Annotated in this window: 52 protein-coding genes, 1 pseudogene and 2 riboswitches (1 of these 55 running past the window's edge); of the genes and pseudogenes, 30 read left to right on the top strand and 23 right to left on the bottom strand. The window is 68.7% G+C overall.

Annotation, left to right across the window (positions count from 1 at the left end; genetic code table 11):
* The 7 genes from RF646_RS10620 to RF646_RS10590 all read left to right on the top strand — a co-directional run.
* Positions 1 to 160 carry the 3' end of an ABC transporter permease gene (locus RF646_RS10620; protein WP_260849410.1) on the top strand. The gene continues 830 nt to the left of window position 1, outside the view, so only the last 160 of its 990 coding nucleotides appear in the window; its start codon lies off the left edge, out of view; its stop codon occupies positions 158 to 160.
* Between the two features lie 112 nt (positions 161 to 272).
* Positions 273 to 2,405, top strand: coding sequence for an AMP-binding protein (locus RF646_RS10615; RefSeq protein ID WP_368835941.1), 2,133 nt, complete (start codon positions 273 to 275; stop codon positions 2,403 to 2,405).
* Between the two features lie 9 nt (positions 2,406 to 2,414).
* Entirely contained in the window at positions 2,415 to 2,933 is a 519-nt protein-coding gene (locus RF646_RS10610; protein WP_368835940.1) for a DUF3995 domain-containing protein, read from the top strand.
* Between the two features lie 145 nt (positions 2,934 to 3,078).
* The gene (locus tag RF646_RS10605; RefSeq protein WP_368835959.1) at positions 3,079 to 4,053 is read left to right on the top strand and encodes a succinate dehydrogenase cytochrome b subunit; all 975 of its coding nucleotides are present in this window, start codon (positions 3,079 to 3,081) and stop codon (positions 4,051 to 4,053) included.
* On the top strand, positions 4,053 to 4,748 hold the full coding sequence (locus tag RF646_RS10600; RefSeq protein WP_368835939.1) for a succinate dehydrogenase/fumarate reductase iron-sulfur subunit: 696 nt from the start codon (positions 4,053 to 4,055) through the stop codon (positions 4,746 to 4,748). The genes RF646_RS10605 and RF646_RS10600 overlap by 1 nt, the downstream gene beginning before the upstream one ends.
* Positions 4,749 to 5,118: 370 nt before the next feature.
* A riboswitch (SAM riboswitch) is annotated at positions 5,119 to 5,216 on the top strand.
* A gap of 61 nt (positions 5,217 to 5,277) precedes the next feature.
* Complete coding sequence (locus RF646_RS10595) at positions 5,278 to 6,702, top strand: O-acetylhomoserine aminocarboxypropyltransferase/cysteine synthase family protein (protein ID WP_368835938.1); 1,425 nt, start codon at positions 5,278 to 5,280, stop codon at positions 6,700 to 6,702.
* On the top strand, positions 6,699 to 7,190 hold the full coding sequence (locus RF646_RS10590) for a CoA-binding protein (RefSeq protein WP_144997095.1): 492 nt from the start codon (positions 6,699 to 6,701) through the stop codon (positions 7,188 to 7,190). Before RF646_RS10595 ends, RF646_RS10590 begins: the two co-directional genes overlap by 4 nt.
* A gap of 172 nt (positions 7,191 to 7,362) precedes the next feature.
* Here RF646_RS10590 and RF646_RS10585 read toward each other — a convergent pair whose 3' ends face one another.
* Positions 7,363 to 7,548 carry a hypothetical protein gene (locus tag RF646_RS10585; RefSeq protein WP_144997093.1) on the bottom strand — a complete coding sequence of 62 codons (186 nt, stop codon included), beginning with the start codon at positions 7,546 to 7,548 and terminating at the stop codon, positions 7,363 to 7,365.
* A 200-nt stretch (positions 7,549 to 7,748) separates the two neighbouring features.
* Between RF646_RS10585 and RF646_RS10580 the strand changes: the two genes are divergently transcribed.
* Positions 7,749 to 9,023, top strand: coding sequence for a hypothetical protein (locus tag RF646_RS10580; protein ID WP_368835937.1), 1,275 nt, complete (start codon positions 7,749 to 7,751; stop codon positions 9,021 to 9,023).
* 136 nt (positions 9,024 to 9,159) lie between these two features.
* Here RF646_RS10580 and RF646_RS10575 read toward each other — a convergent pair whose 3' ends face one another.
* The 3 genes from RF646_RS10575 to ilvD all read right to left on the bottom strand — a co-directional run bounded on the left by RF646_RS10575 (position 9,160) and on the right by ilvD (position 14,324).
* On the bottom strand, positions 9,160 to 10,650 hold the full coding sequence (locus RF646_RS10575; RefSeq protein ID WP_368835936.1) for an alanine/glycine:cation symporter family protein: 1,491 nt from the start codon (positions 10,648 to 10,650) through the stop codon (positions 9,160 to 9,162).
* 130 nt (positions 10,651 to 10,780) lie between these two features.
* On the bottom strand, positions 10,781 to 12,445 hold the full coding sequence (locus RF646_RS10570) for an amino acid permease (protein ID WP_368835935.1): 1,665 nt from the start codon (positions 12,443 to 12,445) through the stop codon (positions 10,781 to 10,783).
* 40 nt (positions 12,446 to 12,485) lie between these two features.
* Positions 12,486 to 14,324, bottom strand: coding sequence for a dihydroxy-acid dehydratase (ilvD, locus tag RF646_RS10565; RefSeq protein ID WP_167318001.1), 1,839 nt, complete (start codon positions 14,322 to 14,324; stop codon positions 12,486 to 12,488).
* 265 nt (positions 14,325 to 14,589) lie between these two features.
* On the opposite strand from ilvD, the gene RF646_RS10560 reads away from it, so the two are divergent.
* On the top strand, positions 14,590 to 16,116 hold the full coding sequence (locus RF646_RS10560; protein ID WP_167318000.1) for a gluconokinase: 1,527 nt from the start codon (positions 14,590 to 14,592) through the stop codon (positions 16,114 to 16,116).
* Positions 16,117 to 16,136: 20 nt separating this feature from the next.
* On the opposite strand, the gene bioD is transcribed toward RF646_RS10560, so the two are convergent.
* From bioD to bioB, 4 genes are read right to left on the bottom strand one after another with little or no spacing between them, the layout of a single operon-like run.
* Entirely contained in the window at positions 16,137 to 16,853 is a 717-nt protein-coding gene (gene bioD, locus RF646_RS10555) for a dethiobiotin synthase (RefSeq protein WP_167317999.1), read from the bottom strand.
* The gene (locus RF646_RS10550) at positions 16,850 to 18,124 is read right to left on the bottom strand and encodes an 8-amino-7-oxononanoate synthase (protein WP_368835934.1); all 1,275 of its coding nucleotides are present in this window, start codon (positions 18,122 to 18,124) and stop codon (positions 16,850 to 16,852) included. Before RF646_RS10550 ends, bioD begins: the two co-directional genes overlap by 4 nt.
* Positions 18,121 to 19,572 carry an adenosylmethionine--8-amino-7-oxononanoate transaminase gene (bioA, locus tag RF646_RS10545; protein WP_368835933.1) on the bottom strand — a complete coding sequence of 484 codons (1,452 nt, stop codon included), beginning with the start codon at positions 19,570 to 19,572 and terminating at the stop codon, positions 18,121 to 18,123. The genes RF646_RS10550 and bioA overlap by 4 nt, the downstream gene beginning before the upstream one ends.
* Entirely contained in the window at positions 19,565 to 20,962 is a 1,398-nt protein-coding gene (bioB, locus tag RF646_RS10540) for a biotin synthase BioB (RefSeq protein WP_368835932.1), read from the bottom strand. The genes bioA and bioB overlap by 8 nt, the downstream gene beginning before the upstream one ends.
* A 117-nt stretch (positions 20,963 to 21,079) precedes the next feature.
* Here bioB and RF646_RS10535 point away from each other — a divergent pair, with 117 nt between their 5' ends.
* The gene (locus RF646_RS10535) at positions 21,080 to 21,709 is read left to right on the top strand and encodes a TetR/AcrR family transcriptional regulator C-terminal domain-containing protein (protein ID WP_368835931.1); all 630 of its coding nucleotides are present in this window, start codon (positions 21,080 to 21,082) and stop codon (positions 21,707 to 21,709) included.
* Positions 21,706 to 22,200: a GNAT family N-acetyltransferase gene (locus RF646_RS10530; protein WP_144997074.1), complete on the top strand. Its 495-nt coding sequence runs from the start codon at positions 21,706 to 21,708 to the stop codon at positions 22,198 to 22,200. The genes RF646_RS10535 and RF646_RS10530 overlap by 4 nt, the downstream gene beginning before the upstream one ends.
* Here RF646_RS10530 and RF646_RS10525 read toward each other — a convergent pair.
* Positions 22,197 to 22,961 (bottom strand): LysR substrate-binding domain-containing protein, encoded by a 765-nt coding sequence (locus RF646_RS10525; protein WP_368835930.1) that lies wholly within the window; start codon positions 22,959 to 22,961, stop codon positions 22,197 to 22,199. The genes RF646_RS10530 and RF646_RS10525 overlap by 4 nt on opposite strands.
* A gap of 51 nt (positions 22,962 to 23,012) precedes the next feature.
* Here RF646_RS10525 and RF646_RS10520 point away from each other — a divergent pair.
* Positions 23,013 to 23,696: pseudogene (locus RF646_RS10520) on the top strand (NAD(P)-dependent oxidoreductase); the annotation flags it as partial.
* 79 nt (positions 23,697 to 23,775) lie between these two features.
* On the opposite strand, the gene RF646_RS10515 reads toward RF646_RS10520, so the two are convergent.
* The 6 genes from RF646_RS10515 to RF646_RS10490 form a co-directional block, all read right to left on the bottom strand.
* Positions 23,776 to 25,170 (bottom strand): short-chain fatty acid transporter, encoded by a 1,395-nt coding sequence (locus tag RF646_RS10515; protein ID WP_144997072.1) that lies wholly within the window; start codon positions 25,168 to 25,170, stop codon positions 23,776 to 23,778.
* Positions 25,167 to 26,048, bottom strand: a complete 882-nt coding sequence (locus RF646_RS10510; RefSeq protein ID WP_144997070.1) for a cytochrome c oxidase assembly protein — start codon at positions 26,046 to 26,048, stop codon at positions 25,167 to 25,169. Before RF646_RS10510 ends, RF646_RS10515 begins: the two co-directional genes overlap by 4 nt.
* Positions 26,048 to 26,572, bottom strand: a complete 525-nt coding sequence (locus RF646_RS10505; RefSeq protein ID WP_260850449.1) for a DUF2243 domain-containing protein — start codon at positions 26,570 to 26,572, stop codon at positions 26,048 to 26,050. The genes RF646_RS10510 and RF646_RS10505 overlap by 1 nt, the downstream gene beginning before the upstream one ends.
* 150 nt (positions 26,573 to 26,722) lie before the next feature.
* Entirely contained in the window at positions 26,723 to 27,913 is a 1,191-nt protein-coding gene (locus RF646_RS10500) for an acetyl-CoA C-acetyltransferase (RefSeq protein ID WP_368835929.1), read from the bottom strand.
* A complete protein-coding gene (locus RF646_RS10495) occupies positions 27,910 to 28,587 on the bottom strand; it encodes a CoA transferase subunit B (protein WP_144997068.1) in 678 nt (225 codons plus the stop codon). Before RF646_RS10495 ends, RF646_RS10500 begins: the two co-directional genes overlap by 4 nt.
* Positions 28,584 to 29,378, bottom strand: coding sequence for a CoA transferase subunit A (locus tag RF646_RS10490; protein WP_144997067.1), 795 nt, complete (start codon positions 29,376 to 29,378; stop codon positions 28,584 to 28,586). Before RF646_RS10490 ends, RF646_RS10495 begins: the two co-directional genes overlap by 4 nt.
* A 152-nt stretch (positions 29,379 to 29,530) precedes the next feature.
* On the opposite strand from RF646_RS10490, the gene RF646_RS10485 reads away from it, so the two are divergent.
* Positions 29,531 to 30,334 (top strand): IclR family transcriptional regulator, encoded by an 804-nt coding sequence (locus RF646_RS10485; RefSeq protein ID WP_144997065.1) that lies wholly within the window; start codon positions 29,531 to 29,533, stop codon positions 30,332 to 30,334.
* A 212-nt stretch (positions 30,335 to 30,546) separates the two neighbouring features.
* Here RF646_RS10485 and RF646_RS10480 read toward each other — a convergent pair whose 3' ends face one another.
* Complete coding sequence (locus tag RF646_RS10480; protein WP_368835928.1) at positions 30,547 to 31,296, bottom strand: 3-hydroxybutyrate dehydrogenase; 750 nt, start codon at positions 31,294 to 31,296, stop codon at positions 30,547 to 30,549.
* Positions 31,297 to 31,562: 266 nt separating this feature from the next.
* A riboswitch (SAM riboswitch) is annotated at positions 31,563 to 31,649 on the top strand.
* A gap of 14 nt (positions 31,650 to 31,663) precedes the next feature.
* Between RF646_RS10480 and RF646_RS10475 the strand changes: the two genes are divergently transcribed.
* The 6 genes from RF646_RS10475 to RF646_RS10450 all read left to right on the top strand — a co-directional run bounded on the left by RF646_RS10475 (position 31,664) and on the right by RF646_RS10450 (position 38,259).
* Positions 31,664 to 32,875: a cobalamin-independent methionine synthase II family protein gene (locus RF646_RS10475; protein ID WP_144997063.1), complete on the top strand. Its 1,212-nt coding sequence runs from the start codon at positions 31,664 to 31,666 to the stop codon at positions 32,873 to 32,875.
* Between the two features lie 354 nt (positions 32,876 to 33,229).
* Positions 33,230 to 34,657, top strand: a complete 1,428-nt coding sequence (locus RF646_RS10470) for an MFS transporter (RefSeq protein ID WP_368835927.1) — start codon at positions 33,230 to 33,232, stop codon at positions 34,655 to 34,657.
* 198 nt (positions 34,658 to 34,855) lie between these two features.
* On the top strand, positions 34,856 to 36,079 hold the full coding sequence (locus tag RF646_RS10465) for a thiolase family protein (RefSeq protein WP_131332200.1): 1,224 nt from the start codon (positions 34,856 to 34,858) through the stop codon (positions 36,077 to 36,079).
* 7 nt (positions 36,080 to 36,086) lie between these two features.
* Positions 36,087 to 36,878 (top strand): enoyl-CoA hydratase/isomerase family protein, encoded by a 792-nt coding sequence (locus RF646_RS10460; RefSeq protein WP_144997057.1) that lies wholly within the window; start codon positions 36,087 to 36,089, stop codon positions 36,876 to 36,878.
* Positions 36,875 to 37,741: a 3-hydroxyacyl-CoA dehydrogenase family protein gene (locus tag RF646_RS10455; protein WP_144997055.1), complete on the top strand. Its 867-nt coding sequence runs from the start codon at positions 36,875 to 36,877 to the stop codon at positions 37,739 to 37,741. The genes RF646_RS10460 and RF646_RS10455 overlap by 4 nt, the downstream gene beginning before the upstream one ends.
* 71 nt (positions 37,742 to 37,812) lie before the next feature.
* Positions 37,813 to 38,259: a hypothetical protein gene (locus RF646_RS10450; protein WP_368835926.1), complete on the top strand. Its 447-nt coding sequence runs from the start codon at positions 37,813 to 37,815 to the stop codon at positions 38,257 to 38,259.
* A 91-nt stretch (positions 38,260 to 38,350) separates the two neighbouring features.
* Here the strand turns inward: RF646_RS10450 and rraA are convergent, their stop codons facing one another.
* Positions 38,351 to 38,818, bottom strand: a complete 468-nt coding sequence (rraA, locus tag RF646_RS10445) for a ribonuclease E activity regulator RraA (RefSeq protein ID WP_064846504.1) — start codon at positions 38,816 to 38,818, stop codon at positions 38,351 to 38,353.
* 122 nt (positions 38,819 to 38,940) lie between these two features.
* Entirely contained in the window at positions 38,941 to 40,611 is a 1,671-nt protein-coding gene (locus tag RF646_RS10440) for a helix-turn-helix domain-containing protein (RefSeq protein ID WP_368835925.1), read from the bottom strand.
* Positions 40,612 to 40,774: 163 nt separating this feature from the next.
* On the opposite strand from RF646_RS10440, the gene aceA reads away from it, so the two are divergent.
* Positions 40,775 to 42,061, top strand: a complete 1,287-nt coding sequence (gene aceA / locus RF646_RS10435; RefSeq protein ID WP_064846502.1) for an isocitrate lyase — start codon at positions 40,775 to 40,777, stop codon at positions 42,059 to 42,061.
* A gap of 299 nt (positions 42,062 to 42,360) precedes the next feature.
* On the opposite strand, the gene RF646_RS10430 is transcribed toward aceA, so the two are convergent.
* Positions 42,361 to 42,843, bottom strand: coding sequence for a hotdog fold thioesterase (locus RF646_RS10430; protein WP_144997051.1), 483 nt, complete (start codon positions 42,841 to 42,843; stop codon positions 42,361 to 42,363).
* Between the two features lie 184 nt (positions 42,844 to 43,027).
* Between RF646_RS10430 and paaZ the strand changes: the two genes are divergently transcribed.
* From paaZ to RF646_RS10415, 3 genes are all read left to right on the top strand, one after another.
* Positions 43,028 to 45,163, top strand: coding sequence for a phenylacetic acid degradation bifunctional protein PaaZ (gene paaZ, locus RF646_RS10425; protein ID WP_368835924.1), 2,136 nt, complete (start codon positions 43,028 to 43,030; stop codon positions 45,161 to 45,163).
* Positions 45,160 to 45,684 (top strand): GNAT family N-acetyltransferase, encoded by a 525-nt coding sequence (locus tag RF646_RS10420; protein WP_082943322.1) that lies wholly within the window; start codon positions 45,160 to 45,162, stop codon positions 45,682 to 45,684. The genes paaZ and RF646_RS10420 overlap by 4 nt, the downstream gene beginning before the upstream one ends.
* Positions 45,685 to 45,752: 68 nt before the next feature.
* Positions 45,753 to 46,913, top strand: coding sequence for an ATP-binding protein (locus RF646_RS10415; protein ID WP_144997047.1), 1,161 nt, complete (start codon positions 45,753 to 45,755; stop codon positions 46,911 to 46,913).
* A gap of 39 nt (positions 46,914 to 46,952) precedes the next feature.
* On the opposite strand, the gene RF646_RS10410 is transcribed toward RF646_RS10415, so the two are convergent.
* The 4 genes from RF646_RS10410 to RF646_RS10395 form a co-directional block, all read right to left on the bottom strand.
* Positions 46,953 to 47,366 (bottom strand): GNAT family N-acetyltransferase, encoded by a 414-nt coding sequence (locus tag RF646_RS10410; protein WP_064846498.1) that lies wholly within the window; start codon positions 47,364 to 47,366, stop codon positions 46,953 to 46,955.
* Between the two features lie 49 nt (positions 47,367 to 47,415).
* The gene (locus RF646_RS10405) at positions 47,416 to 48,042 is read right to left on the bottom strand and encodes a TetR/AcrR family transcriptional regulator (protein ID WP_064846497.1); all 627 of its coding nucleotides are present in this window, start codon (positions 48,040 to 48,042) and stop codon (positions 47,416 to 47,418) included.
* A 107-nt stretch (positions 48,043 to 48,149) separates the two neighbouring features.
* Positions 48,150 to 49,487: an AMP-binding protein gene (locus RF646_RS10400; protein WP_368835923.1), complete on the bottom strand. Its 1,338-nt coding sequence runs from the start codon at positions 49,485 to 49,487 to the stop codon at positions 48,150 to 48,152.
* A 4-nt stretch (positions 49,488 to 49,491) separates the two neighbouring features.
* A complete protein-coding gene (locus RF646_RS10395) occupies positions 49,492 to 49,902 on the bottom strand; it encodes a PaaI family thioesterase (RefSeq protein WP_368835922.1) in 411 nt (136 codons plus the stop codon).
* 246 nt (positions 49,903 to 50,148) lie between these two features.
* Here RF646_RS10395 and paaA point away from each other — a divergent pair, with 246 nt between their 5' ends.
* The 7 genes from paaA (at position 50,149) to RF646_RS10360 (ending at position 56,066) form a co-directional block, all read left to right on the top strand.
* On the top strand, positions 50,149 to 51,210 hold the full coding sequence (paaA, locus tag RF646_RS10390; protein WP_368835921.1) for a 1,2-phenylacetyl-CoA epoxidase subunit PaaA: 1,062 nt from the start codon (positions 50,149 to 50,151) through the stop codon (positions 51,208 to 51,210).
* Between the two features lie 2 nt (positions 51,211 to 51,212).
* Complete coding sequence (gene paaB / locus RF646_RS10385; protein WP_055082364.1) at positions 51,213 to 51,509, top strand: 1,2-phenylacetyl-CoA epoxidase subunit PaaB; 297 nt, start codon at positions 51,213 to 51,215, stop codon at positions 51,507 to 51,509.
* Positions 51,506 to 52,342, top strand: coding sequence for a 1,2-phenylacetyl-CoA epoxidase subunit PaaC (paaC, locus tag RF646_RS10380; protein WP_131332189.1), 837 nt, complete (start codon positions 51,506 to 51,508; stop codon positions 52,340 to 52,342). The genes paaB and paaC overlap by 4 nt, the downstream gene beginning before the upstream one ends.
* Positions 52,343 to 52,413: 71 nt before the next feature.
* Positions 52,414 to 52,929: a 1,2-phenylacetyl-CoA epoxidase subunit PaaD gene (gene paaD, locus RF646_RS10375; protein WP_131333843.1), complete on the top strand. Its 516-nt coding sequence runs from the start codon at positions 52,414 to 52,416 to the stop codon at positions 52,927 to 52,929.
* 2 nt (positions 52,930 to 52,931) lie between these two features.
* Positions 52,932 to 54,131: a 1,2-phenylacetyl-CoA epoxidase subunit PaaE gene (gene paaE / locus RF646_RS10370; protein WP_270449873.1), complete on the top strand. Its 1,200-nt coding sequence runs from the start codon at positions 52,932 to 52,934 to the stop codon at positions 54,129 to 54,131.
* Between the two features lie 111 nt (positions 54,132 to 54,242).
* The gene (locus tag RF646_RS10365) at positions 54,243 to 55,016 is read left to right on the top strand and encodes an enoyl-CoA hydratase/isomerase family protein (protein ID WP_167317980.1); all 774 of its coding nucleotides are present in this window, start codon (positions 54,243 to 54,245) and stop codon (positions 55,014 to 55,016) included.
* A gap of 189 nt (positions 55,017 to 55,205) precedes the next feature.
* Positions 55,206 to 56,066 carry a formate/nitrite transporter family protein gene (locus tag RF646_RS10360; protein ID WP_368835920.1) on the top strand — a complete coding sequence of 287 codons (861 nt, stop codon included), beginning with the start codon at positions 55,206 to 55,208 and terminating at the stop codon, positions 56,064 to 56,066.
* Positions 56,067 to 56,552: the final 486 nt, after the last annotated feature.

Genomic DNA, 56,552 nt, shown 5'->3' with positions numbered 1-56,552 from the left:
CCTGGGATTCCTGCTCACCGATTCGCAGAACAACGGCCGCACGGACCGGTTGCTGCTCGCGATCGTGTTGCTGGCCGTGCTGGGCAAGCTCACGGACGCCCTGCTCGGCATCTTCGAGCGGTGGACGCAGCGGCGCTGGAGCGTGGCCGGAACCAGGTGACAACCCGCCCGGTTCCCGCCGGCGCCCGCCGTTCCACCGGGGCCCGGTCGTTCCACCGGGGGCCCGGCCGTTGCAGACACCGACCGTTCGGATCGACATCACAGGAGGACTCGTGACCGGTACACACTCGTACTCAGACCCCGCTCACCCCACACCGAACCCGGCGTTGATCTCCGACGACGCCCGGGTGCAGTTCTGGGTCGAGCAGGCCGGGCGGCTGGACTGGGCGCAGCCATGGCACACGGCTCACCGGTTCGAGAAGCCGCAGCGCACGGGTGAGGACCACGACGGCAACCCCACTTACACCGTGCCCGAGATCGCGTGGTTCGAAGGCGGGAAACTCAACGTCTCGTACAACTGCGTGGACCGCCATGTGGCAGCCGGGCGTGGTCAGCACGTGGCCCTGTACTTCGAGGGTGAACCCGGGGACCGCCTGGTCTATACCTACGCGGACCTGCAGCGTGAGGTATCCAGGGCCGCCAACGCCCTGCTCCGACTGGGCGTGGAGAAGGGCGACCGCGTGGTCATCTACCTCCCGGTCATCCCGGAGACCGTGATCATCACGCTCGCGTGCGCGCGCATCGGGGCGATCCACTCGCTCGTGTTCGGCGGGTTCTCCGCAGAAGCCCTCAAGTTCCGGGTCGAGGACACCGGAGCCAAGGTCCTGGTGACCACGGACGGGCAGAACCGGCGCGGCGCCGTCGTCCCCGTGAAGATCAATGCGGACGAGGCCTGCAGCGGTGAGAACAGCATCGAGCACGTGATCGTGGTGCGCCGCACGTCCCGGCCCGGGCGCACCGATCTGCCGCGCGGCACCCGGGGCCTGCATTCCAAGGACGAGGAACTCGTGCCGTGGACCCCCGGGCGTGACGTGTGGTGGCACGAGCTCACCGCGGGCGTCTCGGACGTCCACGAGCCCGAGGCGTTCGACGCGGAGACGCCCCTGTTCATCATCTACACGTCCGGCACCACGGGGAGGCCCAAGGGCCTGGTCCACACGATGGGCGGATACATGGTGCAGACGGCATACACCCACGCCCTGCTGTTCGACCTGCTCCCGGACGTGCCCGACGCGTCCGGGGTGCTGCGCCCGGAGGAGCTGTCCGCCGTGAACGACCCCGCCAAGGTGGACTCCACCGTGCACTGGTGCACCGCGGACCTCGCGTGGGTCACCGCGCACACCTACGAGATCTACGGCCCGCTGGTCAACGGCGTGTCCCAGGTGATCTACGAGGGCACGCCCAACACCCCGGATTACGGCCGCCACTTCGAGATCATCGAGCGCTACGGCGTGACCAACTACTACACGGCACCCACCCTGATCCGCTCGCTCATGGGCGCGTTCCCCAAGGGGCTGCCCCCGGTCTACAACCTCTCCTCGATCCGGTTGCTCGGCTCCGTGGGCGAGTCCATCAACCCGGAGGCGTGGCGCTGGTTGCGCGCCCAGGTCGGCCGCGACGAGGTGCCCTTCGTGGACACGTGGTGGCAGTCCGAGACGGGCTCCTGCGTCGCATCCCCGCGCCCGCACGATCCGCAGTTCGCCCCTCCCGGCACGTTCGACGAGGCCGCAGCGCACACCCCCCTCAAGCCCGGTTGCGCTACGCGTGCGGTCCCCGGCGTATCTGTGCGGGTGCTGGACGAGGCCGGTGAGGAAGTGGGCCCCAACCTGCAGGGCTATGCCGTGATCGACAAGATTGGCCCGTCCATGGCCCGCACGGTATGGGGCGATCCGCAGCGCTACCTGTCCTCATACTGGGCGGCCTACGGCGAGCGCGGTTGGTTCCGGGCCGGCGACGGCGCACGCACCGATGACGAGGGCGACCTCTACATCCTGGGGCGGGTGGACGACGTGATCAACGTGAGCGGGCACCGGTTGTCGACGATCGAGATCGAATCCGCCCTGGTGACCCACCCCCACGTAGTGGAGGCCGGGGCCACCCCGATCCGCGACGCGGTAACGGGCCACGCCATTTTGGCGTGCGTGGTGCTCACGGCGGATGCGCAATCGCTGTCCGCGGACGAGGTCCGCGAGGAGCTGCGCGCGCACGTGGCCCGGGAGATCGGCCCGATCGCCAAACCGCGCGAGGTCATCGTGGTTCCGGATCTGCCCAAGACCCGTTCGGGGAAGATCACGCGCCGCCTGCTGACCCAGCTCTACGAGGGCGAGCAGCTGGGCGACCGTTCCTCGCTGCAGAACGAGGAAGCGCTAAACGCGATCGCGGAGGTCTTGGCAGGGCGTGCTTAGCTTGACCACATGAGCTTGTTGCCCCGATCCCACGGCGGTCGCGGCTGGGTCTGGGTGGCGTGTGCGGCCGGGGTCGTGCATGCCGGATTCAGCCTCTACTGGGCTTTGGGCGGGCACTGGTTGCTGGACACCGCGGGGCAGTGGACGGTACGGCTGTCCTACGGGGCACCCCTGGCCGTCGGGCTGGGGCTGGGCATGGTTTCGCTTTTCAAGCTCATGGCGGCCGTCATCCCAGTGGCGGAAGCCTACGACAGGGTGCCCTGGCGGCGGTTCTGGCGGGCCATGAGTTGGGTGGGTGCCGTGGTCCTGGTGGTCTACGGCGGGACCAACACGGTGATCAGCAATGCCGTGCTCATCGGGCTCATCCGCCCGGCCACCGGATACGAGCGACTAGCCATGATCGGTCACGCATGGTTGTGGGATCCACTGTTCCTGGTCTGGGGTGCCGCGCTGCTGATCCATCTGTGGCGGTCCCGTTCGGCGCGGACGCGCCCGCACGGCACACGTGGGTCACTTATCGGGAGGTGAACATCCGCACGAAGGAGACGACCGGGGAACCCACGCCACCAACTGCGGATGACCACCACCCAGGCTTCTTCCTGATCTGCGGGCATGACCGCGTGTGACCCCGCGAACTGTTATGCCCCGAAGGAACTTCTAAGATGGCTCAGTGATGAATTCCGCCGCGCAGCCCTCGACCGAGCGACCCGTCACCGGGACTACCCGCACGGCCACCGCCCCCGCGGACGCGTCCGTCACTGCCGGGATTGCTGCCGTGGCCGGCGATGCCTGGCAGCGCATGTTCGGGGACACCCACAGCTCCGACCTCAAGCTCGCCATGGCCGCCTCGGGCACCGTGTTGAGCGTGTTCACTGTGGGGCACATGGCCGGGAACATGCAGGTCTACCTAGGCCGGGACCACTACAACGAGTACGCCGAGTTCATTCGCACGGTGGGCGCGCCGGTGCTGCCCCGCAACTCCGTGCTGTGGGTCGTGCGTATCGGGTTGACCGGAAGTGCTGCGACCCATGTGTTGGCCGGAACCGAGCTCACGCTGCGGGCCATGAGCGCCGAGGGCCGCACGGTGGCGGATGCGCTCCGGCCGATCACGTGGCGGGTGGGCGCCGCCGCTCAGAAGATACGGAACGGTTTCCCCACCGCGCCTGCCCCGAGCGGGACGCAACGGTACCGGAAAGCGGCGTTCGACGGAGCCTTCCTGGCCAGCCACTTCGACCGCCACGTGCCACGTCAGCGTCCCCGAGGCCGACGCCGCTCCGTCCCCCGAATCATCGCCCGCTCGATGCGCTCCACGGGCGCGGTGCTCGGACTGTTCACGGTGTACCACGTGCTGGACCTGACGGCGGGCGCCCGGCCTGCTGCTTCCGTAAGCCACACCCACGGTGACGCGTACGGCAACCTGGTGGCGAGCCTGTCCCGGCCGTCCGTGGCGGTGTTCTACACGGCCTCGATGGCCGCGCTCGCCGGACACATGATCCACGGCTTGCGGACCGCCGCGATGGACACCGGGGTGACCGGAACCGCGCGACGGGTACGACAGGTGGACACGATCGCTAAGGCCGTGGGCGGCGTCGTCGCCCTGGGGAACGTGAGCATTCCCGTGGCCGTACTGACCAAGGTGGTGCGCTGATGCTGTTGACCGTTCACGTGTGGCGCCAGGCGGGCGAGCACGAGCCCGGTGGCTTCGAGACCGTCCACCCCGTGCAGGCCCGCGAGGAGATGAGCGTGCTCGAATTGCTCGATGCCGTCAACGAGACGCTCGAGCGCCAGGGTGCAGAGCCGGTGAGCTTCGACGACGGCTGTCGCGAGGGCATCTGCGGCAAGTGCGGCGTGACCGTGGACGGCGTGGCCCACGGGCCGGATAAGAACCGGGCCTCGTGCACGCAGTCGCTCAGGGCCTACCGGGACGGGGACGAGATCTTCATCGAGCCCCTGCGCGCGGGAGCATTCCCGGTCAAGAAGGACCTGTCCGTGGACAAGAAGGCCCTGCGGCGCGTGGCCAAGGAGGCCAAGTTCCCGGTCGCGATGAAGGCATTGAACACCGCTGGGTGCATCAGCTGCGGCGCGTGCGTGGCCGCGTGCCCCAACGGCTCGGGCCAGCTCTACGTGGGCACGCTGCTCAAGGAACTGCCGCCGCTCGCCAAGACGCCCGAGGAACGCGACGAGCGCTCGAGCAAGGTGCTCGACGCCGCCGAGCACGAGTTCGGCCCGTGCTCCCTTCTGGGCGATTGCACGGAGGTCTGCCCGGCGGGGCTGCCACTCGAGAACCTCACCGCGGTGGCGCGGGAGAACCTGCGCCGGAAGGACCCCGAGAAGTACGGCTGAGTTCCGCCCCGAAGTCAGCGAGCTCACCAGCAGTCGGCGACCCCGCAGGCGGGAAGTTCACCGCTTTCACCGCGGGCCCCACCGACCGGGGGCCTAACCGCGGACGGGCGGGTCAGCCCTTGCGCCACCGGGGAAAGGGCAGCCGCAACGGCCCGGCGGGACGCGCGGTGGTGCGGGCCGCCGAGCGTGAGTCCTCGACCACCGTGGCATCCGGGATCCTGCGGGCCAGAGAACGCTGGAACCTGTTCTGTAGCGTGACCTTCGCGGCGGGGCACCCGTGGCGCGCGCCCTCTGAATCAATCGCACCCGCTTTCGGGCGGCTGCGATCCGCACGGTTTGGTCCGTCACCCACGCACGCGACACAATAGACGCACCATCCCGAGCGGCCGAGAGACCTGGATCCATGACGCCGCAGCAACCCGCAGTGCTCGGCCAACTGCACGGTGCTACCGCCAGGACCGATGGAGTGCTGCGCGGCCCCGGGCAGCTGTCGGACGGGAGCCGTACCCGGCCGACGAGGAGGACATCCATGGCCGAGCACCAGTTCGGTTTCCGCACCCGCGCCCTGCACGCCGGCGGCACCCCGGACGCCGAGCACGGCGCCCGCTCCGTGCCCATCTACCAGACCAGCTCGTTCGTCTTCAAGGACGCCGACGACGCCGCCAACCTGTTCGCGCTGCAGAAGTACGGCAACATCTACTCGCGCATCGGCAACCCCACCGTGGCGGCCCTCGAAGAGCGCATCGCCTCCCTCGAGGGCGGGATCGGGGCGGTCGCCACGTCCTCCGGGATGGCCGCCGAGTTCATCACGTTCGCCGCGCTGTGCGGCCAGGGTGACCAGGTGGTGGCCTCGTCCCAGCTCTACGGCGGAACGGTCACCCAGCTGGACGTGACCCTGCGTCGCTTCGGTGTGGAGACCACCTTCGTCCCCGGGACCGACCCGGCGGACTACAAGGCTGCGATCACCGAGCACACCAAGGCCGTGTACACAGAGCTCGTGGCCAATCCCTCCGGTGAGATCGCCGATCTGGAGGGGCTCGCCGCGGTGGCCCACGAGGCGGGTGTCCCGCTGATCGTGGACGCGACGCTCAACACCCCGTACCTGTGCCGCCCGTTCGAGCACGGAGCGGACATCGTGATCCACTCGATCACCAAGTTCCTGGGCGGGCACGGCAACACCCTGGGTGGCGTGGTGGTCGAATCCGGCCGCTTCGACTGGGGCAACGGGAAGTTCCCGGCCATGACCGAACCGGTTCCCTCCTACAACAACGTGACGTGGTGGGGGAACTTCGGTGAGTACGGGTTCCTGACCAAGCTCCGTTCCGAGCAGCTGCGGGACATCGGGGCGTCCCTGACCCCGCAGGCCGCGTGGAACCTGCTGCAGGGTGTGGAGACCCTGCCCCAGCGCATGGACGCCCACGTGGCCAACGCGCAGGAGGTCGTGCAGTGGCTCGCCACGGATCCACGCATCTCCTACGTCAATTACGCGGGACTCGAGGACCACCCCCACCACGAACGCGCGCAGAAGTACCTGCCCCACGGCATCGGATCCGTCTTCGCCTTCGGTATGGCCGGCACGGACGAGTTGAGCGGCCGTGAGGTGGGCGCCCGATTCATCGGGAGCCTGCAACTGGCCTCACACCTGGCCAACATCGGGGACGCCCGCACCCTCGTGCTGCACCCCGCGTCCACGACCCACCAGCAGTTGAGCTCCGAACAGCTCGCCGCGGGCGGGGTCAAGGAGGACCTGATCCGGATCTCCGTGGGTCTCGAGGACACCGCGGACATCCTGTGGGACCTGGACCAGGCACTGAGCGCAGCCAGCGGCAGGGACCGGGAGGGCGGCGTCGTCGCCCCCTCCGCCGCGCTCACGGGCGCGGCGCGCACCACCCTGGACCAGGACAACAGTGCGGCGGCCTGCGCGCTGCCCGGAGACGAAGGAGAACAGGCATGAGCACGCAACGCACCTGGGTGGGCCCCAGCGCCCCCGAACGGCTCGGCATCCTCCGAGGCACGCGCTCGATCGCGATCGTGGGGATGTCCAACAAGCCGTCCCGTGCGAGCTACTTCGTGGCCACGTACCTGCAGTCGTCGAGCCCGTACCGCGTGTACTTCGTGAACCCCGTGCTGGACGAGGTGCTGGGCCAGAAGGCCTACCCGTCGCTCGCGGAGCTGCCCGAGGTCCCGGACCTCGTGGACGTGTTCCGCAAGGACGCGGACCTGCCCGACGTGGCACGGGAGGCCGTAGCCGTGGGCGCCAAGACCCTGTGGCTGCAGCTGGGCTCGTGGAACGAGGAAGCGGCGGCCATCGCGGAGGACGCCGGGCTGGACGTGGTGATGGACCAGTGCGTGAAGATCGAGCACGCGCGCTTCCACGGCGGTCTCCACCTGGCCGGGTTCAACACCGGAGTGATCTCCTCGAAGCGCCAGGTCCTGCCCTGAGACCGGGGCGCGACGGCGCCGGCGCGCCGCTGCCGACGCCGCTGACCGGCCACCCCCGCTGACGCCCGCACCGGAAATCGAATTTCTAGTGGAGTAAAAGCAGATTTGGGCGCGAACCCTGCTTTTACTCAGTTAAATCGCGAGGGCTATCGGCCCTGCGAGTGCGGGTCGCTCAGGGTGGAGTGCACCACGGGTGACCCCATTCGTCCACCTCGAAGCGCGAGTAGTCACCCATGGGTGCGTCGAACGATCCCGCCTCCCCGGAGCACACCAGGACCTCCTGCTGCGGGGCGTCGTCGCGGGCGGCGTCCCAACCGGCCACCAAGCTCTCGAGATCTGCCTGCCACTGCTGCGTCACGGGGTGCGCCCTTCGTCGAATGCTCCACCTCCGCGTATTCCGCCGACCCCTGAGTCGGGAGGTGTCGGCATCATCACGTCACGGGCAGGCCGCTGCCACGTGGCGCGGACGAGCCCACTCCCTATGCTTGACCGGTGGAGAAGACCCGGAATGTGGTCCGAGCCATATGAGAACCGTCCGACCCCCGAGGAGTTGCTCCCGTGTCCGCCAAGAAAACCCTGCAAGTCACCCTGGCCTTCGTGGGCCTGCTGGTGGGTGCCGGTTTCGCCACCGGTCAAGAAGTCATCCAGTACTTCATCTCGTTCGGTGTCTGGGGGCTGGCCGGCTCGGTGGTCTCGGGGATCCTGATGATCGCCGCGGGTGCCGTGATCATCCACATCGGCAGCTACTTCCTGGCGGACGAGCACCGCCGGGTCTTCCGGTCCGTGTCATCTCCCGTGGTGTCCCGGTTCCTGGACATCGCGGTGAGTCTGACCCTGCTGGCCATGGGCATCGTGATGCTCGCCGGCGCGGGTTCCACACTGGAACAACAGTTCGGGCTGCCCGCGTGGATCGGTTCGGCCATCATGGTGGTGCTCGTGATGGTCACGGGGCTGCTCAACGTCAACAAGGTCACCAACATCATCTCGGCGGTCACCCCGGCGATCTTCGTGGCCGTGATCGTGGCGTTCGGTTACACCCTGACCAAGCTCCCCGTGGATCTCGGATCGCTGCACGAGCTCGCGGTGCAGTCGGGCTCCCCCGTGAGCCCGTGGTGGCTGTCCGCGATCAACTACACGTGCATGGCCCTGATGCTGGGCGTGTCCATGTCCCTGGTGATCGGCGGCAACGCCCTCAACCCGCGCGATGCCGGCTGGGGCGGGCTGCTGGGCGGCGTGGTCTACACCGTTCTTCTGGCCATGAACGCCTTCGCCCTACTCGTGAACTTCGATGCCGTGGGCGGCTCCGAGGTGCCCATGCTCCAGCTCTTCCAGACCATGCACCCCTGGGCCGCACTCGGGATGGTTGTGGTGACGTTCGTGATGATCTACAACACGACCATCAGCATGTTCTACGCCCTGGGTCGCCGGGTCACCGTGAACCACCGCCACCGCTACGTCCCGATTTTCCTGGGCCTGTGCGCGGTGGGTTACGTGGTGAGCCTCGTGGGCTTCGGCACCCTGATGAGCGTGGTCTACCCGATCATCGGGTACGTGGGCATGGTCCTGGTGGTCGTCATGCTGTGGTGGTGGTTCCGTCACCGCGAGGACATCAGCGTCGAGGCCGGGCGCCGCAACCGAATCCGCGCCCTGCTGACCAAGCGTCGCGCGCAGGACAAGGAGTTCTCCGAGTTCAACGAGCACCAGCTCCGGGACGCGGCCCACGATTCCCCCGCGGACGACAACGCCCTCACCGGCGCGATCGACACCCAGGTCCAGCAGGATCTCGCGGACGGCTCGGGCGATTCCCCGAGCCCCTCGCCCGAGCGCGGCTGAGCGCAGCCGTCGAGCGGTCCCCGCGAGCGGCGTCGTCCGCGCGCGCCGCGCACAGACGACGACCTGCGCGCGGGAACGACAGCGGCGTCGTCGACCCTGCAAAGAGCCGGGGACGACGACGCCGCGTACGGGTCGATCAGCGGCGCGCCCCGTTCTTCTGGTTGGCGCGCTGTTCCCAGAACACGGGGAGCGTGACGGTGTCCGTGCCGTCCCAGGCGGAGAGACCGGTGATCCCGGGGACGTCCCCGGCCTTGAACACGGGCTCCACCCCGGCCTTGCGCTGTTCCATGTAGTTGGCCAGCACCTTGGCGGCGACACCCGCGAGCATGCACAGCGCGATGAGGTTCAGCGTGGCCATGAGGGCCATGAACAGGTCCGCGAGGGACCACACGAGGTCCAGCGCGAGCATGGCACCCAGGAACACGCACACGAGCACGGCGAAGCGGTAGATGTTCATGGCCGCACGGGACTTGGTCATGAAGCGGATGTTGGACTCGCCGTAGTAGTAGTTGCCGATCACCGAGGACCACGCGAACAGGAAGATCGCCACGGTCAGGAAGTGCACGGCCCAGTCACCCAGCTGCATGCCCAGGGCGCTCTGCGTGAGGGAAGCACCCTGGCGCTCGTCGCCGAACGTGGGGTTGGAGAGCAGCACGATGAACGCGGTGATCGAGCACACGAGCATGGTGTCGAAGAACACCCCCAGGGACTGCACGAAACCCTGCTTGGCCGGGTGGGAGATGGAGGCGGTCGCACCGGCGTTGGGCGCGGAACCCATGCCGGCCTCGTTGGAGAACAGACCGCGCTTCATACCCTGGATGATCACACCGAGCACGCTGCCCGTGACGAACTCTCGGATGCCGAACGCGCCCTCCACGATCATGAGCAGCATGCCGGGGACCGCGGTGATGTTCAGGACCATCACGAGCAGCCCCAGGACCAGGTACAGCACGGCCATGACGGGGACCAGGATCTGCGTCACGGAGGAGATGGAGCGGATGCCGCCGAAGATCACGGCCGCGGTGATGACCACGAGCGCGAGACCCAGGACCACGCGCATCCACATGCCCTGGCCGTTGGTGATGTCCACGTCGAGGGACCCGCTCACGGCGTCCACGATGGAATTGGACTGCACGGAGTTGAACACGAAACCGTAGGTCACGGTGATGATGACCGCGAACAGCAGACCCATCCAGCGCTTGTTGAGCCCGCGCTCCATGTAGTACGCGGGACCGCCCACGTAGCCGTCGCCGGTCTTGACCTTGTACAGCTGCCCCAGCAGGGACTCCACGAACGCGCTGGCCGCGCCGATCGCGGCGATGACCCACATCCAGAACACCGCACCGGGCCCACCCAGGCTGATGGCGATGGCCACACCGGCGATGTTGCCCGTGCCCACGCGAGCGGCCGCGGAGACCGTGAACGCACGGAACGAGGAGATGCCCTTCCGGCCGTTCTCGGCGTCACCGGGCGGATCGGTGAGCACCCTGAACATCTCGGGGATCCCGCGCAGCTGAATGGCCTTGGTGCGGATGGTCAGGTACAACCCCACACCAATCAGGATCGCGAAGACGACGTACCAGATGTAACCGCCCAGCGTTCCCACGAGTTCTGTCAACGCATCCATGTGATTCCCCGGAATTCTGCCTCAAGACGGTTCCGGCCACTGCGCGATGGACAGCGGGGAACCGGGTGACTGATGTGTGCTGTTGCACTGATCTAGGTCACAGTAGCGGAAACAGGGCCCCGTGCGGGTGTCAGCGGGACGTGTCCGGGCCCTGGTGCCCCAGACCCTGGTGTCCCGGGGGCGGCGTCGGGGCACCGGCGGTGGAACCCGGCCCCGGGGCCCGATGCAGGGACGCCGTGGACGTGGTGGACCCGGAACCCGTGGAGTTCTCCCGGCCCACCGGGCGGAACGCGCCCACCGCGGGCCGCTCCGCGAGCACCGGGAACGCCCCCGTGAAGCCCTCGCGTTCGGCGGCGATCTCGCGCACCCTGCCCCGCACCATGAACCACCCGATCACCAGGATCGGGATCAGCACCAGGGAGGACGCCAGGGTGAAGGTGCCCACGGGGTAGTCCACGGCCATCAGCACAAGGACCCCCGCGAGGAAGAACATGGTCAGCCAGTTGGTGAACGGCGCCAGTGGCGCCCGGTAGGTCGGGCGGTTGTAGAAGCCCTTCCGCGCCAGGGAGACGTATCGCTGGTGGGACAGCGAGATCGCGGCCCAGCCCGCCATGGTGCCCAGTGCCGCGAGGTTCAGCACGATCTCGAACGCCTGCTCCGGGACCACGAAGTTCAGCCCCACGCCGAGCACGGCCACCCCGGCGGTCAACAGGATGCCGCCGTAGGGCACGCCGGACGCAGACAGCTTGCCCGTGAACCTCGGGGCGGAACCGGCCTGCGCCATGGAATGGACGATGCGCCCGGTGGAATAGAGGCCCGCGTTGAGCGAGGACAGCGCCGCGGTGATCACCACGAGCTGCATGATGGGCCCCGCCGCGTCCACGCCAATGGACGAGAAGAACGTGACGAACGGGCTCTCGGTGGCGCTGTAGGCGGTGTAGGGCAACAGCAGGCACAACAGCAGGACGGAGCCCACGTAGAACACCGCGATCCGCAGGATCACCGTGTTGATGGCCCGGGGGATGACCTTCTCCGCGTTGCGGGTCTCCCCGGACGTGGTGCCCACGAGCTCGATGCCGGCGTACGCGAACACCACACCCTGCACCACGATGAGCGCCGGCAGCACGCCGGACGGGAAGAGGCCCCCGTTGTCCCGGATCAGGGAGAACCCCACCTCGGAACCGGTGGGCGTGCCGAACAGCACGAAGAACGTGCCGATGACCAGGAAGACCACCAGGGCCAGGACCTTGATCAGGGAGAACCAGAACTCCAGCTCGCCGAACACCTTGACCGAGACCAGGTTCAGCGACACCACTAGGACCACCACGATCAATGCGAGGATCCACTGCGGGATCCCCGCCACGAACGCGCTGTATTGACCGAACCACTTGATGTAGATCGCGATGGCCGTGGCGTCCGCGACCGCCGTCATGGCCCAGTTCAGCCAGTACAACCACCCGGAGACGTACGCGGCCTTCTCGCCGTAGAACTCACGGGCGTAGGAGACGAACGAGCCGGAGGACGGCCGGTGCACCACGAGTTCGCCCAGTGAGCGCAGGATCAGGTAGCCGAAGAAACCGCACACCGCGTACAGCAGGAACAGGGACGGACCGGCCTGCTCCAAACGGCCACCGGCTCCCAGGAACAGCCCGGTCCCGATCGCGCTGCCGATCGCGATCATCTGCAACTGGCGGGCGCCCAGCCCCTTGTGGAACCCCGCCGTCTCGTCCTCGAAGCGCCGCCGCAGGACGTGTTTCTCCTGGGCCTCGGTCAACCGCGGGCCGTTCTGGGACATACCTGTTCCCTTCGTCCTGACCGCCCGGGTCGGACCGTCCTCAGTCCTCCACGACGCGCACTGCGCCCTTGTCCGCGGAGGTCACCATGGAAGCGTACGCCCGCAGCGCCTTGGACACGCGACGTTCACGCGGCTTGGTGGGCTTCCAGGGGGCGTCACCCTTCTCCTGGCGACGGCGCGCGAGCTCGGCGTCGTCCACGTTGACCCGCAGCACGCGGTTCTCCACGTCGATCTCGATCTCGTCACCGTGCTCGATGAGACCCACGGCACCGCCGGCCGCGGCCTCCGGGGAGATGTGGCCGATCGAGATCCCGGAGGTGCCCCCGGAGAAGCGGCCGTCCGTGATGAGCGCGCACTTCTTCCCGAGCCCCAGGCCCTTGAGGTAGCTCGTGGGGTACAGCATCTCCTGCATGCCCGGTCCGCCCTTAGGTCCCTCGTAGGCAATGACGACGATGTCCCCCTCCTTCACGTTCTTGGAGAGGATCTCGTGCACGGCCTCGTCCTGGGACTCCACCACGAAGGCCCGGCCGGTGAAGTGGAACAGGTCGGGGTCGATCCCGGCGGTCTTGATCACCGCGCCGTCCTCGGCGATGTTGCCGAACAGCACGCAGAGCCCACCCTCCTTGGTGTAGGCGTGCTCCACGGAGCGGATGCAGCCCTCGGCGGCGTCCACGTCGTGGTCCTCGTACTCGTTGGCCTGCGAGAACGCCTGGGTGGTGCGCACGCCGCCCGGTGCCGCCAGGAAGAACTCCTTGGCGGCGTCGGATGCCTTGCCCGAGCGGATGTCCCACTCGTCCAGCCACTCGCCCATGGTCTGCGAGTGCACGGTGTGGACGTCCTCGTTCAGCAGCCCGCCGCGCCGCAGTTCACCCAGGATCGCGGGGATGCCGCCGGCCCGGTGGACGTGCTCGATGTGATACTTGGTGGAGTTCGGCGCCACCTTGGCCAGGCACGGGACCTTCCGGGACAGCGCGTCGATGTCCGAGAGATTGAAGTCCACCTCGGCTTCCTGCGCGGCGGCCAGGATGTGCAGGACCGTGTTGGTGGAGCCACCCATGGCGACGTCCAGGGCCATGGCGTTGCGGAACGCCGCCTTGGTCGCGATGTTGCGGGGCAGCACGGAGTCGTCGTCGTGCTCGTAGTAGCGCTTGGCGGATTCCACGATCCGCCGCCCGGCCTCCAGGAACAACCGCTTGCGGTTCACGTGCGTGGCCAGCGTGGTGCCGTTGCCGGGCAGGGACAGACCCAGCGCCTCGGTCAGGCAGTTCATGGAGTTGGCGGTGAACATCCCGGAGCACGAACCGCACGTGGGGCACGCGTTCTCCTCGATCTGGGCCAGCTGCGCGTCCGTGACGGACTCGTCCACGGCCAGGGCCATGGCGTCCACGAGGTCCACGCGGTGCTCCACCACGCCCTCCACGCCCTCGCCGGATTCCATGGGGCCGCCGGAGACGAAGACCACGGGGATGTTCAGGCGCAGCGCGGCCATAAGCATGCCGGGGGTGATCTTGTCACAATTGGAGATGCACACCAGGGCGTCCGCGCAGTGCGCGTTAACCATGTACTCCACGGAGTCGGCGATGATGTCCCGGGAGGGCAGGGAATACAGCATGCCGTCGTGGCCCATGGCGATGCCGTCGTCCACGGCGATGGTGTTGAACTCCTTGGCCACGCCTCCGGCCTCGCGCACCGCGGAGGCCACGAGCTCCCCCATGTTCTTCAGGTGCACGTGACCGGGGACGAATTGCGTGAAGGAGTTCGCGATCGCGATGATCGGCTTGCCGAAGTCCTCGCTGCCCATGCCGGTGGCGCGCCAGAGGGCGCGGGCACCCGCCATGTTCCGACCGGTGGTGGACGTTGCTGAACGTAGCTGCGGCACTGTGACCCCTTCCCGAAGGCTGGACCGGGACGTGGACGGCGCGAAATGCGCCGTTCTCCCGGCAAAAAGTGTTCCCTCCAGGATACGCGTGACCCCGACACAGTTTTCACATAGCAGACAGCCGTCTCACCATTCGGAACGAGAGGACGACGACGCCGCCGTCCGTCCCGCGCGCCCCGGACCCCGGCGCCGTCGTCCGCCGAGCGCACACCGGGCCCGTCCCTAGACTGGGAGGACGGCACAACCGCGAGGGAGCAAGACGCAGATGGGCAAGCACAAGAACACACCGTGCACGGACGACGGCGTGGACTTCGCCGTGGAACTGGACCGGGCGCAGGACCCCCTGGTGATGACCCTGGACATCGGCTCCACCGCCACGCGCGGCTCCGTGCATGACGCCACAGGGACACCCGTGCGCGGGTACCGCCACAAGATCCCCCACGCGTTCACCACCGCGGCGGACGGCACCTCCGTGATCGACCCGGACCAGGTGGTGGACGAGATCCGCGAGATCCTGGACGTGGTGTGCGACCGGAAGGAGCTCGCGGGGCGGGTGCGCGGCGTCGGCCTGGACTCCTTCGCGTCCTCCCTGGTGGGTGTGGACGCGAAGGGTGACCCCGTGACCGAGTGCTTCACGTACGCCGACTCACGGTGCGCGCCGCAGCTGAAACAAATGCGCGAGGAACTCGACGAACGGCAGGTCCAGCAGACCGTGGGCGCGCGCCTGCACACGAGCTACCTGGCCCCGCGGTTCCGGTGGCTCGCGGAAACGCGCCCCGAGGACTTCGAGGCCGCAGAGCGCTGGCTGAGCATCGGCGAGTACGTGTGGTTGCGTCTGCTCGGCACCACCGCCGCGGGTACCGCGACCGCCGCGTGGACGGGGCTGCTCAACCGCCGTTCGGGCAACTGGGATCGGCGGATGCTCAAGGCCGCCGGCATCACCGCGGACGTGCTCTCCCCGGTCCTCGAACCCCACGAGCCGCTGCCGGACGTGGATCCCGATCGCACCGCGCGTTGGCAGGGGCTCGCGGACGCGCAGTGGTTCGCGCCCGTGGCGGACGGGCTGTGCGCCAACCTGGGGGTGGGCGGATCGGACGAGCACACGATCGTCGCGTCTGCGGCGACCTCCGGCGCCATGCGGGTCCTGCTGCACCACCGCCCCCAGGACATCCCGCCGGGGCTGTGGTGCTACCGCATTGACTCCTCCCGGTGCCTGCTGGGCGGCGCCCTCAACGACGTGGGCCGCGCCGTGAGCTGGTTGCTCGACACCCTCGCGCTCGACGGCGTCGTACTCGACGAGATCGCCGCCGCGGATCCCTCCCCCGACACCCCCGGGGTGCTCCCCTTCCTGACCGGCGAACGCTCCACCGGGTGGGCGGGCAGTGCGCGGGCGGTGTTCGCGGATGTTTCAGCGTCCACGGATGCCTCCGCGATGGCACGCGGGATGCTGGAGGGGATCGCTGGTTCCTACCGGAGGGTGTCGGACGAGCTGGAACGGGCCGCCACGGACGTGGAGCGGATCGTGGCGGCGGGCCGGGTCACCCAGGAGTTGCCGTCCTGGTTGCAGATCCTGGGCGACTACCTGGGCACCCCCGTGATCCACCAGACCATCAAGCGGTCCACGTGCCGCGGCAATGCCCTGCTCATGCTGGAGTCACTCGCGCCGGACGTGGAGTGCTCCTCCCCGGAACCCGCGGGGACGTACACCCCTCGCGATTCCGCGCAGGAGTACTACCGGGGTGTCCACGACCGTTTCGAGCGGCTCTACGGGGCGGCGGTGGAGGGCTCGTGAGCCCCGTCCATGTGCCGTCTTCAACTCACGCCGACGTTCCATCCCGCGGGGACCGCGCCCAGTAGGGGGATGTGGTGGCCGCTCACATCCGGCAGGTCCGCCAGGTAGTCCCGATTGGATTCCTGCACCGGATCGGGGTGAGCCGGCCAGGATCCCAGCACGACCCCCGACACCCGCACGCCCCGGTGGTGCAGGGCCTCCAGGGTCAGCAGGGTGTGGTTCAGGGTTCCCAGGTCCGGGCGGGTCACCACGACCGTCCCGACGTCCTCCCCCGCGCGGCCTTGCAGCTCCCGCGCCAGATCCGCGATCGTATGCTGCTGCCCGTCCAGCTCCACGAGCACTCCCCCGCTACCCTCCACCAGCACGAGGTCGTGGGATTCCTGTAATTCCATGACCCGCTCCACGTGCGCGGTGATCGACAGAAGGTCCACCCCGTCGATCGCCGCCGCGGGAGGCGGGGCCATGGGCTCGGTGAGCCGCTGTCCCTCCGCCACGGTGAGCGCCGCGGACGGCACGCCGACGGTATGAGCCAGCCGAGCAACGTCGTCAACGTCCCCCGGATCGTCCCCGCGCACGCCGGTCTGTTGGGGCTTGTAGACCGCGATCCGTTGGACTCCAGAGGACCATGCGGCCACCGCGAGCGCCGCGGTCGTGTAGGTCTTGCCCACGTCCGTGTCCGTCCCCGTGACGATGGTGATACGGGGAAGGGGCACGTGGGCGAGTGGGTTGTGAGTCATGCGGTGACCTCCTGGACGGATGGCGTACCTCTATCGGCGCCGGAACCCGGGGCCGGAACGGGTCGCGACGGCGCGATCCGGCCGAGGCCGGCGCCCATTCCCGGCGTGGACGGCTCCAGAGCGCGCAGAACCTCCCGCACCCGATTCACCGCCTCCGACAATTCTTGTAATTCCATGTTCGCGCGCGCCGTGAGACGCAGCCTGCTGATGCCGTCCGGCACCGACGGCGGGCGGAAGCATCCCACCGCCACCCCACGCTCACGCAGGGTCCGGGCGGCGTCCACGGCGAGTTCCGCCGATCCCACGGGCACCGACTGCACCGCAGCGCGCGCGAGAGGCACGTCCAGCGCGCGGGCCACGAAGGCCGCGCGCTCGTGCAACCGGTCCGCAAGCTTGGGCCGCCCGAGGACGATCCGGGCGGCCTCCGCGGCGGCCGCGGCACTCGCCGGTGCGAGGGCGGTGTCGTACACGAACGGGCGCGCACGGTTGAGCAGGTGGTCGCGCAGCAGCTCGGACCCGAGCACCGCCCCGCCCTGCGCGCCGAGCGCCTTGGACAGCGTCACGGTCAGGACCACGTGCGGCGCGCCCGCGAGACCGAGTTCGTGCACGAGCCCGCGACCACGGCCAGCGACCCCGATCCCATGGGCCTCGTCCACGAGTAACAACGCATCGTGCGCGCAACACACCCGCGCCAGCGCCTCGAGCGGTGCGTGATCCCCCCACACCGAGTACAAGGATTCGACGACGACGATCGCCCGCGACTGCGACCGCTCCGCCAGCAGCTGCTCCACGTGGGCCACGTCCGAGTGCCGCGCGATCCGCACGGGCGAGCGGGACAACCGGGCACCGTCCACGAGGGAGGCGTGCACGTGGGCGTCCGAGACGATGAGGGTGTCCACATCTCCCAACGCCGTGAGCACACCCGTGTTCGCCGCGTACCCGCTCGAGAAGACCAGGGCCGCAGGCTGACCCGTGAGCTCGCACAGGGCGCGCTCAAGCTCCTCGTGCACGGGCAATGTGCCCGTGACGAGCCGCGACGCCCGTGAACCGGCCCCGTACCCGTCCAGTGCGCGGTGCGCCGCGGCCACGACGCGGGGGTCCCGCGACAGGCCCAGGTAGTCGTTGGACGCGAGGTCCACACACGGCCCGCGCATGGGCCGCAGTTCACGCCGCAGTCCCAGTTCATCGCATTCCCGCGCCCGGTCGTGAAGCCAATCGTCAAGGGGTCCCGCGGCGGTTCCGGCCGCGGCCGCTTCCGTGTGCGCGTTCATGCTCCGGCCCCCCTTGTCACGTCCCGGGCCGCGTGCACCACGGCGTGGGCGATGCGGCGGGCGTCGTCGTCCGAACAGATGTAGGGCGGCATCGCGTAGAGCAACCGACCGAAGGGCCGCAGCCACACCCCGTGCTCGAGGGCTGCGCGCGTCAACCGTGCATTGTCCGGGGCCCGGTGGAATTCCACGACACCCACCCCGCCGATCACCCGCACGTCCTCTACCGCGTCGAGTTCGGCGGCCGCGGGGAGGATCTCCCGGAAGGCGGTTTCCAGTCGGGTGATGTCCCGGCGCCACGTGTCCCGGAGCATCCGCACGGACTGCAGGGCCACCGCGCACGCGAGCGGGTTGGCCATGAACGTGGGCCCGTGCATGAGCGCACGCTGCGGTGACGCCGTGATGACCGTTCCCACGGATCCGGACACCAGCACAGCGGCGAGGGTCATGTATCCGCCGGTCAGGGCCTTGCCCACGCACATCACGTCCGGGACCACCCCGGCCCACTCGCACGCGAACCACCGCCCGGTGCGTCCGAACCCCGTGGCGATCTCGTCCGCGATGAGCACGAGGTCCAGCTCGTCCGCGATCTCCCGCAGGGCTCGCAGACAGCGCGGGTCGTACGTGCGCATCCCGCCGGCTCCCTGCAGAACGGGCTCCACGATGACGCCCGCGAGCTCGTCCCGGTGCGCCCGGGCCGTGGCGCGCACGTCCGCGATCCACCGCGCGACGTCCTCGTCCGACCCCACCCACTCGTGATCCTCCCCCGACGACGACGCCGCGGGCGGCGGTGCCACGAAGAGCTGCTCCACCACCAGCCCGGAGAATTCGGCGTGCATCCCGCCCTCGGGGTCGCACACGCTCATGGCGCCAGTGGTGTCCCCGTGGTAGCCGCCGCGCACCGTGAGGATGCGCCGACGCTGCGGCCGGCCGCGCGCCGCCTGGTACTGCACTGCGAGCTTTAGCGCGACCTCCACGCTCACGGAGCCCGAGTCTGCGAAGAACACGTGCTGCAGCTCGGGCGGGGTGACCTCCACCAGCAGCTCCGCGAGTTCTACGGCCGGGCGGTGCGTGAGCCCCCCGAACATCACGTGGGAGAACTCGGTGATCTGGTCCACGGCGGCGCGGTCCAGTTCCGGGTTGCGGTAGCCGTGCACGGCGCACCACCACGAGGCCATGCCATCGATTGCCCGGATCCGGTCCCCCTCAGGAGTCTCCAGGGTCAGGGTCACGCCCTCCGCGGCCAGCACCGCGTGGGGTGCGGGTCCGTCCAGCGGTGCGTAGGGGTGCCAGAGCAGCCCGCGGTCACGAGCGGCGAGGCGGGTGGGCTCCACGGCGTCGTCACCCTGTTCTGCCGTCTCTGCCACGGCACCCGCGGCGGGGCAAGAAGCCTCCCCGCTGCCCTCGGCGGGCGCGGTGCCGTGCGTGATCTGCGGTGCCGGTTCAGGCATTCGGCGCCACCGAGGTCCCCGCACCACGACGCCGCACGGTCGGGCTCAGCTCGATCCTCACCCGGGTGTCGTTCTCGTCGCGTTCGGGCCCGTCGCCCGAGCTCAACAGGGCGGCGAGCGCCGCGGAGACCGGGGCAGCTGACCGAGCAGGGACCGGGCCCTGGGCGGTCGAGGGCAGCGCGGCGTCGTCACCCTGATCGGAAAAGACGGGGTCGAAGGGGGCCGGACCGCCGCCCGAGGTGGCATCGGGACCGGCAGCTCCACCGGTTCCGCACGTGGACCCGCAGGGCGTGCTCGCCGGGCCTGCCGAGCCCGTCTGACCTGCCTGGCCCGCCGCAGCCTGCTCGGGAGCCGTACCGCTCGAGGCGTGGGCGGGCGCCGCGGCGTCGTGCTCACGGGAAAGGTCTGGCCCCGCACCAAGGACGGTGAAGCCGGCGTCCGCGATCATGTCCAGGTCCGCCTGGGCCGCCTGCCCTTCGGAGGTGAGGTAGTCGCCCAGGAACAGGGAGTTGACCACGTGCAGGGCGAGCGGCTGCAGCGAACGCAAGTGCATCTCGCGGCCACCGGCCATGCGGATCTCCTTGTCCGGGCACACGAAGCGCACCACGGAAAGGATCTTCAGGCACTTCTGCGGGCTCAGCTGCCACGTGCCTGCCAGGGGCGTGCCGTCGAAGGGCATGAGGAAGTTCACCGGCACGGAGTCCGAGCCCAGGTCCCGCAGCGCGAAGAGCGCCTCAACGAGCTGCTCGTCCGTCTCCCGCATGCCCACGATCAGCCCGGAGCACGGGGAGAGCCCGGCGTCCTTCGCGCGCTCCACGGTGTCCACGCGGTCCTGGTAGGTGTGGGTGGAGCAGATGGACTCGTAGTTGGACTCGGCGGTGTTGAGGTTGTGGTTGTAGGCGTCCACGCCCGCGCCGCTCAGCGTCTCCGCCTGGCCGTCCTTGAGCAGGCCCAGGCATGCGCAGACCTCCACATCCGGGTGCTGCTCCTTCAGCGCCTCGACCGTGCGGGTCACGTTGCCCACCTCACGGTTGGACGGGCCGCGACCGCTCGCCACGAGGCACACGCGGCTCGCACCACCGCGGATGCCGTACTCGGCCTGCTCCACCGCCTTTTCGGGGCTCAGCCACGAGTACTTGAGGATGTCTGTCCCGGCGTTCAGGCGCTGGGAGCAGTAGCCGCAGTCCTCGGCGCACAACCCGGACTTCAGGTTGACCAGGTAGTTCACCTTCACGGTCATCCCGAAGTGTTCGCGGCGCAGCCGTGCGGCGGCGGCCACGAGGTCCAGCATGCCGGGGTCGTCGGTGTGCAGCAGCTCGAGGGCTTCGTCCGGGGTCACGGGGTCGCCGGCGAGGACGCGCTCGGCCAGCTCGGCAGGGTTCTTGAACATTGTTCAATTATTGAACGCCGTTCAAGAAAGTCAATTCTCCGACGCCCGCCCCGCGCCGCACCGGCCGATCGGTAGAGTCACACGCAGCACCCGACCGAGCACCCCGAGAGGAGCACCGTGGCCCTGAAACGCGATGACGTGGTGGATGCCGCGTGGCACATCCTGCAGAGCTACGGCCTGGGTGATCTCTCCATGCGCCGCCTCGCCAAGGAGCTCGAGGTCCAGCCCGGCGCCCTCTACTGGCACGTGGCCAACAAGCAGGAGTTGCTGGCGGTGCTCGCCCAGCGCATGGTCGCACCGCTCGCCGCCGACCGCGCGGTGCACGACGACGCCGCTCCCCGCGCCGTCCGCTCGGCCGGTCACGACGGGGCGGGTCCGGGGCACTCCGATGACGGCCGCACCGAGCCCGGCCACCTCGACCCCGCTCGGGTGGCCGCGGAGTTCCGTCGGCTGATCCTCGCGGTGCGCGACGGCGCGGAGGTCGTCGGCGTGGCCCACGCCCTCGATCCGCTCGACCTGCCGCCGGTTCCGTTACTCGTCGCGGCCCTGTCCGCCACGGGTCTCACGCAGCGGACCGCCGAGAACACGGCCCTGACCCTGGTCCGGTTCACACTGGGTTCCGTCACCGCTCAGCAGACCCGCGAGGCCATGGGGCTGCCCACCACTGACAGCGCTTCGCGGTTCGAGGCCGGACTGGCCCTGATCCTCGGTCGTGAGGCAGCGCCCCTCGAGAGGTCCGACCCATGACACGGCCCGCCTTCACCATCCGTCTCCCCGAGCCCGACGACGCTCCCGCCCTCGCGGCCGTCCACGTGCGTTCCTGGCGTGAGACGTACGCGGGCATGCTCCCGGAGCGCTTCTACGACGAGACGGCGCAGCGGCGTCGTCGCACCATGTGGGACGGACTCCTGCGCGATGAAGCCGGCCGGAGGGCGGTGCGCGTCGCGGAGGTGGCCGGACGGATCGTGGGCTTCGCCGCGGTCGGTGCACCGGAGGAGGCGCAACCGGCGCGGGAGACCGCGCTGCGCATGGTGTACGTTCTGCGCGAGCACCACGGCGGCGGAGCGGGACAGGCGCTGCTGGACACCGCACTGGGGGCCGAGCCCGCGCAGCTGTGGGTCGCCGCAGCCAATGCGCGCGCCATCCGGTTCTACGAGCGCAATGGCTTCCGCGCGGACGGGACCGAGACGGTGGACCCGCGACTGTCGGACCTGCGCGAGCTCAGGATGGTGCGCTAGCGAGCGAGTGCGTTGGCGCGCGGACCCCGGCGCTCGCCGCGGGGCCGCGCACGACCGGTGCCGGCTGAAGCGGCCAATTGGTCCTTCATGTCCTCGACCGCCGCCCGGAGCGCGTCCATCACGGCCTTCACCGCGGGGCGCTTCAACAGGTCCGGGCGCGAGACCGCCCAGTAGGACGCACGGAACGCGAACTCCTCGGGGAAGAGCCGCACGAGGTCCCCGGCGCGATCGGCCAGGTAGCACGGCAGCAGGCCGATACCCGCCCCGGACCGGGTCAACTCCACGTGCACCATGGAGGACGTGGCCCCGATCGACTGGTGCATCCGCGGCAGATGCCGCACGGGATCGATCAGCTCCGGGACGTCCTGCATGGACTCGATGAAGTAGAGCAGAGGGTGCTCCTGCAGTTGGGCGGGGGACTCGATGGCCGGGTGGCGTTCCACGTACGCCGCGGACGCGTAGAGCCCCAGGAAGTAGTCCGCCAAGTGGAACGAGTCGTTCCAGGAGACCTCTGGGCGCCCCACGACCACCGCGACGTCGATCCCCACGAGGTTGGCGCTCGGGCGGCGCGCAGCGTTGATCATCTCGAGCCGCACACCGGGGTGGGTCTCGGACAGCCTGCGCATGGCCTCACCCACGGCGATCCCGCCCAGGCCGTCCGGGGCCAAGACCCGCACGAGCCCCTTCACCCCGCCTCCCGCACCGCCCGATTCCAGGGCGAGGGAATCCAGGGCCGTCTCGATGCCCTCGGCGGCACTCACGAACTATCGACCCAGATCCGTGGGCTCCCACGCCCCGTCCGATCGGACCAGGGCGTCCTGGCGCTCGCCCCGAAGGACGCCCTCCTCATTGACAGTTCCACGATCGACGTGGAAACCGCCCTGGAGCTGCACAAGGCCGCGGCGGAGAAGGGTTTCGCGTTCGTGGACGCCCCGGTCTCGGGCGGGATCAGCGGTGCTGCGGCGGGAACACTCACGTTCATGATCGGGGGCGACAAGGACACCGTGGCCCGGGCCGAGCAGGTCATCACTCCCATGGCGGGTCGGATCGTGCACACCGGCGGGCCGGGCATGGGGCAATCGGCCAAGATCGTGAACAACATGATGCTCTTCGTCAATCTCGAAGCGTGTGCGGAGGGTTCCGTCCTGGCCGAACGACTGGGTCTGGACCCGCGGGTGTTCTGGGACATCGCGTCGGTGTCCTCCGGCGATTCCTGGGCCCTGCGGACGTGGTACCCCGTCCCGGACATCGTCCCCTCGGCCGCCGCCAACAACAATTTCGAGTCCACGTTCTCCGCGGTCCTGGCCGCCAAGGACGTGGGGCTCGCGCTGTCCGCCGGTGAGCAGACGGGCGTGGACCTCCCCGCGGCCGAACTCGCGGCCCAGCGCTTCCAGCGCCTGATCGACGAGGGGTACGGGGATCTGGACTGCAGCCTGATCGTGAAGTACGCGGCCCCGGACGGCAAGGTCCAGGGCTGGAACCCGGACGAGGTCTGACACCCCGGCCACCTCAGCGAGGTGACGTCGAGCGCCGTCGTGCTCCGAGACCGCAGTGCGCCCGGAACACGACACGCGCTCAGACCCCCGCGCCCACGACCAGCATGGTGGCGGCGAAGACGATCCCGGAGACCAACAACACCACGGTCGTGTAGCCCAGGATGTCCCGGATCTTCAGTCCCGCGATGGCCAGCAACGGCAGGGCCCAGAACGGCTGGATCATGTTCGTCCATTGATCGCCGTAGGACACGGCCATGATCACCACGGCGGGGTCCACGTCCAGGCGGGCGGCGGCGTCCAACAGGATGGGTGCCTGGATGGCCACCTGCCCGCCGCCGGACGGGACGAAGAAGTTGACCAACCCTGCAGACAGGAAGGCCAGCAGGCCCAGCGTCTGGGGCGATGCCACGGCGACGATCGAGTCGGAGAGCACCTGGATCAGCCCCGTGGCGGTCATGATGCCCATGATCCCGGCGTACAGGGGGAACTGCAGCAGGATGTCCCCCACGTTCGACGCGGCGTTCTTGACCAGGCCCATGACCTCGAACGTGTTGCGGGACAACAGGAAGATCAGCCCCAGGAACATCCAGTTCACGATGTTCAGGGTGACCGTTCCACCCCCGGCGAAGTGGATGACCAGGTAGGCCACCAGTGCCAGGCCCACGAGAGTCGTGGGGATGCAGGAGGCATCCAACCGGTCGGCCGGGGCCTCTATGACCGGGCGCTCGATCTCCTGTTCGGACTGGGCGAGCGCCTCGGCCGTGACCGTGTGGGACTCGGGAACGCTGCGCGGTGCCACGAGCCAGAGCGCCAGGGCCACCAGGATCAGGGTGACGACGATCGCGCTGATGTTCCACCACGAGAAAATGGTCTCCCTGATGGGAATGATGTGGCCCACCTGCTTCTCGATGAACGAGCCCGGGGTCGCGGCGGTCAGTGGGCCGGAGCCCGAATACCCCATGTGCCACACCACGAACCCGGAGAACCCGGACGCCACGAGCATCGGGAAGCTCACGGCCTGGCGCCTGCGCGCGAACTCCGCGGCGACCTCCCGGGCGAGCAGACCGCCGACCACCAGGCCGAAACCCCATGTGATGAGCGAGGCCACCGCAGCGATGACGAACACGAAGACGTAGGCGCGCAGGGGTGAGCGGGGCACCGAGGCCAACTTGCCGAGACCGGCGCGCACGGGCCGGGTACTGGCCAGGGCATGACCGAGCAACAGCACCAGCGCCATCTGGGTCATGAACTCCAGCAGCCCGGACAGTCCCGTGCCCCATCCCTGGATCACGGCCACGGGCCCGGAATCGGTCAGCAGCAGGGCCATGAGGGCCACCAGGACGGTGAGGACTATGGCGAAGATCAGCGCCGAGGGGATGAACCTCTCCACGGCGGTGTTGAGCGGCCGCATCACGCGGGCCAGCGGCGGTTCGGACCGGGCGGCGGTGGCCTGCGGGGTTCCCGGGGTGCTCATGACAACGGCTCTCGGTGGTGGCGGGACACGGGTGGTTCTCCGATCTGGATCAGGGTCGGGTACATGCGATCGGTTGCCGGGCGCGGGCGCGTGGCCCGGTGGTGGCCCAGGAACAGCAGGACGATCAGCAGGACGTCCACGACGTCGCCGCCGTAGTACATGACCTGCGCGCCCACGTGGGCGTCGTGGGGCGCGACTCCCGCGGGCGGATGCGCGTAGAGCCACTTGGCCAGGACCGAGTGCGCCGCGATGAAGAGCACCAGGACCACGGCGCGCACCCGGAAGGACGAACGATGCGGATCGGGGTCCGGTCCGGCGATGGCCGCCGTGAACACGTAGCCGGCCAGGAAGATGTGGGTGTGGACGAGCGCGTGGCCCCACGCGGAGGCGTGCATCCAGTGGAACAGCGCGGTGGTGTAGAGCAACCACAACCCGCCGGCATTGAGGATCGCGGCCACCACGGGGTGCGTGGCCCAGCGGACGACCGGGAACCGCAGCACCCGCGAGACCCGGCGCGCCCCGGCGGTGGACAGCCCGCGCAGCGCCACCCGCACGGGCGCGCCCAGGACGAGCAGCAGGGGTCCGAGCATCCCCACCAACAGGTGCCCCACCATGTGAGCGGTGAAGCTGGTGTGCCCGGCGTGGGCGAGGGGCCCCACGAGGCCCACCCCCACGCCCAGCAGGCCGACGTAGAAACTCACGGGACGCCACGGACTCGGGCCCGTCCTGTGACGGCCCGACCACAACAACCACCCGTACCCCGCGGCAGCCAGCACCAGCACCACCACGACCAGCCACTCGAACACAGGCCATCCGACAGCAGCGGCGGTCTCCGCGTGGTGGGTGTGATCCGCATGATGGGCGTGGTCCGAGGACATCAGCGGGTCCGATAGGCCCGCGCGCCGCGCCGCAGCATCACGAACCCGATGAGCATGAGGATCACCGCGGTGCCGTTCCACACGAGGTCGTACGGCAGGATGTCCACCCCGTAGCGGATCTGGTGGATGCCCAGCAGCTTGTGGTCCACGATGCCATCGAAGAGCTGGAAGGTCCCCACGCCCAGGATCACGGCCCCGATCCAGTGGGGCCAGTGCACCCCACCCCGTCGGCGCACGTCAGCGAGCAGGAACAGACCCCAGATGGTGATGAACCACCCGAAGGCGTGGAAGAACCCGTCCGTCACGAGGGCCACCTCATGCGTGGAAAGGTCGTAGAAGTGGTGCCACTGCAGGCCCAGGTGGAAGATGAACAAGTCGATCATGGAGGCGGCGATACCGCATCCGAACAGGAACCCGGACAGCGCCGCCCGCTTGCGGGTGCGCCGGGGGTCCGGGACAGGCCCGCCCCCTGATCCAGGGCCCTCCGACGATGTCGAGTCCGGTGTGGATGCCGTGTGCGCCATGGTTCCTCCTGAATCCATTCGATCAACCCGGCCGCCCGCCCCCGGCTAGCACCCGGGCCGGTCAGCCGGCTCGAGCCGGGCCGCCCCTGGTGTGGGTCACGCCCACCCCGGGTCCGGGACGGGCGTGACCCACCTGCAAGGCTCAAAGGCTCAAAGGCTCAACAACAACGCCTCACCCTGACCGCCGCCACCGCACAGGGACACGGCGGCCTTGCCGGAGCCGCGCCGCGCCAGTTCCAAAGCGGCATGCAGCGCGATCCGCGCGCCCGAGGCCCCCACGGGGTGGCCCAGGGCGATCGCACCACCGTGGATGTTGACCTTCTCGGGGTCCACACCCAGGTCGCGCACCGACTGCACGGCCACGGCCGCGAACGCCTCGTTGATCTCGATGAAGTCCAGATCCTCCAGGGTCCAGTCGGACCGCGAGAGCGCGTGCTCGATGGCCCGGGAGGGCTGGGAGTGCAGGGAGGTATCCGGGCCGGCCACCTGACCGGGCTTGCCCACCACGGCGAGCCACTCGAGTCCGTGCTCCTCCGCGTAACCGCGCGTGGTCAGCACGAGGGCCGCAGCGCCGTCGGAAATGGGGGACGAGTTGCCCGCGGTGATGGCGCCGTCCTTCGTGAAGGCGGGGCGCAGCTTGCCGAGGCCCTCCGCGGTGGAATCCGGGCGCACGCCCTGGTCCTCGGACACCGTGATCGGATCGCCCTTGCGCTGGGGCACCTCGATGGGCGCGATCTCGTCCGCGAAGATCCCGTCCTGCTGGGCCTTGCCCGCGAGTTGGTGGCTGCGCGCGGCCACCGCGTCCTGCTCGGCGCGGTCGATCTGACGCTCGCCGTTGCCGGACTCGGTGAGCTCACCCATGGGCACGCCCTTCTCGACGTCCACGAGCCCGTCGTGGGCGAGCGAGTCCGCGAGCCGCATGTCCCCGTAGGACTTGCCCTTGCGGGCGCCCAGGGCCAGGTGTGGCGCGTTGGTCATGGATTCCATCCCGCCGGCCACGACGACGTCCGCCTCACCCAGGCGCAGCATTCGCGCCGCTTCCGTGACGGCCACCAGACCGGACAGGCACACCTTGTTCAGGGCCGCCGCCGGGACGGTCTTAGGCAGTCCGGCCTTCACCGCGGCCTGTTTGGCCGGGTTCTGCCCGGTGCCCGCCTGCACCACGTTGCCCATGTAGACGTAATCCACGTCCTCGGGGGAGACCCCCGCGCGCTGCACGGCGTGCTTGATCGCGTGCGCGCCCAGGTCCACGGCGCTCAGGTCCGCGAGCGCGCCCAGCAGTTTGCCCTGGGGTGTGCGTGCTCCGTTGACGATCACCACGTCATTGGCGTTCTCTGTCATTTCTCCTCCTGTACGGGCACGGAGTCCGGGGTGACGTCCATGAGCTCAACCCGGTATTCGGCCTCGGTCTTGGCTGCTACTTCTTCTTCGGTCACACCCGGGGCGAGGGTCCGCAACACCAGCCCGTGTTCCTCCACGTCGAAGACGCACAGGTCGGTGATGATGCGGTCCACGACCCCGACACCGGTCAGGGGCAGATCGCACTTCCGCTTGAGCTTGGCGGAGCCGTCCTTGGCGACGTGTTCCGTCAAGACCAGCACACGAGGTGCTCCGGTCACAAGGTCCATGGCCCCGCCCATTCCCTTGACCATCTTGCCGGGAATCATCCAGTTGGCCAGGTCGCCGCGCTGCGAGACCTGCATGGCCCCCAGGATCGCCATCTTCACGTGTCCACCGCGGATCATCGCGAAGGACATCGCGGAGTCGAAGATCGCGGCCCCCGGCTGCAGGGTGATCGTCTGCTTCCCGGCGTTGATCAGGTCCGGGTCCTCGTCCCCCTCGTACGGGAACGGGCCCATGCCCAGCGCCCCGTTCTCGGTCTGCAGCACCACGCTCACGCCCTCGGGCAGGTTGTTCGCCACGAGTGTCGGGATCCCGATGCCCAGGTTCACGTAGTCGCCGTCGGTCAGTTCCGACGCCGCGATGGCCGCCATCTCATCACGCGTCCAACTCATGCCACCGCTCCTTCCGCTCTGCCGTTGCCTGCGCCCCGGGCGGCACCACCGCCGGTCCGCACGTCCGTTCCGCCCTCCGACGACGACGCCGCGGGCCTCGGTCGCGTGGTGCGCTGCTCGATCTCCTTGGGCGCCCCCGAGTACTGCACCACGTACTGCACGAAGACCCCGGGGGTCACGATGTGGTCCGGGTCCAACTCGCCCGGGGCCACGACCTCCTCGGCCTCCGCAAACGTGATCCGTGCGGCCGTGGCGCACACCGGGTTGAAGTTGCGCGAGGTCCTCCGGTAGATCAGGTTGCCGTCCGTGTCCCCTCGCCACGCGTGCACCAGGGCGATGTCCGCGACGATCCCGCGTTCCAGGATGTAGGTGCGCCCGTCGAACTCCGCGGTGGGCTTCCCCTCCGCCACGCGCGTGCCCACACCGGTGGCGGTGTAGAACGCGGGGATCCCCGCACCGCCCGCGCGCAGCCGTTCGGCGAGCGTGCCCTGCGGGTTGAACTCGACCTCGAGCTCACCCTCCAGGTACTGGCGGGCGAACTCCTTGTTCTCCCCCACGTACGAGGACAGCACCTTACTCACCTGCTTGTTCTCCAGCAGCAGACCGAGCCCCTTGCCGTCCACGCCCATGTTGTTGGACACCACGGTCAGGTCCTTGGCTCCGTTGTCCCGGACCGCTTCGATGAGGTCCCGCGGGATCCCGGACAGTCCGAAACCGCCCACCGCCACGGTCATCCCGTCCCGCAGCGTCTCGGCGAGCAACTCGGCCACGTTGTCCCTGAGTTTGGACATGGTCACCCCTCCAGTGCGTGATCTGCCTCTCAGGCTAGAAAGTGACCACATCTTGGTCAATGCTTCACCCGTAATCGTCGATGAAGGGATCACAATCTGAAAAACTGTCGCTAGTCTGTCCATATTGTGAACGTCCCGACGCAGGAGCGTGTATGACCCCGCAGAAATCCCGGAACTCGCAGCCCTCCCCCCAGGGCACGCAGGTGGTCTCCCGGATCGCCGCGATCCTGCAGGCCGTGGCATCCGGGGAGTCAGCCGGATCCACCGCGGCCATCGCCCACCGCACGGGGCTGACCCGGCCCACCGCGCACCGATTGCTCGCAGCGCTCGCCGCCGAGGGGCTCGTGGACCGCACGGAGGACGGCAACTGGGCCCTGGGTCCCGAACTGCACATCCTGGGCACGGTGGCCGCCCAACGTTATCCCGCCCAGGACCTCGCGACCCCGTGTCTGCAGCGGCTCGCCGAGGCCACGGGCGAGTCCGCGTTCTTCTCCGCTCGCCGCGGCAACGAGGTCATCTGCCTGGCCCGGGTGGAGGGGGCGTTCCCGGTGCGCTCACACGTGCTCTACGAGGGCCTGCGGTTGCCCCTGGGCGTGGCCTCCGCGGGACTCGCGATCCTCGGTCACCTACCCCCGGACCAATTGGAGACCGCCCTCGCGGACACCCGGGAGGAGCGGACGCGCCTCGGTCCACAGCACGACGACGCTCACGTCCGCCGCCTCGTCGCCCAGGTCAGGGAGGACGGCTGGTCCCTGAACCCCGGACGTATTGTGGAGGGCTCGTGGGGCATGGCGGCCGCGGTGTTCGACGCGACCGGCCAACCCCGCTACGCGCTCTCCCTGACGGGGATCGAACCCCGGTTCACCGCGGAACGCAGACCCCGCCTCGGGGCGGCTTTGCTGGACCAGGCCCACAGGCTCTCCACGGCGCTGCGCGCGGGGGCCACGACCGTGTGAACCGGACGCAGCGGCGTCGTCCCGTACCGTCAGACCCCGCGTCCTCGCACCCCGGAACATCTGTGCCCCGATACCGCACGCGTTGTGCGACTGCGGGTGTTTTTCCGGGACGCAGATGTTCGGGCCCTTGGCCGGAGAGGGGCCGTGGAACGCGGGCCATTGCCTCGACACCGAACGGCAGCGAGGGTGGACGCGGCGACGTCGCCCCGCGCTCAGGACGCCGTCCAGCCACCGTCCATCGTGTAGGACGCACCCGTGACCATGCCCGCGGACGGGCCGGCCAGGAACGCGATGAGCTCGCCAACCTCCTCGGGTTCCACGAGGCGCTTGATCGCGGACTCGGTGAGCATGATCTTCTCGATCACCTGGTCCTCGGGGATCCTGTGGGTCGCGGCCTGGTCCTTGATCTGCTTGTCCACGAGCGGGGTGTGCACGTAGCTGGGGTTGACGCAGTTGCTGGTCACACCGTGCTCAGCGCCCTCCAGGGCCACGGTCTTGGACAGCCCTTCGAGCCCGTGCTTGGCCGTGACGTACGCGGATTTGTACGCGGACGCGCGCAGACCGTGGATGGAGGAGACGTTGATGATTCGGCCCCATCCGCGCTCGTACATGTGCGGCAGTGCGGCACGGATCAGCAGGAACGGAGCCTCGAGCATGAGCGTGAGGATGCGGTGGAAGTCCGCGGGGTCGAAGTCCTGCACGGGGGCCACCTTTTGGATCCCCGCGTTGTTGACCAGGATGTCCACGTCCAGGCCCAGTTCGGCGAGCGCGGCGGTGTCCGAGAGGTCCACGACCCAGGCTTCCCCGCCCACCTCGGAGGCCGTCGTCTGAGCGGCTTCTTCATTGATATCCGCGACGACCACGTGGGCGCCGCGGTCCGCGAACGCCTGCACGGCGGCGCGGCCGATCCCGCTGGCCCCACCGGTGACCAGGGCCTTCTTCCCCTCGAGCGATTGCTCCATGACAGCCTCTTTGCGCGTGGACGGTTCTCCTACCGCGTCACGCTACGCCCCCGGGGGGCCGCCGGGTCACGATCCGGAACGGACCACCCCGGACCAGCTACGAGTCACGGCCCGCACCGGGGGCCGCCCGGTCACGGAAGCCCCGGTGACCCGAGCCCGAGGGGCCGGGCAGGAGGAACCCGGGGAGCGGCGTCGTCGTCCGACACGCCACGACCCCGCGCGCCACGAATGGCCTCCGCGCCTCGCGATGCTGTTGGATGGAGCAGTACCCATCCAGAGCGGCCGAGAGATCTGGCTCGTGGAAGCCGCAGCAACCGGGGTGACACCGGTGCTAACGCCAGAACCGATGGAAAGGATCAGCACAGCCATGCCCTTGAACACCGATCGCATCCAGACCACCCACGTGGGGTCCCTCCCCCGCACGCCGCAGTTGCTCGAGGCCAACAACCGCTTCCAGGCCGGGGAGATCGACCTGGCGCAGTTGGGTGAGGCGCTGGACGCCGGGGTGATCGACGTCGTGCGCAAGCAGCGGGAGATCGGCCTGGACATCGTCAATGACGGCGAGTACGGCCACACCACGTCCGGCGCCGTGGATTACGGGGCCTGGTGGAACTACTCGTTCCACCGCCTGGGCGGGCTGACCCCCACGGACGAGGACCGCTGGCAGACGGCGGAGACGCTGCGCTCGTCGCCAGGCAACATCGTGCTCACGAGCTTCCCGGACCGCCGCGACCGCTCCAAGTTCCGGGAGGCCTACGAGGATCCCACGGCCGGGGTCCTGGCCCACCGCGCAAGCGTGTCCCAGCCGAAGATCACGGGCCCGCTGACCTACACGGGTCAGGAAGCCGTGGCCGGTGACATCCGCCGGATTAAGGAGGCCATGGCCGAGACCGGGGCCACGCAGGGGTTCGTGGCAGCGCTGTCCCCCGGCTCGTGCGCGCGCGTGAAGAACGAGTACTACGCGAGCGACGAGGAACTGGTCTACGCGTGCGCGGACGCGATGCGCGAGGAGTACAAGGCCATCACGGACGCCGGGTTGACCGTGCAGATCGACGACCCCTCGATCGCCGAGTCCTGGGACCAGATCAACCCCGAGCCCACCGTGGAGGACTACCTGGCCTTCACCCAGCTCCGCGTGGACGCGCTGAACTACGCACTGCGCGACCTCCCCGAGGAGCAGATCCGCTTCCACCTGTGCTGGGGTTCGTGGCACGGCCCGCACACCACGGACCTCGAGTTCAAGTACCTCGTGGACCTCATGCTCACCATCCGCGCGCAGGGCTACAGCTTCGAGGCGTCCAGCCCGCGCCACGGCCACGAGTGGAAGGTCTGGAAGGACCACCAGCTGCCCGAGGGCAAGGTGGTCTACCCCGGTTTCGTCTCTCACTCGACCAACGTGGTGGAGCACCCCGAGCTCGTGGCGGACCGGATCGAGCAGTACGCGTCCGTGGTGGGCAAGGAGAACGTGATCGCCTCCACGGACTGCGGTCTGGGCGGGCGGTTGCACCCGCAGATCGCGCTGGCCAAGCTCGAGTCCCTCGTGGAGGGTGCGCGGATCGCGTCCGAGCGCCTGTTCTAATCAGGCCGCGCGGCTGGTCCTGCAGCTTTTAGTCTCACCGCGTCGCTGACCGTTCCGGTTCCCCGATCTTCCCGGACGACGACGCCGCCCGCCCCCTTCCGCTGCGCCCGCACCTTCCACGGTGCGGCACGGCGGGAGGGGGCGTTGCCGTGTCATGAACGCGTCACAACGGCCGACATGCTGCCCGCCCGGGTGAACGGCCCGGGAAAAATATACGATTTAATACACGAAACGTGTGGCGCACTTCACATTATTTCGTACACTTATTTCGAGACCAATCGGTCGGTTATTCCCCTGATCCACTCCGCCACTGGCACCCCACGGACCCCGCGTCCGCCGATCCTGGAGACCCACATGGCATCCACCACCTCAGCGCCCGCTCAGCCGGCGCACACCATGACCCGAGAAGAACGCAAGGTCCTTGCGGGCACCCTCGTGGGCACCACCATCGAGTGGTACGACTTCTTCATCTATGCGCAGGCGGCCGCCTTCATCCTGGCCACCCACTTCTTCAACCCGGCGGGCGAGCAGAACGCCACGCTGGGACAGATCGTCGCCTGGGCGTCCCTGGGCATCAGCTTCCTCTTCCGTCCCCTGGGTGCGATCGTGGCCGGTCACATCGGTGACAAGTACGGGCGCAAGATCACCCTGGTCATGACCCTCTTCGGGATGGGCGCGGCCACCACGCTGATCGGCCTGCTGCCCACGTACGAGCAGATCGGTATCGCGGCCCCCATCATCCTGCTGGTCCTGCGTATCCTGCAGGGCTTCTCCGCCGGTGGTGAGTGGGGTGGTGCGGCCCTGATGTCCGTGGAGCACGCGCCCGCGAACAAGCGCGGCTTCTTCGGCGCCTACCCCCAGATCGGTGTGCCCCTGGGCGTACTGATGGCCACCCTGTTCATGTTCGGTCTGAGCACCATCCTGACCCCCGAGCAGTTCGAGGCCTGGGGCTGGCGCGTTCCGTTCCTGTTCTCCATCGTGCTGATCTTCGTGGGCTGGCTGATCCGCCGCTCCGTGGACGAGTCCCCCGTGTTCCTGGAGATGCGCCAGCGCGCCAAGGAGTCCTCCGCTCCCCTGGGCCAGCTGTTCCGGACCAACTCCCCGCAGGTCATCCTGGCCGCGCTGATCTTCGCCGCGAACAACGCCGCAGGCTACCTGGTCATCGCGTTCTTCGCGTCCTACGGCACCAAGGCCCTGGGGATGTCCCGCCCCGAGACGCTGATCGCCACGCTCGTGGGCGGCGTCGGGTGGCTCATCTTCACGATGTTCGGCGGGTGGATCTCGGACAAGATCGGGCGCAAGCTCACGTTCCAGATCGGCTACGGCATCATCATCCTGTGGGCCATCCCCATGTGGTGGATGCTCAACACGGCGTCCCTGCCCCTGTTCGCGGCCGCGATCTTCATCCTGACGATCGGTCTGGGTCCGTCCTACGGTCCGCAGTCCGCCATGTACGCCGAGATGTTCCCGGCCCGCGTCCGCTACTCCGGTGTCTCGATCGGTTACGCCCTGGGGTCGATCATCGGTGGCGCGTTCGCCCCCATGATCGCCCAGCTGCTGCTCAACCGCACCGGCGCCGCGTGGACCATCGGCCTGTACATCTCCCTGATCTCGCTCGTGTCCTTCATCGCGGTCTCCTTCGTCAAGAAGTCGGACCAGGGCAAGGACCTGCACGTCGCGGAGGTGCACCAGGAGTACGTCCGGGCGCACCCGGACGAGATCGTTCCCCCGGTGGCCGGCGAGCCCGAGACCACCGCTCCGGCGCGCATCCGCCGCCACTGATCCCCGACACACGAACCAACCGTCCCGGCCTCTGATTCATCGGAGGTCACGACGGCGCACGGCGGGCCCGGCAGCCATACGGTTGCCGGGCCCGTCGCGCTCTTACCCGCGTGACCGTCATCGATTGACGTGGCTCACATGATCGGGGAACCTTTGCAGTGAACGCTCGGTCAGTTATTGCCCCACTTAGGAGTTGCCATGTCCTCGATGCCCCAAGCCTTCCTCGTCGGAGGGGCGCGAACCCCCGTGGGTCGTTACGGCGGTGCCCTGTCCTCGGTGCGCCCGGACGACATAGCCGCACTGTGCATCCGTTCCGTCGTGGAGGACGCCGGCATCGATCCCGCGCTCGTGGACGAGGTGATCCTGGGCAACGCCAACGGCGCCGGTGAGGAGAACCGCAACGTGGCCCGGATGGCGTGGCTGCTCAACGGGTACCCGGACACGGTCCCCGGGATTACGGTCAACCGGCTGTGCGCGTCGGGGATGTCCGCGATCACGATCGCGTCCCAGATGATCAAGTCCGGGGCCGCAGACATCGTGGTGGCCGGTGGCGTGGAATCCATGTCCCGCGCGCCGTGGGTCATGGAGAAGCCCCGTACGGCGTTCGCCAAGCCCGGGGAGGTCTTCGACACCTCGATCGGGTGGCGGTTCGTGAACCCCGCGTTCGTGGAGGGCCCACTCTCGCGGGACGGCAAGGCCACCTACTCGATGCCCGAGACGGCCGAGGAGGTCGCCCGGGTGGACGGAATCTCCCGCGAGGACGCGGACGCCTTCGCCGCGCAGTCGCACGAGAAGGCCCTGGCCGCGATCCGCGCCGGTCATTTCGACGCCGAGATCGTGCCCGTGGAGGTCCACGGCCGCAAGGGTGCGGTCACGGTCGTGGACACGGACGAGGGCCCCCGCGAGGGCTCCACCCCGGAGGTGCTCGCCAAGCTGCGCCCCGTGGTCAAGGGCGGGTCCGTGGTCACGGCCGGTAACTCGTCCTCGCTCAACGACGGCGCGTCCGCCGTGATCGTGGCCAGCGAACGGGCCGTGACCAAGTACGGGCTCAACGCCCGAGGCCGCGTCGTGGACGGCGCTTCCGCCGGTCTCGCCCCCGAGATCATGGGCCTGGGCCCGGTGCCCGCATCCGAGAAGGTCCTGGAGCGCGCCGGTTGGAACGCGGGCGATCTGGGCTCCGTGGAGATCAACGAAGCGTTCGCGACCCAGTCGCTCGCATCGATCCGCCGGCTCGGCCTGGACCCGGAGATCGTGAACCGGGACGGCGGGGCGATCGCCCTGGGCCACCCCCTGGGTTCCTCGGGCTCGCGCATCGTCATCACCCTGCTGGGCCGGATGGAACGGGAGCAGACCGCCAAGGGCCTGGCCACCATGTGCATCGGCGTGGGCCAGGGTGCAGCACTGCTCGTGGAGCGGGTGTGATCCGGCCATGACGCAGCACGACACCCCCGAGTGGGCTGCGCAGTTCACGGCCCTGCGCATCACCGAGACCCCGGACCGCCTGCACGTGGCGCTGGACCACCCCGCGGTGCGCAACGCCATCGACGAGGTCATGGTGGACGAGTTGCACGCTGTGTGCGCCCGTCTGGAACGCGATCCCCGGATCATGATCCTGAGCGGCACGCACGTGAACGGGAAGGGGATCTTCGCCTCCGGTGCGGACATCGCGCAACTGCGCGAGCGGCGTCGTGAGGACGCCCTGCGCGGCGTGAACTCGCAGCTGTTCGACCGGATCGCCAAGCTACCCATGCCCGTGATCGCGGCCCTAGACGGCTACGCGCTGGGCGGGGGCGCGGAACTCGCGTGGGCCGCGGACTTCCGGATCGGCACGCCGCGGGTCAAGGTGGGCCAACCCGAGACCGGCCTGGGCATCATCGCCGCCGCGGGGGCCCTGTGGCGACTGCGGGAACTGGCCGGTGAGTCACTCGCCAAGGACATCCTGCTGGCCGGTCGGACCCTCTCCGCGCAGGAGGCCCTGGAGGCCCACCTGATCACCGAGATCCACGAACCAGACGAGCTGCTGGTCGCGGCGGATGCCCTGGCCGATCGCATCGCCGCGCAGGACCCGCTGGCCGTGCGCGTGTCCAAGCGTGTGTTCGCCATGCCGCGCGAGGCGCACCCCCACGTGGACGAGCTCGCGCAGGCCATCCTGTTCGAGTCGCAGGCCAAATTCGACCGTATGCAAGCGTTCCTGGACCGCAAGAAGGAGCCCAAGACATGACCGAGAACACCACCGCAACCGTCCCGTCCCGCGTGGGAGTCCTGGGAGGCGGGCGCATGGGCGCGGGGATCGCCCACGCGTTCCTGATCTCCGGAGCGCGCGTGACCGTGGTGGAGGTGGACGGGCCGGCCGCGGAGAGCGCCAAGGAGCGGGTGGAATCGGACCTCGTCAAGTCCCTCGAGCGCGGGAAGATCGACGGCAACCTAGAGACGTGGACCCAGAACTTCTCCGTGAGCGTGGACTACGCGGACTTCGCGGACTGCGAGCTCGTGATCGAGGCCGTTCCCGAGACCTGGGACCTCAAGGTCTCCTCCCTCCAGCGGGTCGAGAAGAACCTGTCCGAGACGGCGTGGCTGGCCACCAACACGTCCTCGCTCTCCGTGGACGGGCTCGCCGATGAGCTCCAGCGCCCCGAGCGGTTCTGCGGCATGCACTTCTTCAACCCCGTCCCGGCCTCCACGCTCGTGGAGATCGTGATCGGGCGCAAGACCCGTCAGGAGCTGAAAGAGCTGACCCTGCAGTGGGTCGCGGGCATCGGCAAGACGCCGGCCACCGTGAACGACGCTCCCGGCTTCGCATCCTCCCGGCTCGGGCTGGCCCTGGGCCTCGAGGCCATTCGCATGGTCGAGGAGGGTGTGGCGTCCGCGGAGGACATCGACAACGCCATGGTCCTGGGCTACAAGCACCCCGTGGGCCCGCTCGCCCTCACCGACATCGTGGGTCTGGACGTGCGCCTGGGGATCGCGGAGTACCTCGAATCCACGCTCGGCCCCCGCTTCGCCCCGCCCCAGCTCATGCGGGACATGGTCGAGCGCGGCGAACTGGGCCGTAAATCCGGCAAGGGGTTCTACGACTACTCCTGAGCGCGTGCACGGCCGTACTCGTGGCGGGTCGGGTGCGCATCGGCTGTTCCGCGCGTCGAACCCCTTCTGACTTGGGGTTCCACGACGCCGCGGGGTTGTTCCCCACCCCCGGCCCGGTCACCGCTGCGAACACCGCGGGTGCGGGCAGCACCCCGGCCGCGTCAGCCACCGCTACGGCGCCGTCCCTGCCGGCCGTCGCGGACCCCTGCGCGGGGCCGTGCGACAAGACCGCAGCGATCCCGGTGCACCACCCCGTCTTCGGCGCCATGGAGATCGTGAGCTACGAACGTGTCGTGGAACCCGGCAGTGTCCCCGCGGACAAGCAGGCCAGCTACGCCGTGTACCAGAACGGTCAGGCCGTGGGGTACGTACCGCCCAGGGAGGGCACCACGGTGGTCTCCTCCGGCCCCGCTCCCGTGCTGGGAGTTCAGGAGTGGGATCTGCGCACCAACTCCACCGTGGACAAGTACGGCAACGTGTACCTGACGGATGGCCAGGAGTTCGTGGCCCAGAAGTAATCACAACACCCGGCCCCCACCGGAACGACGACGGCGACCCCCGCGGGTGCGGAAGTCGCCGTCGTATATCCGTCCAGCGGAGGTGGCGGGTTCAGCGCTCCACCAGGACCCCGTCCTCGTCCGCCCACAGGGTCCTGCCCGGGCGGAAGGTCACGCCGCCGAAGGTGACGATCACGTCCACTTCCCCGGAGTCGTTGGGTTCGGACTTGCGGGGATTCGTGCCCAGCGCCTTGATGCCGATGTCCAGGGTGCCCAGTTCCACGCGGTCCCGCACGGGGGCGTTGATGATCAGCCCGGCCCACCCGTTCTCCATGGCGGTGCGGGCCACGTTGTCCCCGAGCAGCGCGCGGTTCATGGATCCCTGCCCGTCCACCACGAGCACCGCGCCCTCACCGGGGGTGGCCACGAGCTTCTTGACGTCCACGTTGGACTCGAAGCAGCGCACCGTGCGGATGGGTCCGGTGAACCGGTGGACACCACCCACCGAGATGAACTGGGTGGTCACGGACTGCAGGTCCTCGCCGTGTTCGTCGTACAGGTCGGCGGTCGCGAAGCTCATGGGTCACCTTTCATGCCTACGGATCGCCGACGACGCTCGGGGCCCGGGCACGCGGCGTCCGGACACGGACGGTCCGGGCGCGTAGGGGTGGCGCGGCGTCATCGGCGGGAACGTGATGGAGGTTACGTGAGGTCGCCGGATGAGGCAACGGGGGCGTGTCGCTGCAGGAAGCGGTAGACCTCGGTCTCGTCCACCCCGGGGAACGCGCCGGCGGGCATGGCGGCGAGCATGTGGGACGCGGGGCGGGCGGAGGGCCAGGACTGGCCGTCCCACTGCTCGGCGAGCGCCGGGGCGGGCTGTTGGCAGCACGCGGGGTCGGGGCAGGTGGAGGTGTGGCGCACCGTGGTGGCGCGGCCCCGGAACCACTTGACGTGCTCGTACGGCACACCGAAAGAGATGGAGAATTCCCCGTTCTCGGATCCCTCCACGCGGGCCGAGCACCAGAACGTGCCGTGCGGGGTGTCGGTGTACTGGAAGTGGGACAGCAACCGGTTGGTCCCCGAGAACGCCTGCCGCGCGGAGAAGAACCGGCAGGCCCTCTGCCCCTCCACCGCGCCGCTGTGGTCGGTGGGCAACTGCAACCCGTCGTTCTGCCAGGCCTTGTGGATGATCCCGGAGGAGTGCACCTTCTCGAAGTGGGTGGGGATGCCGAAGTGGTGGGTCATCAGGTTGGTCATCCGGTGTGCCGCGGTCTCGTGGGACACCGCGAACGCGTCCCGTAGGTCGTCCACGGACAACTCCCGCTGGGACTTGGCGCGGCCCAGCAGGTCCACCGCGGAGGCCTCCGGGATCATCAGGGCCGCCGCGAAGTAATTCGTCTCCACGCGCTGTTCCAGGAACTCGCCGTAGTCCGCCGGGCGGTGGTGTTCAAGCAAGTGATGCCCCACGGCCTGCAACAACACCGACCACGGCGAGCCCGCCCCGGCGGTGGCCGGCAGGTAGAACCGGCGGTTGCGCAGGTCCGTGACCGAGCGCGTGGAGTGCGGCAGGTCCGGGACCTGGTGGATCTCGAATCCCACGTGCTCCACGAGCCGCGAGATGTGGTGCTCGGACAGCGGTCCGCCCGTGTGGCGGATCGCGGCGAGCAGGTCCGCGGCCATGGTCTCGATGCGTTCGAAGTAGTTGTCGATCCCCCGCATGCGTGCTCGCAATTGCGTGTTGGCGCGCCGGGCCTCCTCGGGCGTGGCCGCTTGTTCCTCGAGCCGCTGGGCGAGTTGCCGCTGCAGTGCCGCGAGCGCCTCGAGGGTCTCGGTACTCGTGCCCGGCCCCACCCGCACCGTGGGCAACCCGAGGGACGCGTACATGGGTCCGCGCTGCACGCGCTCCACCTGGATCTCCAGTTCCATGCGGCGCGACGGCGCCTTGGTCCCCAGCAGTTGCTCCACGCTCATGTCCAGCGCGGCAGCGATGGCGGACAGCGCGCTGAGCTTGGGTTCGCGCTTGCCGTTCTCGATCAGCGACAGCGCCGACGCCGCCATGCCCACGGTGCGCGCGAGATCCTCGAGCGTGATCCGCAGTCGCTTGCGGCGGTAGCGGATCCGCCGCCCCAGCACGATCGGATCGGTCGGGTCCCCGGACTCCTCGGGTGGCACGTCGGACGACGGGCGCGCGGGGACCCGCGTGCCGGACGCGGGGTCCGTCCGCCGCGGCGTCGTCGTCCGGGCGGGCTCCGTGTCCCGCAACCGCGCAGCGCGCGCGGGTTCCGAGCCATGAGCGCTCCGCGGTGCGGCGGGGCGAGGGGGAGCGCCGTCGCCGGTGCGACGGCGCCTGCGGGGTCCTGTGTCCGGGGTCATAGTCCGAGTTTAGGCAGACTTTTCTCAAACGTGAAGAAAACCAATTCTTCATCCTAAAAGCCTCTATGCGGGAGTGCAGATCGCGGCAAAAGTGGAACACATCAAGTTACCCGTGCGGGGCTCCCACCGAGGCCGCCGGCTCGAACGATCAAAGGAGAACGAGATGAGCAACGAGAACAGCAACCTCCGCAGCGCCGAGGAACTCGCCCGGGACTGGGAGGAGAACCCCCGCTGGGCCGGCGTGACCCGTGACTACGCCCCCGAGGAGGTCCTGCGTCTGCAGGGTTCCTTTCGAGAAGAACACACCAACGCCCGCCGCGGTGCGGAACGGCTCTGGTACCTGCTCAACTCGGAGGATTACATCAATGCTCTGGGCGCTCTGACCGGTAACCAGGCCGTCCAGCAGGTCAAGGCCGGGCTCAAGGCGATCTACCTCTCCGGTTGGCAGGTCGCCGGTGACGCGAACCTCGCGGGCCAGACCTACCCGGACCAGTCCCTCTACCCGGCGAACTCGGTTCCCCAGGTGGTGCGCCGGATCAACAACGCGCTCAAGCGTGCGGACCAGATCGAGCACGCCGAGGACGTCCACACCGTGGAGAACTGGATGGCGCCGATCGTCGCGGACGCGGAGGCCGGCTTCGGCGGACCGCTCAACGCCTTCGAGCTCATGAAGTCCATGATCGACGCCGGTGCGGCCGGTGTGCACTGGGAGGACCAGTTGGCCTCCGAGAAGAAGTGCGGTCACCTGGGCGGCAAGGTGCTGATCCCCACCCAGCAGCACATCCGCACCCTCAACGCGGCCCGCCTCGCGGCGGACGTGGAGGACGTCCCCAGCATCATCATCGCCCGCACGGATGCCGAGGCGGCCACCCTGATCACCTCGGACATCGACGAGCAGGACGCCGAGTTCATCACCGGCGAGCGCACCCCGGAGGGCTTCTACAAGGTCCGCAACGGTGTGGAGCCCTGCATCGCCCGCGCCAAGGCGTACGCCCCCTACTCGGACCTGATCTGGATGGAGACCGGCACGCCGGATCTCAAGCTGGCCCGCCAGTTCGCGGATGCCGTGCATGAGGACTTCCCGGACCAGATGCTCGCGTACAACTGCTCGCCGTCCTTCAACTGGAAGAAGCACCTGGACGACGAGACCATCGCCAAGTTCCAGCGCGAACTCTCCGCCATGGGCTACCGCTTCCAGTTCATCACCCTGGCCGGTTTCCACGCGCTGAACTACTCGATGTTCGATCTGGCCCACGGCTACGCCCGCAACCAGATGACCTCGTACGTGGAACTGCAGGAGCGCGAGTTCGCCGCCGAGGAGCGCGGTTACACCGCCACCAAGCACCAGCGCGAGGTGGGTACCGGGTACTTCGACCTGGTCTCCCAGGTGGTCAACCCCAACTCCTCCACGATCGCCCTCACGGGCTCCACCGAGAGCGCCCAGTTCTGAACCCGGCGCCCTGAAGACCCGCGGAGACCGGAGCACGGTCACTGAGGCCAAAGAACTCCGGGCATCCGGTCTCCGCGTCCACCCTGTCCGCGCGGCATGAGAGGGGACTCCTCAGCCCTCCCGCGGACCACGAACCGCCCCGACACCGTTCCCACGCGGTGCCGGGGCGGTTCCGTGTGTTCCCCTGCGGTGCCGGGGCGGTTCCGCGCGCCCTCCGCGGTGTCGGAGCGGCTCCGCGGACGACGACGCCGCGGTGCCCTTCCCGAGGGACGGGCACCGCGGCATCGTCGGACGAATGCTCAGGAGCGCTTCGCGGGCTTGAGGTAATTGGTGATCCGCACGGTGCACAGGCGCTTGCCGGTGTCGATGTGGGTGATGACCACCTCGTGGTTCGTGACGCTGCGCCCCAGGTGGATCGCCGTGGCCACGCCGCGCACCCGGCCGCTTGTAGCGGAGGCGTGGTGGGTCGCGTTGATGTCCACGCCCACGGCCACCTTGCCCATGGTGGAGCCGTGGATCACCGCGGCCCACGAGCCCAGCATCTCCCCGAGCGCCACGGACGCGCCGCCGTGCAGCAGCCCCAGGGACTGCCGGTTGCCCTCCACGGGCATGGTCGCCACCACGCGCTCGGCGGACTGCTCCTCCACCACCACGCCCATCTTCTCGTCCAGTTCACCCAACTCGATGGTCCATGGCTCGTACGCCTCACCGAACTCCTCGGCGGGGGACGCGACTCGTGCGTTCTCGGCGCGGACGTCCGCGCGGGTGGGATCCTCGTGCATGCTGACTCCTCGGTGATCAGGCCCCACGCCGCGCCGGTGGGCCGCGCTGAGTGGGGCGCAGAGCGGCGTCGAACGCCGACGGCGGAGCGTGGTGACCATGGTGCCCTTGTGTGACCTAGGTTATCCTGGGCCAAATACTGACCGATCGTTCGGCTGATGGCCGCGACAGTCCGGAGGACCCCGCGTGAACACCCAGACCCAGGCATCCGAGACCCAGGAACCGCAGATCCTGCCCAGCTTCGTCGCCGGGAAGTGGTGGCGGCCGGAGGACCCGCAGAAGATCGCGGACGTGCGCAATGCCACCACCGGGGAGCTCGTGGCCCGGGTGAGCACGGACGGGATCGACACCGCGGGCGCCGTGGACCACGGACGCACCGTGGGCCAGGCCGCACTGGGGCAACTGCGCATCCACGACCGCGCCCTGATCCTCAAGCAGCTCGCGCAATACCTGGGCGAGCACAAGGAGGAGCTGTACGAGATCTCCTACGCGACCGGGGCCACGGCCAAGGACCACCTGATCGACATCGACGGTGGGATCGGGACCCTCTTCACGTTCTCGTCCAAGGGACGGCGCGAACTGCCCAACGCCAACGTGATCGTGGACGGCGCGGTGGAACAGCTCTCGCGGGACGGCTCGTTCCTGGGTGAGCACATCTACACCCGGCTGTCCGGTGTGGCCGTGCAGATTAACGCGTTCAACTTCCCCGTGTGGGGCATGCTCGAGAAGTTTGCGCCCGCATTCATCGCCGGGGTGCCCACCATCGTGAAACCCGCGACCCCCACCGGGTACGTGACCGAGGCGTGCGTGCGGCTCATGCTGGACTCCGGGCTGCTGCCGGAGGGTTCCCTGCAGCTGATCTCCGGCGCCGCGCGCGATCTGCTGGACCACCTGGACGCCCGCGACCACGTGGCCTTCACCGGCTCGGCCGCCACCGCCCAGTCGCTGCGCGCCCACACCAACGTGCAGGAGAAGGGCGTGCGTTTCACGGCGGAGACCGATTCGCTCAACGCCGCGATCATGGCCCCGGACGTCACCGAGGACTCCCCCGAGTTCGAGGCGTTCGTGAAGTCCGTGGTCCTGGAGATCACCGCCAAGGCCGGGCAGAAGTGCACCGCGATCCGTCGGGTCATCGTTCCGCAGTCGCTCAAACCCGCCGTGATCGGCGCGCTGCGGGAGCGGGTGGCGCAGCGCGCCGTCGTCGGCAACCCGCGCGATTCCGCCACCACGGTGGGCCCGCTCGCGTCCGACGACCAGCACTTCGAGGTGCTGCGCTCCGTGCGCACCCTGATCGACGCCGGCGCCACCGTGGAACTCGGCGGTCCCGAGGAACTCGCGTCCCTGCCGGACCAGGGCGCCTTCTTCCCCGTCACGGTGCTCTCGTTCGACAACGCCCGCACCCCCGCCGTCCACGAGCTCGAGGCGTTCGGCCCGGTCACCTCGGTGCTGGGCTACTCGGGGGACATCGCGGACGCCGTGGAGATCGCCGCGCTGGGCGGCGGCTCGCTCGTGGCGACTGTGTGCACTCACTCCCCCGAGCTCGCGGCGCAGTTCGCCTCCGGAATCGGTGCGTACCACGGTCGCGTGCTCTTCCTGGATCGCGACGACGCTAAAACCTCCACCGGTCACGGCTCCCCCGTTCCCCACCTGGTCCACGGCGGCCCCGGCCGCGCCGGTGGTGGGGAGGAACTCGGTGGCGTGCGCGCGGTCAAGCACTACATGCAGCGCACCGCCGTCCAGGGCTCCCCGGACCTGCTGACCGGGATCACTGGCAAGTGGCACTGGGGCGCGACCGCCAACACCGTGACCCGCGAGGACGTGGAGAACGGCACCGGGGAGCACCCCTTCCGGAAGTCGCTGCAGACCCTGCGGATCGGGGACCAGTTCGTCTCGGACCTGCGCACGGTCTCACTCGAGGACATCCTGGAGTTCGCGGAGAAGACCGGGGACACGTTCTACGCCCACACGGACGAGGAAGCCGCCATGGCCAACCCGTTCTTCCCCCGGCGGGTGGCCCACGGCTACCTGCTGGTCTCGTGGGCCGCGGGGCTCTTCGTGGAGCCCGCCCCCGGGCCAGTACTCGCCAACTACGGGCTGGAGAACCTGCGGTTCATCACCCCCGTGACGTATGACGACGCCATCCGGGTCACCCTGACCGCCAAGAAGATCACCCCGCGCGTCACGGACGAGTACGGCGAAGTCGCCTGGGATGCCCGCCTGACCAACCAGAAGGACGAGATCGTGGCCACCTACGACGTCCTGACGCTGGTGGCCAAGCGGTGGCCGGTGGCGGACAGCGGGGCAGACCAGGACGTGGCGTGACGATCCATGTGACGGACACCACCTGGACACTGCTGGACGGGTCCCGGTACCGCCCCATCCGGGTACGTCCGGAGGACCTCCCCGCAATCGTGCGCCTGCTGGCGGACGATCCGCTGGGGAGCACTCGGGAAGGCGGGGACATGGGTGCCTACGAGCGCGCCTTCCAGGAGATCGCCGCCGATCCGCACCAGTTCCTGACCGCCGTCCGGAACGACGCGGGCGATGTGGTGGGCACCATGCAGCTCACGGTGATCCCGGGCCTGTCTCGCGGGGGCACACGCCGCCTGCAGATAGAGTCTGTTCGGGTGTCCTCCACCCTTCGCGGTCAGGGGCTGGGGGAACGAATGTTCGCCTGGGCGGAGACCGTTGCGCTCGACTCGGGCTGTTCACTGCTGCAGCTGACCACCGACACCTCGCGGCCTGATGCCCACCGTTTCTACGAGCGTCTGGGCTACCGCTCGTCCCACGTCGGTTTCAAGAAGCAGCTGCAGAACCCGGGCCCGGCATCCCAGCTGTACTGACCGGGCACGTTGGCCAGAAGCCTCTATATACTTCTTTATAGTTCAGCGGTTTTTATAAAGGAGTATCCATGCAGCGCTCCCCGTACACCCCTGGCGAGGTCACCGCATTCCTTCCCGGGCGAGAAACACACATGGTTCGACTACGCGTTCAGATGCAGCATGTAGCGGACGAAAAAGCATTCATTGCTCGGCCACGCGTGTACGTAGGGAGCCGAGGGGTCGGCAAAACGTCTTTGCTGCGGTATGGCCAACGAGCTGCACGCGAACGAGGACTGACCCCGGTCTGGATCACCGCTGGCGATGCCGACCTTCTGCCCGTCCTGTCCGCAGAACTCGAGAAGCTGACCCGCGCGTGGCACTCCGCGGCCGCGCAGGAGATCGCATCCCTGATCCGGAACCTGGAACTCTCCGTGAGTGTCGCAGGTCTGGGGGCCACAACCTCTCCCGGTCAGGGACGCTCCACGGCCGAGGCCCCGGGACAGGCCCTTGAAGCCCTGATCGCCGCCACTGCGCACTCACTGCACCGGCACGGCGGGGGCCTGGCGATCTTCATCGATGAGCTCCAGGCAGCGGATCACACGGCACTGAAAGCGCTGGCCTATGCATGGCAGCATCTTCGTTCCCGGGATGAAAGCCCCCTGCCAGCCACCCTCGTAGCGGCCGGATTGGGTCACACGTCGGATGTGGTCACGGATGCCGCCACGTTCGGAGAACGCTTCGAGTTCGTCCGCTTGAAGGACCTGAGCCGGGAAGCCGCGTACAACGCGCTGTCCGAACCCGCCATCAAGTTCGGTGTCTCCTGGCAGTACCAAGCAGTGGAGGCCGTCCTGGAGAAAGCTCACGGCTACCCCCACTTCCTCCAGCTGTGGGCACACGCCGCATGGGAATCGGCGGGTTTTCCCGACCCTGGCGGGACGATCACGCTGGGTGCGGTGGAGGCGTCCGAGGATGAGGTGCTCGAACAGCTGGATGTGTTCTACCGCACCAGATGGGGTAAAGCTACGCCTGCGGAACGCGAACTGCTGCGCGCCATCGCACTGCAGTCCAGCCCCGCACCGCGCAGGGCCGACGTGGCAGCCGCCATGGGAAAGCCGACCACGGCCATCAGCATGGCCCGGCGTTCTCTCATGGACAAAGGGATTCTCGATTCGCCCGCCAGGGGTTTGCTGGCTTTCACAGCGCCCGGATTCAGCAGCTACATCTTGGAGCAGGACGGCACCGAGGACTGAAAACTCAACCTCGACGACGGGCTGCTCAAGCGCATCGGCTCACCGCATGATGGCGAGCGTGGTGCAGCCCAGGTCCGAGGTGGGGCGGAATCCCAGGGAGCGGTAGAGCTTCACCACATGGCGGTTCCAGAGGGGATCGTCGGTGGTGATGTAGACCTGGCGGATGTGGGACGTCTCGTCCAGCACCTCGGTGAGCAGCGCACGACCGATGCCCCGCCGCTGGTGGTCCGGGTCCACCAGCAGGTCCTGGATGTACGCCACCGTCACACCGTCGCCGACGACCCGGGCCATTCCCACGAGCTCCCCCGCATCCCACGCGGAGATGACCAGCCACGCGTTCTGGACCATGGGCCCGAAGTCCTCGGGGCGCCGCGTGTAGGAGCGCCACCCGACGGCGTCGTACAGGCGGATCAGCGCAGCGTGGTCGAGATCTCGGGAACGGGAGATGTCCATGGGCTCACCCTAGGCGGGCCTGGACACCTCCCTGCGGAGGGAGCGCCGGCTACGCCCGCAGGCCCGAGAAGACCATCGTCACCACGGTCGCCGTGAGCTGGTCCACTGTGCCCGAGCGGCCGGGCTGGTACCAGTCCACGATCGAGTTGACCATGCCCAGCATCAGACGCGGTGCGGACTTGCCGGAGACGTCCGTGCGCAGCTCCCCCAGCTCCTGCGCCTCGCGCACCAGGTCCTCGACCGTGCGGGTCAGGGTGCGACGACGCTGCAGCGCGGCCTCCTCGATCTCCGAGTTCCCACGCAGGCGCAGCAGCAGGGTCACGTAGGGCATCTGGTCCACGAGCACCCGCACCGAGCCGTCGAGGATCGCCTCGAGCTTGTTGACCGGCCCGTGGTCCGAGGCCAGGACGGACTCGAAGACCGCCTCCAGCGAGTCCAGCGCACGGTCCAGGGCCTGGCCGAGAATCGCCTCCTTGGACTCCACGTGGTGGTAGATCGCGGACTTGGAGATCCCCAGGTGCTTGGAGAGGGTCCCCATGGAGGTGGCGTCGTAGCCGTAGCGGTTGAAGACGTCCACGCACACGGACAGCAGGGTCTCTCGGTCGTACCCGGGACGGCCTCGCTTGGGGGCCGCCGCGGCGTCGTCGGAGGCGGGGGGAGTGCTCGCGGGGGGCATGGACGGGGACCTCGACCTTCTGTCGGGCTGTCGGGAACGGAGAACCTCAGGCTACCGGCTCGTCACCTGGGCTCCACCGCCGCAGCGGGCCCCGGCAACGCCGGAACTCACTTGTCACGGTGGTCGTAGACGCGGCGCAGCTTGCCCGAGGAACGTGCGAGGGTCCCGGGCTCGGCGATGTCGATCGTGGCGCTCGAACCGATCTTCGTCTTGATGTCGTGCAGCAGCTTCTTGCCACCCTCCTGGGCCTGCTCCAGGGTGGCTTCCTCGCGGCGCTCGATGTGGATGGTCATCTGGTCCATGCGGTGGGGCCGGGTGATCTCGAGCGTGAAGTGCGGGGAAAGCGCGGGGATCTTCAGCGCGAGTTCCTCGATCTGGGACGAAAAGAGGTTCACACCGCGCAGGATGATCATGTCGTCCGAGCGCCCCGTGATCCGGCCCATGCGCCGGTGACCCGGACGCGCGGTGCCCGGCAGCAGACGGGTGAGGTCGTGGGTGCGGTAGCGGATGATTGGCAGCGCCTGCTTGGTCAGGGCGGTAAACACGAGTTCGCCGGGGCGGCCGGTGGGCAGCACGGTGTCGTCGAACGGGTCGATGACCTCCGGGCGGAAGTGGTCCTCCCAGATGTGCGAACCGTCCTTCGTCTCGCAGGACTCGCCGGCCACGCCGGGACCCATGACCTCGGAGAGGCCGTAGATGTCGCACGCGGAGATGTTGAACGTCTTCTCGATCTCGTGGCGCATCTCCTCGGTCCACGGCTCCGCCCCGAGTACGGCGTGTCGCAGGGAGGTCTCGCGCGGGTCGAGACCGAGCTTGCGGAAGCCGTCCGCGATGGTGAGCAGGTACGTGGGGGTGGAGAGGATGGCCTGCGGCTCGAAGTCCCGGATGAGCTGCACCTGCTTTTCCGTCTGCCCTCCGGACATCGGGATCACGGCGCATCCCAGGCGCTCCGCACCGTAGTGGGCGCCCAGCCCGCCGGTGAACAGCCCGTAACCGTACGCGTTGTGCACCTTGTCCCCGGGCTTCATTCCCGAGAGCCGGAAGCAGCGTGCCACGAGGGCCCCCCACGTCTGCAGGTCCTCCTCCGTGTAGGCCACCACGGTGGGCTGCCCGGTGGTGCCCGACGACGCGTGGATGCGTCGGATCTCGGACATGGGCGTGGCGAAGGACGTGAACGGGTAGGCCTTGCGCAGGAATTCCTTGTCCGTGTAAGGGAACTTCGCGAGGTCCTCGAGCTCCCGGAAGTCATCCGGGTGCACCCCGTGCTCGTCGAAGAGCTCCTGGTAGGCGGGCACGTTCTCGTACGCGTAGTGCAGGGTCCAGTTCAGGCGCTCCGTCTGCAGCGCCTCGATCTGGTCCCGGCTCATCAGCTCCTCGGGATCCGGCTGGGAGGAGTCCCCGGAGGCCACGGGGTGGTACGGGCTGGGCACGGAGCACGACGTCATGGGTTCACGCTTTCTGGCGAAGGGGCACGGTGCGGCTGCGGCCGCGGAACTGGGCGACGACGTCCCCGTCCTGGGTGGAGACGGTGATGTCGCACAGGCCGCTGCGCCCGGTGGTGGCGATCTGGCGACCCTCCGCGACGAGGGTCTGGCCCGGGTGGGCCGAGCTGAGGAAGTTGATGTCCACGCCCTGGGCCACGGTCATGGAGGTGCCGTCCGGTTCCGGGTCGTTGCACGTCATGGCGAAGCACGAGTCCGCGAGCGCGAAGATCATCCCGCCGTGCACGACGCCGAAGCCGTTGAGCATCTCCTCGCGCACGGGCATGGTGATGACGCTGTGCCCGGGGTCGGCTCGTTCCACCGTGATCCCGAGCCATTCGGATGCACGGTCCCCCGTCAGAACAGGATGATGTGGCACGGGCGCTCCTCAGATTATTCGAACGATCGGTCAGTATGTAATCGCAGAAATGTGACCCGTGTCAACAAAAATCCATGCATGACGCGAGCCCCGTGAGGCCTCCCGCGAGCGCGGAACAGCCCCCCGAAATGTGTTGACGACCACACCGGGGGCCTATATTCTGAACGAGCGGTCAGTTATTATTGTCGGCAGCGTACAGAGTTCATCCTCCGCTCCCATCTCACCCGCGAACCGAGGACACCCACCATGACTGAGCAGACCACCACTGCGGACCAGGCGGAGCCCACCGCCGAGCAGCAGCACTTCGAGCACCTCCTCAGCGAGGACTCCCGCGTGGAGCCCCGGGACTGGATGCCGGAGGCCTACCGGAAGAGCCTGACCCGCCAGGTCTCCCAGCACGCGCACTCCGAGATCATTGGCATGCAGCCGGAGGCCAACTGGATCACCCGCGCCCCGAGCCTCAAGCGCAAGGCCGTGCTGATGGCCAAGGTCCAGGACGAGGCCGGCCACGGGCTGTACCTCTACTCCGCGGCGGAGAGCCTGGGCACCCCGCGCTCCGTGCTCAACGAGCAGCTGCTGAGCGGCAAGGCCAAGTACTCCTCGATCTTCAACTACCCGGCCCGCACCTGGGCGGACATGGGCGCGATCGGCTGGCTCGTAGACGGCGCCGCGATCTGCAATCAGGTGCCGCTGTGCCGCGCCTCCTACGGCCCGTACGGCCGCGCGATGGTGCGCATCTGCAAGGAGGAGTCCTTCCACCAGCGCCAGGGCTGGGAGATCCTCTACGAGCTCTCCCACGGCACCGAGGCGCAGAAGCAGATGGCCCAGGAGGCCGTGAACCGCTTCTACGGCCCCGCGCTGCAGATGTTCGGTCCCCCGGACGCCGATTCGCCCAACTCGCAGCAGTCCATGGAGTGGAACATCAAGCGCTTCTCCAACGACGAGCTGCGCCAGCGCTTCGTGGACATGATCGTCCCGCAGGCCGAGGCCCTGGGTCTGACCCTGCCGGACCCGGACCTGAAGTGGAACGAGGAGCGCGGCCACTACGACTACGGCGAGCTGGACTGGAACGAATTCATGTCCGTGATCAAGGGCTCCGGGCCGTGCAACGTCCAACGCATGAAGCGCCGTCGTGAGGCCCACGCGAACGGTGCGTGGGTGCGCGAGGCGGCCGAGGCCTATGCCCAGCGGCAGGCGCGCGAGGCCACCGAGGTGGAGGCAGCGGCGTCGTCCCCCGAGGCCGCCGTGGCGATCGACGAGACCACTGTGATGGCGGGCCGCGGCTCCGCCGAGCTGATCGGAGCCTGAGCATGAGTGAGAACCAAACCGGCAACTGGCCCCTGTGGGAGGTCTTCGTGCGTTCTTCGCGCGGGCTGTCTCACGTGCACGCGGGCTCCCTGCACGCCCCGGACGCCACCATGGCCGTGCGCAACGCGCGTGACCTCTACACCCGGCGCAACGAGGGCACGAGCGTGTGGGTGGTCCCCGCGGACGCCATCACGGCCTCGGATCCGGACTCCAAGGGCGGCTACTTCGAGTCCGCGCAGGGCAAGAGCTACCGCCACGCCACGTACTACACCAAGAGCGAAGGGGTGAAGCACCTGTGAGCGCGTTCGCCTCCCACGACTCCGCCACCAAGCAGTCCGCGGGTGACGCGATCACCGCCGAGGAGATCGCGGAGACCGGCGGCAAGGCCTCGGAAGCCGTGGCCCAGTACGCTCTGCGTCTCGGCGACGACGCCCTGATGCTGTCCCAGCGCCTGGGCTGGTGGATCTCCCGGGCCCCCGAACTCGAGGAGGACATCGCCCTCGCCAACATCGCGCTGGACCTCATCGGCCACGCGCGCTTCCTGCTGACCTACGCGGGCTCCGCGTGGGGGAAGACCGAGGACGAGCTCGCGTACTTCCGCAACGAGGAGGAGTTCCGCTCCGTGCGCCTCGTGGAGCAGGAGAACGGGGACTTCGGTCAGACCATCGCGCGTCAGCTGCTGTTCTCCTTCTACCAGTACGAGCTCTACTCGGCGCTGCAGTCCTCCACGGACCAGACCCTGGCCGCGATCGCGGACAAGGCGCTGAAGGAGGTCGAGTACCACCAGGACCACGCCGCCCAGTGGATGCTGCGCCTGGGCCTCGGAACCGAGGAGTCCAAGCGGCGCATCCAGGAGGGCCTCTACTACATGTGGCCCTACCTGGACGAGCTGTTCGCGGACGAGCCCCTGCACGACGAGCTCGAGGGCATCGCCGTGCGGCCCTCCAGCCTGCGCGAGCGGACCATGGACCGCGTCACCGCCCTGCTGGCGGAGGCCGAGCTCGATGTCCCGAACGTGGCCCAGGCCCGACTCTCCGCCGCACCGCGTGACGGCTCCTACTCCGAGTACCGCGGGTACATCCTCGCTGAGATGCAGTGGCTCGCCCGCCAGCATCCCGGCGCCACGTGGTGAGCACCGTGTTCTCCCGCGTTCCGCCCCGCTCGCTGCCACCCACGGGCGGCGTGGCGCCCCGGGAGGTCCCCCTGGGGCCGTCCCGGCGCCCGGGCGATGCGCGCGACGCCGCCCTGTGGGACGTCGCCGCCACGGTGTGCGACCCCGAGATCCCCGTGCTCACGCTCGAGGACCTCGGGGTGCTGCGGGACGCCGTGGCGCGGGAGAACGAGAACGTCGTCGTCATCACCCCCACCTACTCGGGCTGCCCCGCCATGGACACCATGGCCGCGGATCTCGAAGCCGCGGTCACCGCCGCCGGCTACGAGGACGTGCGCGTGGTGCAGGTGCTGCGCCCGGCGTGGACCACCGACTGGATGTCCACCGCGGGCCAGGCCAAGCTGCGCGAGTACGGCATCGCCCCGCCCACCGGGCGCACCGCCGCCGGGCACAACTCCGGACCGGTGCGACTGAGCCTGGCCGTGAAGTGCCCGCACTGCAGTTCCCTGGACACCCGCGAAATGACCCGTTTCGGGTCCACGTCCTGCAAGGCCCTGTGGGTGTGCAACGACTGCAAAGAACCCTTCGACTACTTCAAGGTGCACTGATCATGAGCGAAACGCCGGACACCTCCGCCGTGGAGGAAGCCACCGGGGCCAGCGCGGGTGACGGCAAGCGCCGCGCCACGTTCAACACCCTCGCGGTCTCCGAGGTGCGCAAGCTGACCCCCGACTCCGTGGAGGTCACATTCGAGGTCCCCGAGGACCTCGTGGCGGACTACAACTACCTGCCCGGGCAGTACGTGGCCATCCGCGCGCAGATCAACGGGCACGAGGTGCGCCGCTCCTACTCGATCTGCGCGGACCCCACCCCGGGTGAGATCCGTGTGGCCATCAAGAAAGACATGGGCGGCGTGTTCTCCACGTGGGCGAACGAGCAGCTCGCCGCCGGGGACACCCTCGACGTGATGAACCCGCAGGGCGCGTTCACCTCCAAGGTCAACATCACCTCCATGAACGACCCCGAGAAGCTCGCCGAGCGGGAGGTGGCCAAGAAGCGCAACGTGCACCTGGTGGCGTTCGCCGCCGGGTCCGGGATCACGCCCATCATGGCGATCGCCCGCGCGCTGCTGCGCGCCTCCGACACCGCCGCGATGGACGTCATCTACGCCAACCGCTCGTCCATGGACGTGATGTTCGCGGCGGAGCTGGGCGACCTCAAGGACAAGTACCCCGCCCGCCTGGCCGTGCACCACGTGCTCTCCCGCGAGCAGCGGATCTCCCCGCTGATGTCCGGGCGGATCGACCACGACAAGCTCGAGGAGCTGCTGGACCACGTGGTCCAGGTGGACTCCACGGACGAGTGGTTCCTGTGCGGGCCCTTCGAGCTCGTGCAGCTGTGCCGGGACGTCCTGAAGGAGCGCGGCGTGGACGAGTCCCGCGTGCGCTACGAGCTGTTCACCACCGGCAAGCCCACCACACCGCAAGGCCAGCAGGGCCGCGTGGTCAAGGCGGACCCCAAGGGCGAGAACTACGAGATCGTCTTCACCCTGGACGGCACCTCCGCCCAGGTGAAGTCTCCCACGTCCGCCGCGGAGACCGTTCTCAACGCCGCCCTGCGCGTGCGCCCGGACGTCCCCTTCGCGTGCGCCGGCGGGGTGTGCGGCACGTGCCGCGCCAAGGTCACCTCCGGCGAGTTCGAGATGGAGGAGAACTTCGCGCTCGAGAAGGACGAGCTGGACGCCGGGTACGTCCTTACCTGCCAGACGCGCCCCACGTCCGACCGGTTGAGTGTGGACTTCGACGCCTGAGTCCCATGCACTCCGCCGACGACGCCGCGCCGGGACCGCGCGGCGTCGTCGTCGTACCTGCCCGCTCGCCCCACGGGGCGCACAGGAACCCCGAACCGCAAGGAGAACCCCATGATCGACCTGACGATCGAGGACGCGATCGCCCGCGTGGTGCTCGACGCGCCCAAGAAGCTCAACTCGCTGGACGAGGCCGCGCTGGACGATCTCGCCGCCGCATACACCGAGGCCGAGCGGGCCGGCGTGCGAGCGCTCGCGCTGAGTGGCGAGGGGCGTGCGTTCTGCGCGGGCCGGGACATCTCCGCCGTAGACCCGGGGAGTGACGACACCGACGGCTACCTCACCGGCAAGGTGCAACCGCTGCTGCAGCAGATGTCCCGGTTCCCCGCGCCCACGTTCGCCGCGGTGCAGGGCGCGTGCTTGGGCGTGGGGCTGGGGCTCGCGATCGCCACGGACGTGGTGTACGTGGCGCAGGACGCGACCATCGGATCCCCGTTCGCCAACCTGGGGGCCACGCTGGACTCGGGCGGGCACGCCCTGTTCACCGAACGACTGGGCCCCCACCGCACCCTGGACCTGATCTACACCGCCGAGATGATGACCGGCGCTGAGGCCGTGGCGGCGGGACTGTTCTCCCGAGCCGTGCCGGCGGAGGAGCTCATGGAGTTCACCATGCAGCGGGTGTCGAAGGTGGCCCGCGGTGCCACGCAGTCCTACCTGGCGTCCAAGGAACTCGTGGCCCAGGTGCGGGACAACCGCGTGGGGTTGTGGGAGTCCATGGCCGCGGAGAACAAGGCCCAGGCGGCCCTGTGCGCCACGGACGACTACAAGGAGGGCTTCGCGGCCTTCCAGCAGAAGCGCAAGCCGGAGTTCACGGGACGGGGCTGAGCGCTTGGGCCGCAGCCGGGCCGCGGTGAGTAGGGACGCCGTCGGCCTTCGCTGCGCATACCTGGGCGGCTGCTCCGACGCAGTGAGTAGATCTGTGCCCCGGAAAGACCACGGGAAGCGCCTGTCCGTGTTTTTTCGGGACACAGATGTATCGCGTGATGGCTTCTCGCGTGGCCTACGCTGAGGCCCATGCCCACAGCGCGTGACAGCGAGTCCAAGCGGCGTTCCTCGGGACGCACCGATCAACCCCTCGAGGACGAACTGGTCGAGGAGTTCCAGAACACCGTCCAGGAAGGCACGGATCGGCTGCACCGCACGTGGCGGGCGTTGATCATCACCGGCCTCTTCGGCGGGATCGACGTGGGCCTGGGCATCATGGCCATGCTCGCGGTCATGGATGTCACCGACTCCAAACTGCTGGCGGGCATCGCGTTCGGCGTGGGGCTGCTCGCGTTGCGCCTGGCCCACTCCGAGCTGTTCACCGAGGACTTCCTGCTCCCCATCAACGCGGTGGTGGCCGGGCACGGTTCCTGGTGGTCCCTGGTGCGGCTGTGGGTCGTGACCCTGCTGGCCAACCTCGTGGGTGGTTGGGTGTTCATGTGGGTGGTCGTGGCGGCATTCCCCGACTTCACGGACTCCCTGGTGGAGGTGGCCTCGGGGTACGTGGCGGACGGGATCGGGCTGGAGACCGTGTGTCTTGCCCTGCTGGCCGGTTCCACCATCACCCTCATGACCCGCATGCAGCAGGGTACGAACAACGACATGATGACCGCGGTGATCTCCCTGATCGGCGGACTGCTGGTCGTGGGCCTGGGCATGCTCCACGGGGCGCTGAACTCCATCGTGATCTTCGGGGCCATGCACGCCGGTTGGGACTACTCCTACCTGGACTGGTTCGTGTGGTTCGCGTGGGTCATCCCGCTGAACATGATCGGCGGCCTGGTGATCATCTCCATCCCCCGCCTCATCCGCACGTGGGAACTGTTGATGGCCGAGCGCCGGGGGGAGAAGATCTCGGACGCGTCCTCCGAGGACGAAGAAGAGGACTGACCGTGATAAATGCCCCTCGCCGACACATGTTCGGTTTCCCGTGAAGGGTTTACCCGTTTGATCAACAATCTTCCGATCGCCCTCTCGATCGCGGCTGGAAGAGTTACCCCGTCACCGAGAACTGGGTAGCCCCCGCAGGAATGGACGCTCTCGCCTGTCTGATGGGAACCCTGCCTGTACGCCCAGCAAAATCGACCATTAATTCCTCTAATGCAGCCCTTCCGCTTCGGTGTTCCAACCATTGAGTATCCGGATCCCACCCCCCGACAGGAATAAACATTTCCCGTACCCCCATGGAGAATGGTTGCCGAGAAGGGTACAGGCTGGCCATATTCACCTGATTCACCCGACACGGGAGGTAGCTCGGATTGTTGATCCGCAGAACAGCTTTGCAGGCGGTGGGGCAGGTCAAACTGGCTCTTCAGGATCCAGGGTGTAGTCGCGGCCTGAACCCGCCGGTCTCCAGGAGCGATCTGGCGATGTAGT

Origin of the sequence: Kocuria sp. CPCC 205261 (genome assembly GCF_040981025.1) — a bacterium.
GTDB classification, from domain to species: Bacteria; Actinomycetota; Actinomycetes; order Actinomycetales; family Micrococcaceae; genus Kocuria; species Kocuria marina.
Note: the sequence above shows the minus strand (reverse complement) of the source record. Positions and strands in the feature narration are given on the sequence as shown.

Excerpts from the sequence above, each read along its gene's own strand:
- RF646_RS10405 (WP_064846497.1), bottom strand. The coding sequence starts at position 48,042 with ATGCCCCCCGCGAGCACTCCCCCCGCCTCCGACGACGCCGCGGCGGCC.
- RF646_RS10475 (WP_144997063.1), top strand. The coding sequence starts at position 31,664 with ATGCCCTTGAACACCGATCGCATCCAGACCACCCACGTGGGGTCCCTC.
- RF646_RS10430 (WP_144997051.1), bottom strand. The coding sequence starts at position 42,843 with ATGCACGAGGATCCCACCCGCGCGGACGTCCGCGCCGAGAACGCACGA.
- paaE (WP_270449873.1), top strand. The coding sequence starts at position 52,932 with ATGAGCGAAACGCCGGACACCTCCGCCGTGGAGGAAGCCACCGGGGCC.
- RF646_RS10365 (WP_167317980.1), top strand. The coding sequence starts at position 54,243 with ATGATCGACCTGACGATCGAGGACGCGATCGCCCGCGTGGTGCTCGAC.
- RF646_RS10610 (WP_368835940.1), top strand. The coding sequence starts at position 2,415 with ATGAGCTTGTTGCCCCGATCCCACGGCGGTCGCGGCTGGGTCTGGGTG.
- bioA (WP_368835933.1), bottom strand. The coding sequence starts at position 19,572 with ATGCCTGAACCGGCACCGCAGATCACGCACGGCACCGCGCCCGCCGAG.
- RF646_RS10590 (WP_144997095.1), top strand. The coding sequence starts at position 6,699 with ATGAGCACGCAACGCACCTGGGTGGGCCCCAGCGCCCCCGAACGGCTC.
- RF646_RS10550 (WP_368835934.1), bottom strand. The coding sequence starts at position 18,124 with ATGAACGCGCACACGGAAGCGGCCGCGGCCGGAACCGCCGCGGGACCC.
- RF646_RS10415 (WP_144997047.1), top strand. The coding sequence starts at position 45,753 with ATGCAGCGCTCCCCGTACACCCCTGGCGAGGTCACCGCATTCCTTCCC.
- RF646_RS10460 (WP_144997057.1), top strand. The coding sequence starts at position 36,087 with ATGACGCAGCACGACACCCCCGAGTGGGCTGCGCAGTTCACGGCCCTG.
- RF646_RS10410 (WP_064846498.1), bottom strand. The coding sequence starts at position 47,366 with ATGGACATCTCCCGTTCCCGAGATCTCGACCACGCTGCGCTGATCCGC.
- RF646_RS10570 (WP_368835935.1), bottom strand. The coding sequence starts at position 12,445 with ATGTCCCAGAACGGCCCGCGGTTGACCGAGGCCCAGGAGAAACACGTC.
- RF646_RS10455 (WP_144997055.1), top strand. The coding sequence starts at position 36,875 with ATGACCGAGAACACCACCGCAACCGTCCCGTCCCGCGTGGGAGTCCTG.
- RF646_RS10500 (WP_368835929.1), bottom strand. The coding sequence starts at position 27,913 with ATGACAGAGAACGCCAATGACGTGGTGATCGTCAACGGAGCACGCACA.
- RF646_RS10530 (WP_144997074.1), top strand. The coding sequence starts at position 21,706 with ATGACACGGCCCGCCTTCACCATCCGTCTCCCCGAGCCCGACGACGCT.
- RF646_RS10480 (WP_368835928.1), bottom strand. The coding sequence starts at position 31,296 with ATGGAGCAATCGCTCGAGGGGAAGAAGGCCCTGGTCACCGGTGGGGCC.
- RF646_RS10515 (WP_144997072.1), bottom strand. The coding sequence starts at position 25,170 with ATGAGCACCCCGGGAACCCCGCAGGCCACCGCCGCCCGGTCCGAACCG.
- RF646_RS10600 (WP_368835939.1), top strand. The coding sequence starts at position 4,053 with ATGCTGTTGACCGTTCACGTGTGGCGCCAGGCGGGCGAGCACGAGCCC.
- bioB (WP_368835932.1), bottom strand. The coding sequence starts at position 20,962 with ATGTTCAAGAACCCTGCCGAGCTGGCCGAGCGCGTCCTCGCCGGCGAC.
- RF646_RS10505 (WP_260850449.1), bottom strand. The coding sequence starts at position 26,572 with ATGGCGCACACGGCATCCACACCGGACTCGACATCGTCGGAGGGCCCT.
- RF646_RS10510 (WP_144997070.1), bottom strand. The coding sequence starts at position 26,048 with ATGTCCTCGGACCACGCCCATCATGCGGATCACACCCACCACGCGGAG.
- RF646_RS10470 (WP_368835927.1), top strand. The coding sequence starts at position 33,230 with ATGGCATCCACCACCTCAGCGCCCGCTCAGCCGGCGCACACCATGACC.
- RF646_RS10485 (WP_144997065.1), top strand. The coding sequence starts at position 29,531 with ATGACCCCGCAGAAATCCCGGAACTCGCAGCCCTCCCCCCAGGGCACG.
- RF646_RS10595 (WP_368835938.1), top strand. The coding sequence starts at position 5,278 with ATGGCCGAGCACCAGTTCGGTTTCCGCACCCGCGCCCTGCACGCCGGC.
- RF646_RS10360 (WP_368835920.1), top strand. The coding sequence starts at position 55,206 with ATGCCCACAGCGCGTGACAGCGAGTCCAAGCGGCGTTCCTCGGGACGC.
- RF646_RS10490 (WP_144997067.1), bottom strand. The coding sequence starts at position 29,378 with ATGTCCAAACTCAGGGACAACGTGGCCGAGTTGCTCGCCGAGACGCTG.
- RF646_RS10605 (WP_368835959.1), top strand. The coding sequence starts at position 3,079 with ATGAATTCCGCCGCGCAGCCCTCGACCGAGCGACCCGTCACCGGGACT.
- rraA (WP_064846504.1), bottom strand. The coding sequence starts at position 38,818 with ATGAGCTTCGCGACCGCCGACCTGTACGACGAACACGGCGAGGACCTG.
- RF646_RS10400 (WP_368835923.1), bottom strand. The coding sequence starts at position 49,487 with ATGACGTCGTGCTCCGTGCCCAGCCCGTACCACCCCGTGGCCTCCGGG.
- RF646_RS10560 (WP_167318000.1), top strand. The coding sequence starts at position 14,590 with ATGGGCAAGCACAAGAACACACCGTGCACGGACGACGGCGTGGACTTC.
- paaA (WP_368835921.1), top strand. The coding sequence starts at position 50,149 with ATGACTGAGCAGACCACCACTGCGGACCAGGCGGAGCCCACCGCCGAG.
- RF646_RS10465 (WP_131332200.1), top strand. The coding sequence starts at position 34,856 with ATGTCCTCGATGCCCCAAGCCTTCCTCGTCGGAGGGGCGCGAACCCCC.
- paaB (WP_055082364.1), top strand. The coding sequence starts at position 51,213 with ATGAGTGAGAACCAAACCGGCAACTGGCCCCTGTGGGAGGTCTTCGTG.
- RF646_RS10495 (WP_144997068.1), bottom strand. The coding sequence starts at position 28,587 with ATGAGTTGGACGCGTGATGAGATGGCGGCCATCGCGGCGTCGGAACTG.
- RF646_RS10575 (WP_368835936.1), bottom strand. The coding sequence starts at position 10,650 with ATGGATGCGTTGACAGAACTCGTGGGAACGCTGGGCGGTTACATCTGG.
- aceA (WP_064846502.1), top strand. The coding sequence starts at position 40,775 with ATGAGCAACGAGAACAGCAACCTCCGCAGCGCCGAGGAACTCGCCCGG.
- RF646_RS10440 (WP_368835925.1), bottom strand. The coding sequence starts at position 40,611 with ATGACCCCGGACACAGGACCCCGCAGGCGCCGTCGCACCGGCGACGGC.
- bioD (WP_167317999.1), bottom strand. The coding sequence starts at position 16,853 with ATGACTCACAACCCACTCGCCCACGTGCCCCTTCCCCGTATCACCATC.